Here is a 55,350-nt window from a genome sequence, read left to right on the forward strand (position 1 = left end):
GGCGTTGATCCCGTCGTCATTGGTGATGAGAATGCGCATGCCTGCCCTTCTGCCTTTCGGGTTTGATTAGTAAAACCGGCCGGAGGCGTAAAGCGCTGCGCAGGGCGTGCGGGGCGATCATCGCCCCGGCGCGGCTGAAAAGTCACGCAAGCTCCAGTTCGTGGACCATGCGCCGGGCTTCCTCTCCCGGTTCTGCAAGGGCAGACGTGTCCTCACCGGGATAAAACCGCCTGCGGTGGTTCGTGGCCATCGGCGCAGGAGTAAAACGTCTGACCGCCAGATCGTCCAGACGGGTGTATTCTCCGGCCCAGCAATCGAACAGCGCGCGCTGCGCAGCCTTCGAGGCGGCATAGGCGGCCATGAAAGGCCCGCTGGCAGAGTCGTCAACCAGAACCGCAGTGCCCTTTGCCGCGCGCAGAAGCGGCCCAAGGAAGGTGATCAGTACCCCCGTGGCGTGCATGTTCGTGGGGACAAGCCGGTCCCACATGCCGGCATCGGTCTGTTCGGCCGGGGACAAGGCCGGGGTCTGGATGGCGGCATGAACCCACAAGTCCAGTTTGCCCCAACGATCGTAGATGGACCGGCAAAGGTGACGCATCGCATCCGTTTCGGCAATATCCATCGGCGCAAGCGTAGCGGAGCCGCCCGCCGCATTGATCCGGTCGTCCAGGTCTTCCAGCCCGCCCTGGGTCCGGGCGACGGCGATGACATGATAGCCGGCGCGCGCCAGCTCTTCGGCGGCGGCGGCGCCAAAGCCGCGCGATGCGCCGGTAACAAGGGCAGTTCGGGTTGGATCTGTCTGTGTCATGGCGGGTAATTTTCACTATTGCCCCGCCAGTTCAAGGGTAATCGCCCGACATGCCGCCGCGATCCGTCAAAAAACGGAGGTTTGGCACGCTGAAAGGAAGTTTGCGCCATCCACGCCATCCTTTCCGGCGGTGTTGATCCCGCGACAAAACAAGTCGGCGTAAAACTGGTACGGGTTCTGGCGGGCCGGGCCGTCCCCGTGGCATCAACTGCGGTGCAGCGCACCCAGGGCGGCTTCACAAAGGCCCAGGGGGCGCCACTGGCAGTCCGGGCAAAGGTGCCCCAGATCTTCGGGGCGGATGGTGGCGCGGATGCGATCCCGGGCCGTCCCCCATGACAGCCGGTCCCCCGGCGAAAGCCCCAGCGCCGCGCCATGGACCCTGTCGAGGCGGGAAATCTTTTCCTGCGCCTCACAAGATGCGCCAGCCCGGTGCGGGCAGGGGGCGCAGATATCATCGATCCGGGACACGACTTCTATCATCGTGCTGCCGCCCTGCGGCGCGCGCAGGATCGCGACGATGCGAGCCATGTTGGCGGCGAACCCGTCATCGTACCCTTTCCCCTGAAAGCCCAGTACACAAAGAAAATGATGGGGCCGCAGACGCAGGATCATTCCGCCGCTTTCAGCCGGAAACCCTTCTCGATCATGTCACGGGGGGCAACCGGGTAATCGCCCGAAAAACACGCGTCGCAATATTGCGGGCAGGTGGAATCGCGGCCTCCGGCCTCGCCGACGGCACGATAAAGCCCGTCAAGAGAGATGAAGCGCAGACTGTCCACGGCAAGGTAGTCACGCATTTCACTCTCGGTCATGTGGCTTGCCAAAAGCTTTTCGCGTTCCGGAGTGTCGACGCCGTAAAAGCATGGCCAGGCGGTCGGTGGGCTGGCAATGCGGAAATGCACCTCTTTCGCGCCGGCATCGAGGATCATTTCCTTGATCTTGCGGCTGGTGGTGCCACGCACGACGCTGTCATCGACCAGGATCACCCGTTTTCCCGCAATCAGGGCACGGTTGACGTTCAGTTTCAGGCGCACCCCCATATTCCGGATTTGCTCGGTCGGCTCGATAAAGGTGCGGCCCATGTACTGGTTGCGGATGATGCCCATGCCGTATGGGATGCCGCTTTCGTGGGAAAACCCGATCGCGGCGGGCGTGCCGCTGTCGGGGACAGGGCAGACGATATCGGCCTCTACCGGCGCTTCGCGGGCCAGTTCGACGCCGATCTGGCGCCGGGTTTCATAAACCGAGCGCCCCCCAAGGATGGAATCGGGACGTGAAAAATAGACATGCTCGAAGATGCAAAAGCGTGACGGGGAAGGTTCGAACGGGCGGAAACTCTCCACGCCGTGCTCTGCGGAGATCACGACCATTTCCCCCGGAGCGATCTCGCGTACGAATTCCGCCCCGATGATATCCAGCGCACAGGTTTCGGAGCTGAGCGCCCAGCCGTCCCCGATCTTGCCCAGCACAAGCGGGCGTACGCCCAGAGGATCACGCACGCCGATCAGCTTGGTTCGGGTCATGGCAACAACGGAGAACGCGCCCTCCACCCGGCGCAGGGCATCCTTCATCCGCTCAGGGATGTTGCGCTGAAGGGAACGGGCCATCAGATGAATGATACACTCGCTGTCCGACGAACTCTGAAAGATCGAGCCGCGGTCGATCAGTTCCGCCCGCAGTGCGGCCGCATTGGTTATGTTGCCGTTATGGGCGATCGCCGCGCCGCCCATGGAAAACTCACCGAAGAAAGGCTGTACATCGCGAATGGCGGTATTGCCCTTGGAGCCGGCGGTCGAGTAGCGCACATGCCCTATTCCGATACTGCCGGGCAGCGTGCCCATCAGGCTGGCCTTGGTGAAATTGTCCCGCACGTAGCCGAACCGGCGGGCAGAATTGAACCCTTCTTCGGGACAGTAACTGACGATGCCGCCCGCTTCCTGCCCCCTGTGTTGCAGGGCGTGCAGGCCAAGGGCGACAAAGTTGGCGGCCTCGGCAACGCCAGTGACACCGAATACGCCACACTCTTCCCTGAGCTTGTCATCATCGAACGGGTGGCTGGGGGGCATCTCACGCATAAGTGCCACGGCTCCGATTCCATTTTGAACGCGATTGGCCCTTCTCTAAGGGCTTGCGCCGCAAGTGTCACGAAAGGATCATGGGAATTTACGACTAGCGCGTGGGTTTTTCGCAGGCCGTCATAAGCTGGTCGTACTGGCGCGTCAGCCAGCCAAGGGCCTGTTCGGGGTCACGCTCGGCGATTTTCGCGGTGATACTGTCGAACACCTCGACAGAGCGGCTGTTTTCAACCACCGCGATGTCGCGCGAACTGACGACGGCCTGATAGATCAGGAACGCAACAGCAACCAGGAGCACCCCCCGTGCCACACCGAACAGGAAACCGAATCCCTGATCGATGCCGCCAAGGGCCGAGTGCTGTATCATCGAGGAGAGCAGCGGTGTAAAAAGCGATACAATCACCAGCGCCAGCGCGAAGACCGCCGCGAAAGCGGCAATCATGCTGATCTCGCAACTGTCGCGCAGGAAGTCGCCCAGGATCGGCACCTCCCGTATCAGGGGTTCGGCATCCGGGGCAAAGGTGAAGGCCAGCACCGCGGCGATGATCCAGCCCGCGATCGACATCGCTTCGCGCACGAACCCGCGCGAAAAAGCCAAAAGGGCTGAAACCAGAACCACGACGGCGACGCCACCATCGACCAGCGTAAAACCTTCCATCGTGTTTTCCTCCGCGGCTAACCTGCGCCGAACATCTCCCCCACGAAGGCGGTCAGGTCCGGCATTTGCCGCACCGTGATGCCGGTGGGCGGACCCAGCTTGCTGCGCGCCGGGGCCACGGCTGTTTTGAAACCAAGTTTCTGCGCCTCTTTCAACCTGTTTTCGGCCTGTCCCACCGGTCTGAGCGCCCCGGACAGGGAGATTTCGCCAAAGAAGACGTAATCGACCGGCAGGGCTATATCTTCGCGTGCACTCAACAGCGCGGCGGCAACGGCCAGGTCGGCGGCGGGTTCACTGATTTTCATCCCCCCCGCGACGTTCAGAAATACGTCAAGCCCGGCAAAGGGGATCCCGCACCGCGCCTCCAGCACGGCAAGTGTCGTCGAAAGCCGCCCGGCATCCAGTCCCACGACGGTGCGGCGCGGCGTGCCCAGCGGGGAGGGGGCGACCAGCGCCTGGACCTCGGTCAGGACCGGGCGCGTGCCCTCTATCCCCGCAAATACGGCGGATCCGGGGGCCGGGCTTTCCCGCTCCGAAAGAAACAGCGCCGAGGGGTTGGTAACTTCCGCGAGCCCCTGGCCGGTCATTTCGAATACGCCGATCTCATCTGCCGCGCCAAAGCGGTTCTTGACACTGCGCAGGATGCGAAACTGGTGGCCGCGCTCTCCCTCGAAATACAAAACAGTGTCAACCATGTGTTCCACGACACGAGGGCCGGCAATCTGGCCTTCCTTGGTGACATGTCCCACCAGCATCACCGCTGAGCCCCGCCGCTTGGCGAAGCTTGTCAACTCATGCGCAGCGGCGCGCACCTGGGCCACACTCCCCGGGGCGCTTTCCACATGATCAGCCCACATTGTCTGAATCGAATCGATAACCGCAAGGTCTGGACGCTCAGCGTCCAGCGTTGTCAGGATGTCACGCAAATTGGTTTCCGTCGCCAGCTTGACAGGCGCATCCGAAAGACCAAGACGCTGCGCGCGCATCCGGACCTGCGCGCTGGCTTCTTCTCCCGTAAAGTATATGCAGGACAAACCGTTACGAGAAAAATTTGCGGCGGCCTGAAGCAGCAGCGTTGATTTTCCGATCCCCGGATCCCCCCCCACCAGAATGGCTGAGGATGGCACCAGGCCGCCTCCAAGAACCCGATCGAACTCCTCCATGCCGGAGCGCGCGCGCGGTGGAGAAACCTCTTCGGTCCTCAGGTCGTGCAAAGAAATTTTTCGCCCCCGCACGCCCCCCAGCGTTTTCGATGCAGGCCCGGCGGATAACGGGGCTTCTTCGACGATCATGTTCCACGCGCCGCACGCATCGCAGCGCCCGGCCCATTTCTTGTGGACTGCCCCGCAGGAGGAACAGGTGAAAGATGTGTCTGTCTTGGCCATGTCCTTTCCTGCCCCAGCGCCGCCGCCGGTGCAAGCGGCGCGGGACAGGGGGCGCTGCCCCCGCGCGCAAGCGCGCCCCCCGGGGATATTTTGCCAAAGCAAGCTCAAGGCCGCAGAAACGCTCCGCCCTAGGGGCCTCGGGCCATCGGGCGGAGCGCCTTGCTTTGGACGGCCATCGGCGTCCCCGCCTGTACCGTGTGCAGAGGGTAGCAAAAAAAAGGTTTTGCTTTGGTTAAAATATCCTCGCCGAAGGCAGGACGCGTTAGGTTAGCGGACTTTCAGCGTCCTGGCTGTCAGGTGCGAAACGCCCAGAGACAGCAGGACGCAGAAAGTGAAAAGATAAAGTCCCCACGCAGTTTCTACGCGGCCCAGTCCCACACTTTTGACGATGACGATGTACAGGGCAATCAGAAAAATATCTGCCATTGCCAGCTTGCCCAGAACCTGCAACACCGGCATCGCGCGCGGGGAAACACGGGCATAGTGAACCAGCGTTATGCCTATGGTTTTGGCCATCGGTGCAATGAGTGCGAACAGAGTGACAAGCCCGGCAAGTAACATATCCGATTGCCAAAGCTTGGTAATGCCGGAGATTACCGAAATCTCGTTCAGCCCGAAAAGAGGCAACAAGCCTGCACGCAGCAGCGGTGCGAACCATGAGAGCGGGAACAGCACCAGCAGTGCGAGGTTCGCCATCCGCAGGGCTGTCACCGAACCGCCTCGATCGGGCCGTCGGCACGTCCGTGGATGAACTGGTTCAAGTACGGGTCGCCGCTATTGTCCATGTCCTGGACCCGGCCAACCCATTGGATTACTCCGTCATGCAGCATGGCCACGTCGTCCGCGATCGCCCGGACCGAGGACATATCGTGTGTAATGGTCATGGCGGTCGCGCCCATTTCGACGACGATTTCCCGAATCAGATCGTTGATGACGCCGGACATGATCGGGTCAAGGCCGGTTGTGGGTTCGTCGAAAAAGATGATTTCCGGGTCCGCGGCAATGGCGCGGGCAAGACCCACGCGCTTTTGCATCCCGCCCGAAAGTTCCGCCGGAAAAAGATCCGCAACCTGGGGCTTCAGGCCCACGCGGCGCAGTTTTTCAATGGCAATGTCACGTGCCTCGTCCCGTGCGAGCCTGCTCTTGCCGCGCAGCAGGCGAAAAGCAACATTGTGCCACACCGGCAGGGAGTCAAAAAGTGCCGCGCCCTGAAACAGCATGCCGAAACGGGCGAGGAAGGCTTCCCGCTCTGCCTTTGCGGCATCGTGCCCATCGATCAGGATCTTTCCCTGATCGGGATGAACCAATCCGAGGATTGACTTCAGCAATACCGATTTCCCGGTTCCCGATCCACCAATGATGACCATGCTTTCGCCCTTGGGGATGGTCAGGTTGACCCCCCGCAGAACCTTGTTGGCGCCGAACGCTTTATGGACATCGCGAAGTTCGATCATGCGGTAAAGAACAGCTCCGTCAGCAGGTAGTTGGCAGCCAGGATCAGCACCGACGCGGTCACGACGGCGGATTTCGTCGCCCGTCCCACGCCTTGTGCGCCGCGGCCCGAATTCATTCCGAAATAACACCCCACCAGTGCCACGAGAAATCCGAATACCGCCCCCTTGATGAGGCCGGAAGTCACATCCCAGACTTCAAGAAAGTCGGTGGTGTTTTTCAGGTAGGCCGCCGGGTTGAACCCGAGCCTTCCGGTTCCCACGATATAGCCGCCAAAGATACCGATGGAATCTCCAACGGCCACCAGAAGCGGCACGCTCAGCGTTGCGGCGAGGACCCGCGGAACGGTGAGATATTTCATCGGGTCGGTGGAGAGGGTGACAAGCGCATCGATCTGCTCTGTCACTTTCATGGTGCCGATCTCGGCCGCGATGGAACTGGCCACCCGCGCGGCAACCATGAGCCCGCCCAGGACAGGCCCCAGTTCCCGTGCCATGCCGATGGCGACGATGGAGGGAACGACCTCCTCGGCATTGAACCGGCTGCCGCCCGCGAAAATTTGCAAGGCAAGTGCGCCGCCGGTAAAAAGCGCCGTCAGCCCGACGACCGGCAGGCTGTTGTAACCGATGGTCAGAAGGGCATGGCCGAATTCGCGCAGATAGAAGGGCGGGCGCAGCATCGCGGCCAATGTGGCAAGGAAAAACAACCCGATCCGGCCGATGCCGCTCAGCATTGCCAGTGTCGATCGGCCGATCGTGGCAACAGGGGTCAGCAGCATCAGGCGCCCCCCCCAAGGTATCGGCGCCCATAGCGCGCGCCGAGGGATGTCAGGATTTCGTATCCGATCGTCCGGGCGGCATCGGCCACGTCGTCGACGGTCTGGCTTTCGCCCAGAAGCTGAAGGCTGACGGGATCTTCGGGAAGATGGGTAACGTCAACCGTTATCAGGTCCATGGACACACGGCCAAGGATCGGGCAGGGGGTACCGTGATGCATCATTCGCCCTTGGTGAGCAAAATAGCGGAAGATGCCATCGGCATAGCCCGCGGCTACGGTGGCGACGCGGGTGGGGTGTTCGGCCTTCCAGGTCACGCCATATCCCACGGCTTCGCCGGGCATCACCTCCCGAACCTGGATCACGGGCAGATCCAGCGTCACGACCGGCTCGGCCCCCTCGAAGGGGCGGCCGCCATAAACGCCGATGCCGGGGCGCGTGACCTCGAAGTGGTAATCCGCCCCCAGCAGTATGCCTCCGGTCGCGGACAGAGAACGCGGTATGCCACAGCCGTCGGTCATTTCGCGAAAACACCTCAGCTGGCTGGCGTTTATCGGATGGTCCGGGTCGTCCGCGCAGGCCAGGTGGCTCATGACGAGGCGCGGCGCGGCAGAGATTGCGATCTCACGGACGGCGGCCCATTCAGCGGGTTCCAGGCCCAGTCGGTTCATCCCGGAATCGATCTGAACCCCGAACGGATGCCCGGGCAGGGCTTCGAAATGACGGGTCAGTTGTTCGATGGAGTTGAGCATCGGTACCAGGCCGTGGGCGCGCAGCTTGTCGGCATCGCCTGCCATATGCCCGCCAAAGACGCCTATCTCCGGCCCCGGACCCAGCGCCCGACGCACCGCCGCCCCCTCTTCGGCGGCGGCGACGAAAAACCGCCGCGCCCCGGCGCGCGCGAGCCGACGCGCCACCGCGGAGGCCCCAAGCCCATACCCGTTGGCCTTTACCACCGCGCCGCTTTCAACCCCGCCGCCGCTGGCTTTGTCCAGGACGGTCCAGTTGCGCGCAAGCGCGTCAAGATCGATCGTGAGAAAACCCGTAGCCATGGCGGTGGTTTCGGCCTGTGCGCGCCCAAGGTCAAGCAGGAAACGCGCGCGGCTACCGAAAGCCCGCGCCGTCCGCATCTTCCTGCCAGGGTTTTACAAGGTTGCCGAACCGGGTGAATTGCGCTTCGAAGGAGAGATCGACCGTCCCGATCGGGCCATGGCGCTGCTTGCCGATGATGACCTCGGCCTTGCCGTGCAGACGCCCCATATCCTCGATCCATTTTTGCATGGCGTCGCCATTCTCCTCACCGGGTTTTTCGCGTTCCTTGTAATATTCGCCCCGGTAGACAAACATCACAACATCGGCATCCTGCTCAATCGAGCCGGATTCGCGCAGGTCGGACAGTTGCGGGCGCTTGTCGTCACGGGATTCCACCTGGCGCGAAAGCTGCGATAGCGCCACAACGGGAATCTCCAGTTCCTTGGCGATGGCCTTGAGTCCCTGGGTGATTTCGCTGACCTCGTTCACGCGGCTGTCCTTGGCGCTGGCCGGGCGCACAAGCTGAAGGTAGTCCACGAACAGCGCGTCCAGCCCGTGGGTGCGTTTCAGACGCCGGGCGCGGGCGGCAAGCTGGCTGATCGGCAGGGCAGGGGTGTCGTCGATATAAAGCGGGCAGGATTCCAACGCCTTCGCGGCTTCGACAAAGCGGCGGAATTCATCCTCTGTCATGTCGCCCTGCCGGATCTTGTGAGAGCTGATTTCCGACGCTTCGGCCAGAATCCGCCCGGCGAGCTGCTCGGCGCTCATCTCAAGGCTGTAGAAGCCGACAACCCCGCCGTCCACCGCGCCCTCGGAGCCGTCGGGCAGGCGACCGCGTTTGTAGGCCCTGGCGATGTTGTAGGCGATGTTGGTCGCCAGCGACGTCTTGCCCATCGAGGGGCGTCCGGCGAGAATCAGAAGGTCCGATTTATGCAGCCCGCCCAGCTTGGTATCGAGATCGGCCAGCCCGGTCGGAATCCCCGCCATGCCGCCATCCCGCATATAGGCGGCATTGGCCACGTTCACTGCGTCGGTAACCGCCTTCAGAAAGGACTGAAAGCCGCTGCCGCTCTGGCCTTCTTCTCCCAGCTTGTAGAGGGCCTGCTCCGCCTCCACGATCTGGGCTTTGGGGTCTGAACTGATGTCCACCTTCGCCGCCCGATCGGAGATATCGTGCCCAAGCGTAATGAGCTCTCGTCGGATGGCGAAATCGTAGATCATCTGGGCATAATCCCGCGCCGCAAAAGATGAGATCGCGGCCCCTGCCAGGCGGGCCAGGTAGGCGGGGCCCCCCAGTTCGCGCAGCCCTTCGTCCTCTTCCATGAAAGCCTTGAGGGTGACCGGCGAGGCCAGCGCGTTCTTCTGGATGCGCGCGGCTGCGATTTCGAAAATGCGCTGATGGACGGGTTCGTAGAAATGAACCGCCTTCACGATGGATGCGATGCGGTCGAAAATCTCGTTATTCGTCAGGATCGCGCCAAGAAGCTGCTGCTCGGCCTCAATGTTGTGCGGCAAGGCGGAGGTCTCTTCCTCCTGCCGAATCTTTTCGATCGTGTTCATCACTGCCCCCGTTTCTCCCCGGCTTTGGGGTATAGGGTGCCGCGCGGGGCCAAGGCAATCTGGATAAGCTGTGGATAAGCTGTGAATAAGATTACCGCAACATATTGCGGGAATCTGGAGCGGGACGTCAACGGATTGTGGTCTTTGTGGCGGAAAAACCTTGTAAGGGAGGAGAAATCAGCCCTTTTTCCGGCTGTCCTGCCATGCCCGCGGGGCTTTGAGGAACGATTCGACATCCTCAAGCGTTTCCGTGTCGAAGCGCGCACATGTGCGCGCTTCTGCCAGAACCTCCCACCATGTGGTCAGATGGTGCAGTTTTACACCATGCGCGTCCAACGTCTTTTCGGTTTCGGGAAAAATCCCATAATAGAAGATCACAGCCGTGTGCGCGCAGGTCGCCCCCGTGTCGCGGATCGCATCGACAAAACTGATCTTGCTGCCCCCGTCGGTGGTCAGGTCTTCCACCAGCAAAACGCGTTGACCTTCGGTCATCGCCCCCTCGATGCGGGCATTGCGGCCATAGCCTTTCGGTTTCTTTCGAACATAGGTCATGGGCAGGGCCATCCGCTCGGCCACCAGCGCGGCAAAAGGGATGCCTGCGGTTTCGCCGCCGGCGATGTTGTCGAAGGCTTCGAATCCGGCTTCGCGCATGACGGTGACGGTCAGGAAATCCATCAGCGTTGCCCGGATGCGCGGATAAGAAATCAGCTTTCGGCAGTCGATATAGGTTGGCGAGGGCAGCCCGCTGGCCAGGGTGAACGGTTCTTTCGCGTTGAAATGCACCGCCCCGATTTCAAGCAGCATCCGTGCGCTGAGCCGTGCGATTTCGGTCTTGTCGGGGTAGGTTGTGGGAATCATTTCACTTGGTCCGGATCAGGTCTCTTGAACGCGCCAGTGCAAAGGAAAGCCCGGATCGAAAAGGGTCACCGGCCCGGCCCCGGTTTCGATCTTCGCAGGGTAGGGGACGGGGGCGCCCTTGACCAGTGTGATCGTCTCTTCGTTCGCGGGCAGGCCGTAGAAGGCCGGGCCGTTCAGTGCGACAAAGGCCTCCAGCTTGTCGAGCGCCCCCTCGCCATCGAACACCTCGGCAAGGCACGACAGCGTATTGGTGGCAGAGAATATCCCCGCGCATCCGCAGGCGCATTCCTTGTTCGGGTCGGTGTGTGGCGCGCTGTCGGTTCCCAGGAAAAAGCGGGCATCGCCCGAGGTCGCCGCGCTGACCAGTTCCAGCCGGTGGGTTTCGCGCTTCGCGACAGGCAGGCAATAGTAATGCGGCTTTACCCCCCCCACAAGGATATGGTTGCGGTTGATGATCAGGTGGTGGGGTGTGACGGTCGCGGCCAGGTTGCTGTCCGAGGCCTGCACATAGGCCACGCCCTGCGCGGTGGTCAGGTGCTCCATCACCACGCGCAAATCGGGAATGGCGCGGCGGAGCGGGTCCAGTACCCGGTCGATGAACACCGTTTCACGGTCGAAGATGTCGATCTCGGGGTCAGTGACCTCCCCGTGAACGCACAGGGGGCAGCCGATCTCGGCCATCCTTTCGAGAACGGGGCGCACCTTGTCGAAATCCTGCACGCCGGAGGCCGAGTTCGTCGTCGCCCCGGCCGGGTAGAGCTTGACCGCGGCGATCAGCCCGCTTGCATGGGCGGCGGTCAGGTCGTCCGGATCGGTCGCCTCGGTGAGGTAGAGCGTCATCAGCGGTGTGAAACGCAGCCCCCCCGGCAGCGCGGCCAGAATACGCCCACGGTAGGCGCGGGCGTCGTCGGCGGTGACAACCGGCGGCACGAGGTTGGGCATCACGATTGCGCGGGCGAAATGGCGCGCGGTTTCAGGCAGCACCCCCTCCATCATTGCGCCATCGCGCAAATGCAGGTGCCAGTCGTCGGGGCGGCGAAGCGTCAGAGTCTGGGTCATGCCTGGGGCGTACACCTTTGCCGGGGGGCTTTCCAGTGAAAACCGGGGGCTTGTGGGGGGGCGCAATTGCCGCGCGCGTGCTGCGCTCGCAAAAGGAATTTGCCGCAACGCAGCATTCGTGATATGCTCCCGTCCAAAGTCCTGTGTTTCCATGACCCAAGATGGAAGGAGCCAGCCTTGTCCCCGCTTGCCTTGCCGTTTGCCTTTGGCTCGACCGCCTTCAAATTCTGGCACAGCTCATATGAGGCCCAGTTGCGTCTGATCTGCACCTGGGTGGAGATGATGCGTGTTTTCAGCCCTGCGCTTTTGCACACGCCGCAAACACCCCCCCCAGTGGCAAGACCCGTGCGCCCCACGCGCACGCCGCCCGCACGCCGCGCTGCCGCCAGGGTTTCGCCGCAACCCACCGCGACCCCGGCCCCTGCAAGAGCCGCTTCCGAGACACTCGCGCCGGCTGAGCCTGCGGCCCCGGGCCCGGCCGTTGCGAAATCCGCGCCCGCCCCGAACCCGGCGCCGCGCCGCCGTGCCCGCAAACAGCCGGCAACCCCGGCCCAGCCATTCAAGTAACCCTGCGTCTGCCGCATAACGGGTTGCGGCCTTTTGGCACTGGAAAACAAGGCTGCCAACCGCTACCTCCGCCACAGGGGAGGAAACACCTATTCGGCAGGAGTTTCCGAAATGGCAGTCGTACATACAAACATCTCTGGCGGGCACACGCCGCTTCTGAACACCGTTGTCGAACGGCTGGCCCGGATGATGGAAAACCACCCGCGCATGCGTCAGATCGATCATCTGAACCACACAACGGATGCCGAACTGGCTGCCCGTGGTCTGACCCGGAAGGATGTGGTTCGGCACATTTTCCGGGATCGTTACATGGTCTGATCCTTCCGCGCACGCAGTCCGTATTTCAGGATGATGGTGCTGGCTTCTGGTGACAGGGGCCTGGCCGGTGGGGTGAGCATCAGGCGACCGAACAAGGCGCGCAGGGGTTCCTCTGTCATCAGCTCTTCAAAGCGCCGCCGCCTCCAGGCGACAGCCTCTTCGTGCAGGCGGGCGAGGGGGACGTCGGATCGCAGATGGTCAAGCTGGGCCGTGCGCTCCGGGGCTGTTGCGCTGATTGAGTTGTCTTCATCGGTGCAAAAGTTGCGCTCTGCCCAATAATCCATCGCCATCGGGAGGTCGGCATGGCTGGCGCGCCCTCGCGCGGCTTTCAGAACATAGCTTTCCATCGCGCCCAGCGCGTAATGATTCAGTTGAACCAGTTTATAATTATCTTGGTTGAAATCATTGAAAACACGCGATTTGTGAAAGGCGGTGCCGAGCGGGCGGCCCGATCCGTCGAACCAGCGGGCCTCGCCCAGGCGGTCGCGGTTGGGCTGCCGCGGGCGGTGCACCCCGAGTTTGGCGTAGAGACCATCGTTGCGGAACAGAGTCTTGAACATGGCAGCGCGCCATGGCCAGCCCATCACGCGTGGTGCGGCGCGGGTGAATTGCGCGGTTATCGGCCTGTCCTCGTAGTGCACGATTCCGGCATTGCCGAACAACCGCCACGTCAGGGTGATCGCGCTTGCCTTGGGCAGGGCCGAAAGAAGTGCGCCGAGGGACCCATCCTCCACATGGATATTGACGAATTCGTCGATGTCCAGCATCGCCACCCAATCGGCCTGCGCGAACAGCGGGTGCGCGCTGGCCAGTCGCAGCGCCTGCCATTGGGGGCCCTTGTCATGGGGGCCGGGATTGGGCACATGGGTCAGCCAGCCCATTTCCTGAAGCCGGTCCAGCATCCTGTCGGTGCTGTCCTCGCAATCGTTTGACAACACGAGAAAATCGGTAAACCCGATCGCACGGTGATGGGCCAGCCACTCCAGCAGGAAGGCGGCTTCGTTCTTGACGGTCAGGACGGCGAGGAAACGCAAGTTCAGGTTCGGCTTGCGGTTGCGCTCAGCGCGGCCATTCCGATCAGGGCACCGCCGCCCGCGCGGCTTATCCGGCGCAGGATCGCGGGCCGCAGCCTTGCCCGCAACCTGTCTGCCAAAAGCGCGTAGGTCAGGGCGTTCAATGCGGCAAGTGCCACGAAGCTGGCCGTTATGATCGCGAATTGTGGTACGAGGGGGGCTTCGGGGCGCAGGAACTGCGGCACGAAGGCAATGAAGAATCCGATCGATTTCGGGTTGAGCGCCGTCACCGCCGCCGCATGCCAAAAGATTGCGCGGGCGGGTTTGGGCGCCATCTCGCCCGTGTCGGCAACCGGTGGATTGCGCCAAAGCCGCAGCCCAAGATACACCAGGTAAGCGGCTCCGGCCCATTTGAGCACGGTAAAAAGGGTCGCCGATGTCAGAACCAGCGCCCCAAGGCCGGCCAGCGAGGCGCTGAGCGCGATCAGATCCCCCAAAGCCACGCCCAGAGCCATTGCGACCGCCACCCGCCGTCCCTGGCTGAGCGCATAGCTCGTGACCAGGAGAACCGTCGGACCGGGGATCATGAGCAGCAGCGCCGAAGCGGCGAGAAACGCGAGCCAGAGATCGAGAGACATGGGGCAACTCCTTTCCCGTGCAGTTGGCCACAGCCGGCCAGTGGTTGCAACGCCCTTGACGCATCTGTCCGCCCGTGCAGCATGACCGCAGGGAGGATGTCGGATGCAAGAGGCGACCGGTTCGATCGATGCGGTGCAGAAGATTCTGGCCGGGCAGGGCTATGTGTGTGGCCGCGCACTGGGGACAGTGGTGTTTCTGGCCCTGCGCCTCGGACGTCCGTTGTTTCTGGAGGGCGAGGCCGGCACCGGCAAGACCGAAATCGCCAAGGCGCTTGCGGCTGGTCTGGGGCGGCGCCTGATCCGGCTGCAATGTTATGAAGGGCTGGATGTCTCCAGCGCCGTTTATGAATGGAACTTTGCGGCACAGATGATCGCCATCCGCACCGCCGAGGCCGTGGGTGCCGAAGACCGTGCCGCGCTTCGGGCGGAGCTGTTCCGCGAGGAGTACCTGATCGCGCGTCCGCTGCTGGAGGCCCTGCGCCCGCAACCCGGCGGTGCGCCGGTGCTGCTGATCGATGAGATCGACCGCACGGACGAACCTTTCGAAGCGTTTCTGCTGGAGGCCCTGTCGGATTTCCAGGTCACGATCCCCGAGCTTGGCCCCCAGCGTGCACAGACCCCGCCCATCGTGGTCCTCACCTCGAACCGCACGCGGGAGGTGCATGACGCGCTCAAGCGCCGGTGTCTTTATCACTGGGTCGACTACCCGGATGCCGCGCGCGAGCTCCGGATTCTGCGCGCCCGTTGCCCCGAGGCGGCCGAGGCGCTTTCGCGTGAGGTCGTCGCCTTCGTCCAGCGCCTGCGCACAGAAGACCTGTTCAAACGTCCCGGTGTCGCGGAAACCCTGGACTGGGCCAAGTGCCTGTTGGCGCTTGACGTGGTCGCGCTGTCGCCGGAGGTGATCGCCGATACCCTTGGTGCACTGCTGAAATACCAGGACGACATACAGCGCCTCCAGGGCAGCGAAGCCCGGCGGATCCTCGATGACCTGCGTGCAGAGACCGCGCCGTGACGGGGGCGGATTTGCCGGATACGCCGCGCCTGTGGGAAAATATCGCCCATTTCGCCCGCGCCCTGCGGGTGGCCGGGCTGCCCGCCGGGCCGGGACAGGTCGTGCGCGCGGTCGAGGCGGTACAGGCTGCGGGTTTCACCGAAAGGGCGGATTTCTACTACACTTTGCAAGCCTGCTTTACCAATCGTCCGGAACACCGCGCCGTTTTCGCGCAGGCCTTTCGCCTTTACTGGCGCGACCCCCGGTTTCTTGAGCACATGATGTCCCTTTTGTTGCCCGCGATGCGGGGCGTCGCCGAAGAGCACCATGCCCGCCCCGGGGAACGCCGTGCGGCGCAGGCGCTGCTGGAGGGGGTGGAGCGTCGGCCCCCCGACATGCCGCCGCCGCCCGAGGTGAGGGAGATCGAGGCCAGCCGGACCTGGTCCGCCAGGGAGCGGCTCAAGACGCTCGATTTCGAACAGATGACCGGTGAGGAACAGGCCCGCGCCCTGCGCATGCTGAAAACCCTCCGCCTGCCGGTTCCGCCGGTACTCGGCCGCCGCACTGTGCCGCAGCTTGCCGGAAGGTTGCCCGATTGGCGCACGACCGCCCGCGCGTCGCTTCGGCAGGGGGGGGAAATCCGCCGCTTTGCCTGCCGCGATCGGTGCAGGCGGCCGCTGGACCTTGTCGTGCTGTGCGATATTTCCGGGTCGATGTCGTCTTACGCCCGGATGGTGCTGCATTTCGTGCATGCGGTGGCCAGCCGTCCCGGGCCGGGCTGGGGCAAGGTACAGGCCTTTACCTTCGGGACCCGGCTGACCAACATCACCCGTCAGATGCACGCACGCGATGCCGATGCCGCCCTTGCCGCTGCCGGGGCTGAGGCGCGGGACTGGGACGGGGGTACGCGAATCGCAAGCGCAATCCGGGAGTTCAACCGGAAGTGGTCTCGCCGGGTTCTTGCCGGGGGGGCGGTCGTGGTGCTGATCACCGATGGGCTGGATCGCGACTTGCCTGACATCTTGTCGCGGGAAGTTGAAAGGTTGCGCCTTTCCTGCCGACATCTTGTGTGGATAAACCCACTTTTACGCTGGGAAGGGTTCGCGCCGAAAGCCAGAGGAATAAAGGCAATTCTTCCTCATGTGGACAGTTTTCGCCCCGGTCACAACCTCCGCGCGATCGAGGATCTGGCCCATGCGATCGGCCAGCCCCGAGATGCGGGCGTGCATGCCCGGATGATGACGCTTCTGTGACCCGGACGTCAGCTTGATCTGGATCAAAGTGAGGCGCCGCAAAAACATACATTAAAAATATGTAGTTTCCGGCCGCCTTCCCAGCGGATCTTCAAGGAAACGACCCCTGTGTCTTTCCCGGCACAGGATTGGCCCGGCGGACGTTCCCACCGCCCTGGTCAAAGATTGTCCCGGTTCTCCCTTCCGGGACATATTCCAGCGCCGTGGGGCCTCCCTCCCCACGGCGTTTCCTTTGCGTTCTGCGGCGCTGCGCGTCATGATCGCAAGGGGGGAAAACCGATGCAGGAAATCAATGCCATTCCGGAAATCGCATTGTGCTGGCACAGATCCGGTCAGGGGGCCGTTCTGGCGACGGTGGCTGAGACCTGGGGCAGTGCACCCCGTCCGGCGGGCAGCCAGATGGCGGTCTCGGGCGTGGGGGAGATGGCGGGGTCCGTCTCCGGCGGGTGTGTCGAAGGCGCGGTAGTGGCCGAGGCGCTGGCGGCGCTGGCCGATGGGGCGCCGCGACTGCTGTCTTTCGGTGTGGCGGACGAAGACGCTTTTGCCGTCGGGCTGGCCTGTGGCGGGCGCATCCGGGTGCTTTTGGAACCTGTCGCCGCCCTTTCAGAGGGCCTGCTGGAGGAAATTGTTGCCGCCCGCGCGCTTCGTCGCCCGATTGCCTATGTGGTCGATACCGAAAGTTGGGCCCGCCGTCTGGCCGGGCCGGAGGACCGTGAAATCGCCGCGCGCCTGCGGGCTGACCGTTCGGGCTGTGACGGGGCGCGGGTCATTGCGCTTTTCAATCCGCCGCTTCGGATGGCGGTTGTGGGCGCAGTGCATATCGCACAGGCGCTGGTGCCCATGGCGCGGCTGGCCGGGTTCGACCCGGTGGTGATAGATCCCCGTCCGGCGTTTGCAACGCAGGCGCGCTTTCCGGGGGAAACTATCGTGGAGGACTGGCCAGATGAGGCGCTGGCCGCGCTTGGGCTGGATGCGCGCGCGGCGGTCGTCACCCTGACGCACGACCCCAAACTGGATGATCCGGCCATCCGTGTCGCGCTGGAAAGCGATGTGTTCTACCTTGGATGTCTGGGGTCGACCCGTACCCATGCGAAGCGGTTGGAGCGGTTGCGCGCCGCCGGTCTGGGGGAGGCGCAGCTTTGCCGCATCCATGCGCCTGTCGGCCTGGATATCGGGGCGCGCACTCCGGCGGAGATCGCGACCTCGGTAATGGCCCAGGTCGTCCAGCGGCTTCGGCTGGGGTAAAACAATGGTTCTCAAATCCCCGGAGCCGTGCTTTACTTTCGGCAAAAGGGAGGAGTTCGATGACCGAGGTCTCGATGACCGTGAACGGCAAGGCCGTTTCCGGCCAGGTGGAAGGGCGTACCCTTCTGGTACAGTTCCTGCGCGAAACCCTTGGCCTGACAGGCACCCATGTCGGATGCGATACCAGCCAGTGCGGAACCTGCGTGATTCATGTGAACGGCAAGGCGGTGAAGTCCTGCACGATCTTCGCGCAGGAGGCCGATGGGGCGCAGATCACCACGATCGAAGGCATGGCGAATCCCGATGGGTCGCTGTCGCCGATTCAGAAGGCGTTTCAGGATTATCACGGTTTGCAATGCGGGTTCTGCACGCCGGGCATGGTGATGTCGGCGGCAGCACTTCTGGCGGAAAACCCCACACCCACTGAGGCCGAGATTCGCGCCTATCTGTCAGGCAATCTGTGCCGCTGTACGGGCTACCATAACATCGTGCGAGCGATCCTGGCGGCTTCGGGGCAGGGGGTGGCGGCTGAATAAGCCGCGTTTCAGGGAGGAAACGACATGCCCAAAGATCATGGTATTGGCGCCAGTTCCAAGCGGCGCGAGGACATACGGTTCCTGACCGGAAAGGGCCGGTACACCGATGACATCAACCTGCCCGGTCAGGCGCATGCCTGTTTTGTGCGCAGCCAGGTGGCGCATGGGCGGCTGAAGGGGGTCGACATATCGGCCGCGCAAAAGATGCCCGGTGTGATCCGGGTGTTCACGGCGATCGATCTGGAGGGAGTCGGCGGGCTGCCCTGCGGCTGGCAGGTGACAGACCGCCATGGTAACCCGATGCAGGAACCCGGGCACCCGGTTCTGGCCACCGGCAAGGTTCGCCATGTCGGCGATCCGATCGCCGTTGTCGTGGCAGAGACCCCTGAGCAAGCCCGAGATGCGGCAGAGGCCGTGCAGCCGGATATCGAGGAGCTTCCCCCGGTGCTCGATCTGCGCGGTGCGCTGGCGGAAGACGCTGTTAAAGTGCATGAAGAATTGTCATCAAACCTTTGTTATGACTGGGGTTTTGTTGAAAATAATCGTGAGGATGTCGACAAGGCCATTGCCACGGCCCATCACGTCACGACGCTGGATCTGGTGAACCAGCGCCTGATCCCCAACGCGATGGAACCGCGGGTTGCCATCGGAGATTTCAACCCGGCGACCGGGGACAGCACGCTTTATACCACGTCCCAGAACCCGCATGTAATCCGGTTGTTGATGGGCGCCTTCGTTCTGGGCATCCCGGAGCACAAGCTGCGTGTCGTCGCCCCCGATGTGGGGGGCGGGTTCGGGTCGAAGATCTTTCATTATGCCGAGGAAGCCTTCTGCACCTTCGCGGCCAAGGCTCTTGGTCGGCCGGTAAAGTGGACGTGCCAGCGCAGCGAAAGCTTCATGTCGGATGCGCATGGGCGCGATCATGTGACGAAGATCGAACTGGCACTGGACAAGAACGGCCGGTTTCTGGCCCTGCGCACGCAAACCCACGCCAATATGGGGGCCTATCTGTCGACTTTTGCGCCTTCGGTGCCGACATGGCTGCACGGGACGCTGATGGCAGGGAATTACCGCACGCCGCTGATCTACGTGAACGTCAAGGCCGTCTTCACCAACACCGTTCCGGTTGACGCCTATCGCGGCGCCGGACGTCCGGAGGCGACTTTCCAACTGGAGCGTGTCATCGACAAGGCCGCGCGCGAGATGGGGATAGATCCGATAGAATTGCGGCGGCGGAATTTCGTTACCGAGTTTCCGTATGCCACCCCGGTCGCGGTCGAGTACGATACCGGAGATTACCATGCCACGATGGACAAGCTGGTGGAGATTGCGGATTTCGCCGGGTTCGAGGCCCGTCGTGCGAAAAGTGCGGCACGGGGCAAGCTGCGCGGTCTTGGCGTGAATTGTTATATCGAGGCCTGCGGTATCGCCCCAAGCCATCTCGTCGGCCAGTTGGGGGCCCGGGCGGGGCTTTACGAGGCCGCGACCGTGCGCGTCAATGCGACCGGAGGGCTGGTGGTGATGACCGGCAGTCATTCCCACGGGCAGGGGCATGAAACCAGTTTTGCGCAAGTGGTCGCGGACATGATCGGCCTTGATGAAAACATGGTGGAGATTGTTCATGGCGATACCGCCAATACGCCGATGGGCATGGGCACCTATGGCTCGCGCAGTCTGGCTGTCGGCGGCAGTGCCATCGTGCGCGCCACGGAAAAGATCATCGCCAAGGCGAAGAAGATCGCCGCCCACCTGATGGAAGCCGCGCCGGAAGACATCGAGTTGAAAAACGGTGCCTTTAGCGTCGCGGGCACGGACAAGTCCGTGGCCTGGGGCGATGTGACGCTGGCGGCTTACGTGCCCCACAACTATCCGCTGGAGGAGATCGAGCCGGGGCTGGAGGAGACGGCCTTTTACGATCCCAACAACTTCACCTTCCCCGCCGGGGCCTATGCCTGCGAGGTGGAAGTGGACCCGGAGACCGGCAAGGTGGAGGTATGCTCCTTCGTCGCCACGGATGATTTCGGCACGATCGTCAATCCGATGATCGTCGACGGGCAGGTTCATGGCGGGATCGCGCAAGGGTTGGGCCAGGCGCTTCTGGAACGGGCGGTCTATGACGAGTACGGGCAGCTTCTGTCTGGCTCTTACATGGATTACGCGATGCCGCGCGCGGACGATTTGCCTTCGTTCACGGTGGACCATTCCTGCCAGACGCCCTGTACCCACAACCCGCTGGGTGTCAAAGGCTGCGGAGAGGCCGGTGCCATCGGCAGCCCGCCCGCGCTGGTCAATGCGGTGGTCGATGCCCTGAATCGGGGCGGCTATGAACATATTACCCATATCGACATGCCGTTGACGCCATCGCGCGTGTGGGCGGCGATGCGCTGAAAGGGAGGCCACGCAATGTACAGTTTCGACCTTGACCGTCCCGTCACGCTGGAGGCCGCGCTGGCCGCCCTGAAGGCTGAGGATGCCCAGCCTCTGGGTGGCGGACAGACGTTGATCCCCGCGCTCAAGCAGCGGTTGGCGGCACCGTCACGGCTTGTCAGTCTGGCCGCGATCCCGGATCTCTGCGGCATCGATCTGGAGGGAGAAACCCTGACCATCGGGGCGGCGACGCCCCACGCGATGGTGGCCGGGCAGGCCGGGGCATACCCCGCATTGGCCGCGCTGGCCGGGGGAATCGGCGATCCGGCGGTGCGCAACCGGGGGACCATCGGCGGCAGCCTCGCCAATAACGATCCGTCGGCCTGTTATCCGGCGGCGGTCCTGGGGTCCGGTGCGGTGATCTGCACCAATATCCGCGAAATCGCGGCGGACGACTTTTTCGAAGGGATGTTTGCAACTGCGCTGGAGGACGGCGAAATCATTATCCGGGTTCGTTTCCCGGTGCCGCAGGCGGCCTGTTACAGGAAGTTCGACCACCCGGCGTCCCGTTTCGCCCTGGCCGGAGCTTTCGTCGCACGGTTTCCGGGATCGGTCCGCGTCGCGATCACCGGCGTTTCCGAAGAGGGTGTTTTCCGCTGGTCCGAAGCCGAGGCGGCGCTGAGCGCCCGATTTGCGCCCGATGCGCTGGAGGGGGTATCCCTTCCACCCGAAGGCATGATCGAGGATCTTCACGGCTCATCGGCCTATCGCGCCCATCTGGCCGGGGTGATGACCCGCCGCGCGGTGGCCGCCATGGTCTGAGAGTCCCCCGGTGCGAGGCCGGGGGACTGGAAATCTCACTTGGTCAGCGGACCGATCATCATGATCATCTGCCGCCCTTCCATCTTGGGCATGTTCTCGACCTTCCCGATCTCCTTCACGTCTTCGGCGACGCGTTCCAGGAGTTCCCGGCCAAGGCCCTGATGGGCCATCTCCCGCCCGCGAAAGCGCAGGGTGACTTTGACCTTGTCACCCTTTTCAAGGAACTTCACGACGTTGCGCATCTTGACATCGTAGTCGTGCGTATCGGTGTTGGGCCGGAATTTCACTTCCTTGACCTCGATCACCTTCTGTTTCTTGCGGGCTTCGGATTCACGCTTTTGCTGTTCGTACTTGAACTTGCCGAAGTCCATGATCTTGCAAACCGGGGGCGTGGCGTTGGGCGAAATCTCGACCAGGTCAAGCCCGGCCTGGCTGGCCAGTTCCATGGCGTGTGTGGGGCTGACTAGGCCGATATTTTCGCCATCGGCACCGATAAGTCTGATCTCCGGGGCCCGGATTCGTTCGTTTATACGGGGGCCGGTATCGCGCGTCGGGGGCGCGTTGTGCGGTCTGCGGGCTATGGTGTTGTTCCTTTTTGCCGTGAAACTTGAGAGTGAAGGCAAATTACCCGCGGGTTTATGTTGTTTCAAGCCGCTTTCGAGGTTGCTTTTGGCAAAGACCTGCCATTTATGAAAGCGTGCATTTGCACTTCGGGAGGTGTAAGAGGATGCTGTCCCGGGAGCGTGCAGAAGCCGCATAGGAGATTAGTATGAAAAAGACCGTTATCACCATCGCCATTCTCGCTGCGATCGGGGTGGGTGGATACGCGTATTACAAGTCACAAGTCGTTGCGCCGCAAGCCGATGTCACCGAATCGGCGACTGAAGCCATGTCCGACACCACGCAGGCCGCAACCGATTCTGCCGATACTGCGGCCGATGCCGCCGGTGAGGCCGCTGAAGCGGCTGCCGAGGAAGGCAAGTCGATGATGGAGACCGCAACCGACGCCGTGAAAGAGGCTGCGGATCAGGCGCAGGATACTGCGGCCGGGGCTGTCGATGCCGCCAAGGACGCGGCCACCGATGCTGTCGATGCCGCCAAGGATGCGGCTGCGGATGCGGTCGACGCCGCCAGCGATGCGGTTGAAGGTGCCGCAGATGCCGCGACGGATGCTGTTTCCGATACGGCCGCTGCTGTGGAAGAAGCCGTCAGCGACATGACCGGCGGGACGGAACAAGCCGCCGAAGCCGCCGGAGAAGAGGTCGTCGGCGAAGCCGCGGAAGCTGCTGGCGAGGCTGCGGAAGCCGCTGCCGACGGTGCCTCCGGCATGGGTGCGTTGCTCTCGCCTGAGGGGTTCGACGCGGACAAGGTTATCGCCATGATCCAGGACAGCGCCCTTGATCAGGCGCAGAAGCTGGGTCTCGCACAGGCTGTGGAGCAGGCCCGCAATAACCCCGACCTCATCGGTGCGGTGATTGAACAGGTCAAGGGCGCGCTGGGGATGTAATCCTGCGCGATGGTGGACTTTTTCCACCGATCCCGCCAGTCTGAAACCGCGCCTTGGGGCGCGGTTTTTTCTTGTATGGGGGCGGCATGATCGGGCGCGTCATCGAAACCGGGGCCTGCCTGGCCGAGGGCTGCGCATGGCTTTCGCAGGTGGAACCACTTTTTGCCGATGCACTGCGGCAAACCGGGCCGCTTCCGCTGCGCCGCCGCCCAGATGGGTTTGAGGCGCTTTTTGGCGCAATTGTCAGTCAGCAGGTCTCGACCGCTGCGGCGGAGGCCATTTGGAGCCGGTTGCAGGCGGCGGGCCTGACGGAACCGCAGGCGGTTCTGGACGCAGATGAAGCCACCTTGCGGGCCGCCGGGCTCAGCCGGCAGAAGGTGCGCTATGGCAAGGCGCTGGCCGGGGCCGGGATTGACTATCGGACTCTGCGCGAGGCTCCGGATGAGGCGGTCGTTGAAACGCTTGTCGCGGTTCCGGGAATCGGGCGCTGGACCGCAGAGATTTACGCGATGTTTTCGTTGGGCCGGGCGGATGTGTTCGCGCCGGGCGACCTCGCCCTGCAAGAGGCCGCGCGACTTTTGTTCAACCTGTCAGAGCGTCCCAAGGAGCGTGCCTTGCGGCAGATGGCACAGGCATGGTCCCCATGGCGGGCCGTTGCAGCCAACGTGCTTTGGGCCTACTACCGGGTGGAAAAGAACCGGGAGGGCATTCGATGACGCGGGTATTGAAGTACGGGCGACGCGGCGCGGCGCGAGGGCAGGCGGAATCTCTGGTGGTGTTCCTGCATGGATACGGTGCGAACGGGGCCGATCTGCTGGGGCTTGCCGACCCATTGGCACCGCACATGCCGGGCACGGCCTTCATCGCCCCCGATGCGCCGGAAAACTGTGCGGGGGCGCCCTTTGGCTTCCAGTGGTTTCCGATCCCGTGGATCGACGGGTCTTCCGAAGAAGACGCCGAAGCCGGGATGCGCCGCGCCGTCGATGACCTGAACGCCTTCTTGGGCGAACTGCTGGACGAAGAGGGGCTGACGCCGCAAAGGGCGATCCTGTTCGGGTTTTCGCAGGGTACGATGATGGCGCTGCATGTGGCGCCGCGCCATATGCCCGAATTCGGCGGGATCGTGGGGTTTTCCGGCCGTCTTCTGACCCCGGAGGCTCTGGCGGAGGAGACCGTTTCCAGACCGCCCGTTCTTCTTGTGCATGGCGATGCGGATGAGGTCGTGCCCGTAACCTCTCTGCCCGAGGCGGGGGAAGCCCTGACAGGAGCGGGGTTCGATGTTTATGCCCATGTCATGAAAGGCACCGGCCACGGTATCGCCCCTGACGGGCTGAGCGTTGCGCTGGCCTTCATGCAGGAGCAGTTGAAGCTGCCGCGCTGATCCCATCGCGACGCGGTTTTCACGTATCTGTCACGCTTTTGCCATCCATGTTTGACATGCCCACCGCATATGTGGGCTTGTCATGGCACATACGCCATATATAGTCAGCATAAGCTGGGGCGGGTGCGTCCCGTCCCCGGGCCCCCGAGGGCCGTCAGGGCGGATGCGGAGTCGCGCAAGATGGATGGTAATTTCAGGACCAGTTTCGTAAGGGAGCCTTCAGGGCTGAAACACCACCCCGCGCTCGTTCTCAACGCCGACTACCGCCCGCTGTCCTACTACCCACTTTCCCTTTGGCCCTGGCAGGAGGCTGTGAAAGCCGCCTTCCTGGACCGGGTCGATATCGTCGCGGAATACGATCAGGTCGTGCGAAGCCCGTCGATGGAAATCCGAATACCGTCGGTCGTGGTTCTGAAAGACTACGTGAAACTGCAAAAGCGCGTGGCCTTCACGCGCTTTAATCTTTTCCTCAGGGATGAGTTTTCCTGCCAGTATTGTGGCGCGACGGGGGACCTGACCTTCGATCATGTCGTGCCACGTGCCCGCGGTGGCGTGACAAGCTGGGAAAATGTCGTGGCGGCCTGTTCGCGCTGCAACCTCAAGAAAGGATCGAAAAGTCTGCGGCAGGCGGGGATGGCCTTGCGCAAGCCGCCGCGCCAGCCCGGCGCCGAGGAGTTGCGCAACATGGGCCGCAAGTTTCCCCCCAACTACCTGCATGCGAGCTGGATGGATTTTCTCTACTGGGATGCGGAACTCGAAGCCTGAGACCTTGCGTACCGTTGCACCCGTTTAGGGGCGTGATAGACAGGATCCCGGCAAACGGGAACATGTCGATGGAGACTTATGTCCAGCCTGTCGGGCCGTTCGATCTTGTGGTTTTCGGCGCTACCGGCGACCTGGCGCAGCGCAAGGTGCTGCCGGCGCTTTATCGGCGGTTTCGCGCGGGGCAGATTTCCGAAAGCGCACAGATAATTGGGGCCGCGCGCGCGCAAATGGACGCCCCGGCCTTTCGTGCGCAAGTGGCCGGGGGAATTGCCGCCCATGTCCCGGCGGACCAGCAGGATGCAGACAGCCTTGCGCGGTTTCTGGGCCGGGTTTTTTTCTGCCCGATCGACGCAAGCAGTGACCGGGGCTGGAAAGCCCTGGTCACCCGGATTCGTCCGGCGGTGGGGCATGTTTATTATTTCTCTGTCGGGCCGGAGCTGTTCGGCGACCTTGCCAGACAGCTTTACGCCCACGGCATTGCGGACCCCGCCTGCCGGATCGTGGTGGAAAAGCCTTTCGGCCACGACCTTGCCAGCGCCCGCCAGTTGAACGCGACGCTTGCCCGGCATTTCGAGGAACGCCAGATCTTCCGTATCGATCACTATCTGGGCAAGGAGACGGTGCAGAATCTGATGGCCGTGCGCTTTGGCAACATGCTGTTCGAGCCGCTGTGGAAGGCCCAGTACGTGGATCATATCCAGATCACCGTCGCCGAATCCGGCGGTGTCGCCGGGCGTGGGGACTATTATGACCGCGCCGGCGCGATGCGGGACATGGTACAAAACCACATGATGCAGCTTTTGTGCCTGATCGCGATGGAGCCTCCCCATTGTTTCGATGCCGATGCGCTGCGCGATGAGAAGCTCAAGGTCATCCGCGCCCTGGAACCGGTACAGCCCGGCGACATCGTGCGGGGGCAATATACCGCCGGTGAGAGGCCGGGATACGCGGAGGATGCGGCTGTCGGCAACAGCGATACGGAAAGCTTCATCGCGTTGAAAGTGAAGATCTCCAACTGGCGGTGGAAGGGGACGCCATTTTACCTGCGCACGGGCAAACGGCTGAAGGCCCGCAGTTCCGAAGTCGCGATCACGTTCAGGGATCCGCCGCATTCGATCTTCGGAAAACAGCCCGGGCAGCGGTCGAACGTCCTTGTTATACGCCTGCAACCCAATGAAGGCATCAAGCTGAAGGTAACCGTCAAGGAGCCCGGACCCGGTGGAATGCGCCTGGTCGAAGTTCCGCTGGACATGTCTTTTGCCCGGGCCCTGGGGTCTGCGCACGTTTTGCCGGATGCTTATGAACGGCTCATCATGGACCTTTTGCGCGGCGATCAGACGCTGTTCATGCGGGGCGATGAGGTCGAGGCCGCCTGGGCCTGGACCGACCCGGTGATCGCGGCATGGCAGGACGGTCCGGCCCCGGACCTCTACGCGCCCGGCTCTGCCGGCCCGGAGGCCGCGATGGAATTGATGCGCCGTGACCGGCGCCGCTGGCGGGAGATCAAACCATGAAGCTGATCGAATACGCAGATTCCGAAATGCTGACGATCAACCTTGCCAATATCGTGGCGGGGGAGTTGACCACGGCCCTGTCCCATGGGCACTGGGCCAGCCTTGCGGTCCCGGGCGGGCAGACACCGGGGCCGTTTTTCGACGATCTTTGCGGTGTCACGCTCGATTGGGACAGGGTGCGCATCCTGCCCACCGATGAGCGTCTCGTTCCCCCCGGCGATCCGCGTTCCAACGAAGGGCTTGTGCGCCGTCGTCTGTTGACAGGCCATGCAGAAAAGGCGTGTTTTATCGGTTTGCGACCGGGGGCGGACGGCATGATGGGGGTCAACGACCGGGTCGCGCGTTATCTGCCGCTTTCCGTACTGGTGCTGGGTATGGGGGAGGACGGCCATGTGGCCTCGCTCTTTCCCGGTGCGGACGACCTGGAATTCGCTCTGGCGCCGGAGGCGCCGCCGGTCGTGGAAACCCGCCCCCCCCGACCGGGACCCGCACGCGTCAGCCTTTCGGGGCCGGTACTGCGCGGGGCGCTTTCGACGCATGTTCTGATCCTTGGGCAGAACAAGCGGGAGGCCCTTGTGCGCGCGGATCTTCTTTCCGACCCTTTGCAGGCCCCGGTACTTGCCGTATTGAAAGACGCGACCGTGCATTGGGCCAGGGCATAAATTTGAAGCGGGATGGTTTGAAAGATATATGGAAGGCGCTTGACCGGCACGTGACCGATATGCGGTCTCGTCCGATCCTGGCGCTTTTCGACGACGCTGACCGTATGGCGGATTTTTCCGCCCGCGCGGGGGATATTCATCTCGATTTTTCGAAAACGAACCTGGATCGGTCCGCGCTTGACCTGTTGCTCGCCTTGGCAGAGGGCGCGGATGTTGCCGGCCGGCGTGAGGCCATGTTCGCGGGGGAGGCCATAAACATCACCGAGGGGCGCCCGGCGCTGCATGTCGCGCTGCGGCAGGAAAAGGGGGCGCTGTCCCTTGCGGGACAGGATATATTTCCCGGAATCCGCGAAACCCGCCAACGAATGGCAGGGTTCGCCGATGATGTGCGCGGGGGGCGGATTACGGGGCAGGGCGGCCCGGTCACAGATATCGTCAATATCGGGATCGGGGGGTCGGATCTCGGCCCGGCGATGGCCCGCGCAGCATTGGCCCCCTATGCGGACGGCCCGCGCTGTCATTTTGTTTCCAACATCGACGGGGCACAGATCCATGATACGCTTGCGGGGCTGAACCCGGAAACGACGCTTCTGATCCTTGCCTCGAAAACCTTTACCACGCTTGAAACCATGACCAACGCGCGGACCGCTCTGCGTTGGATGGGCGCGCGGGTGGCCGATCCGATGGCACAGGTCGTTGCCGTCACCGCCGCACCGGAGCGGGCTGCGCAGTTCGGTATTGCGCCGGCACATGTCTTCCCTTTCGAGGAGTGGGTCGGCGGGCGGTTTTCCGTCTGGGGGGCGATCGGGCTGAGCCTGATGATCGCGATCGGCCCGCGTCACTTCATGGCCTTTCTTGCCGGTGCGGCGGACATGGACGACCATTTTTGTACCGCCCCTCTGGCGCGGAACCTGCCGATCCTTCTGGCGCTGACGGGGATTTGGCACGCGCAGGTTTGTGGATATGCCACCCGCGCGGTGTTGCCATATGATCAGCGGCTTGCGCGGCTGCCCGCCTATCTTCAGCAGTTGGAGATGGAAAGCAACGGCAAGCGCGTGACGCTGTCCGGTCTGCCGGTGGCGCAGCCCACGGTTCCGGTCGTCTGGGGAGAGCCGGGGACCAACGGGCAGCATGCGTTCTTTCAGATGCTGCATCAGGGCACGCAGATCGTCCCGTGTGAGTTTCTTGTTGCCGCGCGCGGCCATGAGCCGGAGCTTGAGGAACATCACAGGCTTTTGGTATCTGCGGCGCTTGCGCAGGCGCGGGCCCTGATGCTGGGGCGGACGCTGGATGCCGCCCGTGCGGAAGTCGCGCAGGCAGGCGTTCCCGAGGCGGATCTGAACCGGCAGGCCCGCCACCGGGAGTGTCCGGGCAACCGGCCTTCGGTGATACTGCTTTATCCACAACTGACCCCTGGGGTTCTTGGTCAGATTATCGCGCTTTATGAACACCGGGTGTTCGTGGAGGCGGCGATCCTGGATATCAACCCGTTCGATCAGTGGGGGGTGGAACTTGGCAAGGCGCTGGCACGTGAAATCATGCCGGTTCTGGAAACCGGGGTGGGGGGGGCACAGCTTGATCCCTCCACCCAGAGGATGATCGGAATCCTTCGCAAGCTTTAGTCGCGCTGGGTATTTTCGGGAAAACGGGCTGGAGCGGGTGAAGGGAATCGAACCCTCGTCTTAAGCTTGGGAAGCTCCTGCTCTACCATTGAGCTACACCCGCCTGGCACGCATCAGGTAATGAAACCGCCGCGTGGCGTCAAGCGCCAAAAAGCTGTGATTTTCACCCGCGCCGCCTGCGTCTGCGTCCGCCCTCTGTATGGGCGGAATTGAAGCTTATCTGTGGCAGTTGCACGTCCCTGGCCAGTTCGGGGAACGGGTCGCTGGCATGGGGCAGGGCGTTTGCGGCAACGAAATGTTCCTGGAAACGGGGTTCCATGGCCGTTTCCACCTTGGTGATCCCGCGCACGATGGCTTCGATGTCGCGCCGGGCCATACGGTTGCACAGCGCAATGCGCGCCCCGGTACCTGCCGCGTTCCCGGCAGATGTAACCCTGGCCAGCGGGACATCGGGTATCATGCCAAGAACCATCGCGTGTTTCGGACTGATATGGGCCCCGAAGGCCCCGGCAAGTACCACCCGATCCACCTTGTCCACGCCCCGTTTGTCCATCAACAGTCGCGCCCCGGCATACAGGGCCGATTTCGCAAGCTGGATGGCGCGAATATCGCCTTGCGTAACGGCGATGCGCTGGTCTTCCGTTTCAAACAGCACGTAGGAATGTGTGCGCCCTTCGGGCCGGCAACGGGGGGTGCCTGTCTGCGCCGCGGACCCGATCAGGCCGGAGCTGTCCACCAGCCCGGCCATGCGCATCTCGGCCACGGCCTCGATGATGCCGGAGCCACAGATACCGGTGATGCCGGTCTCGGCCATGGCCTCGGCGAAGCCCGGTTCGTCGGACCACGATTCACATCCGATGACGCGAAAGCGGGGTTCCTTGGTGATGGGGTCGATTCGCACGCGCTCTATCGCGCCGGGGGCGGCACGCTGGCCGCTGCTGATCTGGGCCCCCTCGAAGGCCGGGCCGGTCGGGGAGGAACATGCAAGAACACCCTGCCGGTCCCCCAGAAGGATTTCGGCATTGGTGCCGACATCGACGATGAGCACGAGATCTTCCGATGTCTGGGGCGACTCGCTCAGGGCCACTGCGGCCGCATCCGCCCCCACATGGCCGGCAATACAGGGCAGGATGTAGACACGGGCGGCGGAATTGAGGGCGCTCAGCCCCAGATGCGCCGCGTCAAGAGACAGGGCGCCGGATACCGTCAGCGCAAAGGGTGCCTGTCCCAGTTCCACCGGGTTCAGCCCCAGAAGAAGATGGTGCATCACCGGGTTGCAGACCAACGTCGCTTCGACCACTGCGCGGGGGTCGGTGCCGGTCTGGTCGATGATGTCGCGGGCCAATCCGTTCAGGGCCTCGCGCACGGCGCGGGTCATCTCCCGCGCGCCGCCGGGGTTCATCATCGCGTAGGAAACACGGCTCATCAGGTCTTCGCCGAAACGGATCTGGGGGTTCATTGCTCCGGTCGAGGCCAGAACCTTCCCCGATGAGAGATCCGTCAGATGTGCCGCGATCGTGGTGGAGCCAAGGTCAATCGCCAGCCCGTAAAGACCGCCATCGTAAAATCCGGGCCAGATCTCCAGCACGCGCGGGGGCGTGCCTTCGGGCTGATGCAAGGCAAGCGTCACCTGCCAGCCCCCGGTGCGCAGAGCCTCTTGCAGACGGGACAGAACGGGTAGGGGGGCTGTCGCGGCGGATACGTTCCATTGGGCCTTCAGCGCGGCGTTGAGTCGCTCCATGTCGCCGCTCGGCTCATGCATGTCCGGGCGGGCGACCTCTACCATCAGGGCTCGGGTGGCTGGGTCCATCACGATGGGGCGCGCATCCGCGGCCTTGCGGATTACCTGCCTGTGGACCTGGCTTTCGGGGGGGATGTCGATCACCACATCGCACAGAATCTCGGCTTGGCAGCCCAGACGCCGCCCGGCCTTGAGACCACGTTTTTCGTCGTATCGCTGTTCGACGGCATTGAAACAGGACAGTGCATCCTCCGCCACGATGACGCCATGCTTGTCGAAGCGGCCGAAGGCCGGTTGCACCTGGCATTTGGAACAGATCCCGCGCCCGCCGCAGACGCTGTCCAGGTCGACGCCAAGGCTGCGTGCGGCATCCAGAATCCGTGTGCCGCGCGGAACCCGGCCTCGTTTGCCGGACGGGGTAAAAATCACCAACGGATCAGTCTGTTGCATGGAAACCTCTTGCTGCGCCCGGCGGTGAAGGTAACGCTACACGCGCACAAGAAAAACCCCCGCCGGAAAACCGGCGGGGGTATAAAAGCCCGGTTGCGATTAACGACCGACCTGGCTGAACCTTGTGCGCCGGTCTTCGGACGTTGCTCCAAGCCAGCCGGCAATCACTTTCGATACATGTTCGACGATGCGCTTGCGCTGGGTGATGCCGCGGGATTCCGCCTCAACCGCACGGGCGCCGGTCAGCGCCACGAGGTCTGCCTGGATCATCTCGGGCTCGGTCAGCGGGTTGCCGCGCGAGTCGAACACCTGTGCCGTGAAGCTGATGTTGTGCACACCGCCCCAGTTCTGACCGTACCGCGCCGCTTTGGTGAGGGCGTGGAATTCCTTTTGTACGATCACAAGCTTGACCGGCTGACTCCCCCGAAGACCGGCCACGCCCTTTTTGGCGGCCTCGGTCATGATCGTGTCAACCTGGGCATGCCGGGTGCTGTTCCCAAGGGGTTCTTCCTGCCAGATGATGTCGTAATTCGGGGTCAGACTGTTTTCTTCCGACGTCGTCAGGCTGTCGGGAACCTGAACGTCAACGGACGTAAACCGCCAGTTTTTGGATACCGAAGAGCTCACCGATGTATCGTAATTGGTTTGCCAGGATCCTGCGCAACCAGCAACAAGTAAAACACCAGCCAAGGCGAAGGCCTTGCTCTTGATAAAGGCCACCATGTTCTGAGTCTCCCACTCTCTCAATTTCCGTCACACCAAAATCTGATGATTGGCGTTCCTCCAAGAATAATTCGTTGTGCCAGCAAAAGCATCAAGTTTTCAAGAATTTTTATCGTTCACACCTGAAATAGGCCCCCGGGCACCATTCAGGAATGAAAATTCAAGAGTGATACACTTTCAGATTGCGCTTTCTAACCTCTGCGACGCCGGCGTCCGCCGCGCCCGCCGCCTGCGGCGCTGGCGGCCCGGGAGGCCTCCGGAAAGGGTGTTCCCGTCGCAATGGCGTCCAGGATACGGCTGAAGCCGATCCAGCTTCCGCCGTTCGGATCGTGGTTCATCAGCAGGTTCGCGGCGCGTATGGCTTCCATTTCGACCGGTCGGCAAGGGTTCATGATGGCACTGGTCATGCCGGCACCGATGGCCATTGGCAGGAACGCGGCGTTTATGCCGTGCCGGTTGGGCAGGCCAAAGCTGACATTGGATGCTCCACAGGTGGTGTTCACGCCCAGTTCTTCACGCAGACGGCGGACAAGGGCAAAGACCTGTTGACCGGCGCTGGCCATCGCGCCCACGGGCATGACCAGGGGGTCCACAACGATGTCATGGGCGGGGATTCCGTGATCGGCGGCCCGTTCGACGATCTTTCTGGCCACGGCAAAGCGCACATCCGGATCTTCGGAAATTCCGGTGTCGTCGTTGGAGATGGCCACCACGGGCACATTGTATTTCTTGACCAGCGGCAGGATCGCTTCCATGCGATCCTCCTCCCCGGTCACGGAGTTGACCAGCGGGCGCCCCTGTGCGATCCCCAGCCCGGCCTCCAATGCCGCGGGGACAGAGCTGTCGATGCAAAGCGGCACGTCGGTCAGGTCCTGCACCAGTTCGATCATCCGCCGCATCAGGGGTGGTTCGGTCTCGTTCGGGTTGGGGTTGGAATTGTAGACAACGCCCGCGTTCACATCCAATACCATCGCCCCGCAGGCAACCTGTTCCAGCGTGTCCTTCTCGACGGTGGAAAAATCCCCGGCTTCAAGTTCCGCCGCCAGTTTCTTGCGGCCGGTGGGGTTGATGCGCTCGCCGATCACGCAGAACGGTTCGTCAAATCCGATGGTGACGGTCTTGGAGCGGGATTCAAGCACGGTGCGGGTCATGGGACTCCTCAAGGTTGTGTTGCCGGGCGGGCCGCGCCGGTATGGGCCTGAACCCAGCCGGTGCAGGCGACGATACCGCCCAGCGGAAAAAAGTGAACACGTTCGATCCCGAAATCCGGGTGCGCCGCCTTGTACGCCGCCAGCCGGGCGATGAAACCGGTCGGTTCGAACGGCATCACCAGCTTGGATACATCATGGGCGCGGCGTTGCAGCACCTTCAGCGAGGGGCCTACCCCGCAGGCAATCGCGAATTTTAACAGCGTTTGCAGTCTGGCCGGACCTGCGACGCCAATATGGACAGGCAGGCCGATTCCTTCCGCCGCCAAACGTCCGGCCCAGGCGATGACCGGATCGGCGTCAAAGGCAAATTGCGTGACGATGGCCATCTTTGCGTCGGTTCGTTCGGAAAACGCCTGTTTCCAGTGCAGGGCCTCCATCACCCGCCGGTCGGAACCGTCGGCGTCGATATCGCGGCTGCCCTCCGGGTGCCCGGCGACATGGAGACGGGTAAACCCGGCCCGGTCAAAGACCCCGGTTTCCAGCAGCTGCATCGAGCAGTGGAAAGCCCCTTCGGGCCGGGCAACGCCACCGGCCAGTACCAGTGCCTGGCGTACACCGGCCTCTCCCTGATAGCGGGCGATCCAGTCTTCCAGCATCGCGGTGTCTGAAATCAGCCGCGCAGGAATGTGGGGCATGGGTTCAAACCCCTCCGTGCGCAGACGGGTGGCGGTGGCGACCATGTCCCCGATCGGAGTTCCGGCCAGATGCGCAATGTAAACCCGCGTGCCCGCGGGAAGGATCTGACGGAAATCCTCTATTTTCGCCGCCGTGCGTGGCATTACCTCGATCGAGTGGCCTTGCAGGAAGGCCTCCGTCTGCGTGGCCTGCCTGGGCACCCGGTTGTGTTTCGTGAACGGTAAAATTCCCATCCCTGCCTCCCAGACCTTTTTCATGGGGTGTTCCAGCCGGAAGATTCGATCAGGGCGCGCAGCCGGTCGGGCGGGTAGATGGCCTCAAGTTTTTTCGCCTCGGCCTCGGCCAGTTCGGCGGCCTCCCCTTCGGCGGTGAACGGTATGGCCTTGCGCCATTCGGCAAGGTAGGCGCCGCTGTCGCGCGCCCCTGCCTTCATGGCGCAACGATCGATCGCCTGTTCGAAGCGCGGGTCCAGGACGCGCTTGGCCGCGCGCCGCCCCTTGCCCACGATCACCTGGGCCGGAATGTCCCGCCAGTAAACGATAGTGACCTCAGGCATGACTGATTCCCCTTCTTCCGTACTTCGGTTCTAATCTGGCGGATTGCCGCAGTTTCGGCCGTTATCGACGGGATGGGCGCAGGTTGCGACCCGTTGAAGGGATAGGCCAGCCCGCATCGCTTTGCCAGCGCGCGGCGGTGGAAAAATCTGCAACATCTTCTTGAAGGCGTTGTGCTCCGAGAGGCATTGCACCGGCGGACACGGACAGGTAACTTTGTCGCAACTCGAATTGGAGGGCGATCCGATGGCGCCCATGCGTCCCACTGGTGCGGGCGCGTTCCCGGAAGCGGTTGTAACCCCCGCGCCATGTCCGCCCGATCCGGCGGGGCTTTATGCCGCGCTGGATCTTGGCACAAACAGTTGCCGCATGCTGATTGCCCAGCCAAAGGGCAACCAGTTTCATGTGGTGGACAGTTTTTCGAAATCGGTGCAACTCGGCACCGGGCTGGAGGCGTCCGGTCGGCTGAGCCGCGCCTCCATCGGACGGACGGTGCAGGCCCTGCGCATCTGCCGGAGCAAGCTTGACAAACATTCCGTGGTGCGGATGCGCCTTGTCGCGACGGAGGCCTGCCGCCGGGCCCGCAACGCTCGGGAGTTCATCCGCCTTGTGCGGCGTGAAACCGGCCTGCGTCTGGAAGTCATCCCGCCGGAGGAAGAGGCCCGCCTGGCCGTCGTGTCCTGCGCACCGTTGGTGTCGCGAAAGGCAGAGCAAGTTCTGGTCGTCGACATAGGGGGCGGTTCGACAGAGCTTGTCTGGATCGACCTTGCTTGCGTTCCCCAGCAGGAGCGCCGTCGGGCGATCATGCGTCTTCACTCGGGTTTTCAGGCCTCCGATGCGCGCCCCGCCGCCCGCGTGGTGGACTGGATCTCGGTTCCGCTCGGGGTTGCGACCCTCAAGGACCAGTTCGCCGATGTCGAGGACGATAATGCCCGTTTCGCCTTGATGAGCTGGTTTTTTGAGGAAAACCTGGCGGAATTCAGCCCCTACAGCGCCGATTCCGTGGGGGGCGGCTTCCAGATCATCGGAACCTCCGGTACGGTTACGACGGTGGCAGCCAGCCATCTGGGGCTCAAGCGGTATGATCGGACCAAGGTGGACGGCTTGCGCATGACCTCGTCACAGATCGATCAGGTGATCAAGGATTATCTCTCCATGGGGCCCGACGGACGTCGCAGCGACCCCCGGATCGGGCGCGACCGGCACGCGTTGATCATGTCGGGTGCGGCGATTCTGCAGGCGCTGATGCGGATCTGGCCGACCGACCGGATTTCCGTGGCCGACCGCGGTTTGCGCGAAGGTCTGCTTTATGCCCAGATGTGTGCTGACGGGGTGCTGAACGAAGAGGTCTGACATTGCCTGCACGCGCGTTTTGCGCCATGACGCGGGGCCTAGGCAAAAGGGGGCTGTGATGCCTGAAAAGAAGGGCAGCGGGCGCGGGCAGCGCGACTTGCGGGTTCGGGTCAAGACCGCGCGCGGGCGGCGCTTGTCTTCCACCCGCTGGTTGGAAAGACAGTTGAACGATCCTTACGTGAGGATGGCGAAGGCCGAAGGCTATCGCGGACGCGCGGCGTTCAAGATCCGGGAGCTGGACGACAGGTTTCGCTTTCTGGTGCCCGGTGCGCGGGTGGTCGACCTCGGGTGTGCACCCGGCGGCTGGTGTCAGGTGGCCGTGACGCGCGTGAACGCATTGGGGGACAGGAAAGGAAAGGCCGCGGGCAGGGTCCTGGGTGTCGATTTGCAGGAGGTGGAACCGATCCCCGGGGCAGAGATCCACCAGCTTGATTTTCTTGAGGATGGCGCCGATGACAAGGTCAAAGTGTGGCTGGGCGGGCGCGCCGATGTCGTGATGAGCGACATGGCCGCAGCGTCCTCGGGTCACAAACAAACGGACCACCTGCGTATCATCGCCCTGTGCGAGGCGGCGGCGCATTTCGCTTTCGATGTTCTCGACGAGGGCGGGACTTTCGTCGCCAAGGTATTGGCAGGCGGCGCCGAGGGGGAGTTGCAGAAGCTTCTCAAGCAACGATTCTCCAAGGTGGCGAACGTCAAACCCTCCGCGAGCCGGGCCGACAGTTCGGAAAAATTCGTTGTGGCGACAGGGTTTCGTGATATCAGGATAAAAAGTAACGATTAATAAAAAAATATCCGCAAAACTTTTTCAAAACGCCATTGCACCCGAAAGCAGGTATCGTCAGGTCCGCAGGTCGACATCAACCTTTACGGTCTCCGGTTTGGCAGGTCCCGAAAAAGAGAGGGTCTTTGTGAAACTGTCCAGGTTGTCCGTTCCCCAGGAGCCGCGCTCCCTTCCGCTGATGGTGGCGGCGGCGGTTTCTCCGATGTTGCGCCGCCCTCCGATGGTGCAAGCGGCGGCACTCTGCCTGCGTGACGGAAAAAACGGCTGCGAAGTGTTGTTGATTTCCAGCCTCGACAGCGGTCGCTGGATCCTGCCCAAAGGCTGGCCCATGGCAGGGCGAACCCTGGCCGAGGCGGCGCTTCGGGAAGCCTGGGAAGAGGCTGGAGTTTCGGGAAAGGTTGAGGATACGCCGGTCGGGGTGTTCAATTATACCAAATGCCTCAGGGGGAATTTACGTCTGTCTTGCGATGTGACGGTATTCCCCGTGCAGGTCGAGGCCCTTGCCAACGACTACCCCGAGGCTGGCCGCAGGCGGCGGAAATGGGTTCCTCCGCAGCGTGCCGCGCAGATGGTGGGAGAACCTGAACTTAGGATAATTCTACTTTCGTTGTAAAACAGACGAATTCACGGTTGAGCTTTTGGGGAAGGCCGGTTAGGGCCAGTGCGTGACGGAAATATGACAAGATCCGGTGCGCGTGTGACAGAGCATCTGCCCAAACAATACAAAACCCTGGACAAGGACCTTGGCCGTATCAACCTGCTTGAGCAGGCGGCCATCTACGTTTCACGTCCACTTGTGCCGCCCGGGGTGGCGCTGATTTTCATGGGATTGGTTGGGGTCGTTGCGACGATCCTGATGGGCCATCAACCCCTTGGGCTGATTGTCGTCGCGGCCTCTGTGATCGGGGCCTACATGGCGCTGAACATCGGCGCGAATGACGTTGCAAACAACATGGGCCCCGCCGTGGGGGCTGAGGCGCTGACCCTTGGCGGCGCCTTGATGATTGCTGCGATCTGCGAGACCGCCGGGGCCTTGTTGGCCGGGGGGGATGTGGTCGGGACCGTTTCGCGCGGGATCGTCGCGCCCGAGGCGGTTTCGGACCCGCAGGTCTTCATATGGGCGATGATGGCCGCGCTTTTGGCGGCGGCGCTTTGGATCAACCTTGCCACGGTCCTTGGGGCGCCGGTTTCCACGACCCACGCGGTTGTCGGGGGGGTGATGGGCGCGGGAATTGTGGCGGCGGGATTTACCGCGGTCAACTGGGCCACGATGGGCCGCATCGCTGCAAGCTGGGTGATTTCGCCGGTCATGGGCGGGCTGATCGCGGCCGGGTTCCTGGCCTTCATCAACAATCGTATCATCTACCGCGACGACAAGATCGCCGCGGCCCGCACCTGGGTTCCGGTGCTGATCGGCATCATGGGAGGGGCCTTTGCCACCTACATGGCGCTCAAGGGGCTCAAGAAAATCATCAAGGTCGAATTCGGCACCGCGCTTCTGATCGGGCTTGGGGTGGCGGTTGTGCTGTCTTTGCTTGTCCGCCCGTTGATCGCGCGGCAATCCGTGGGGTTGGAAAACCGCAACAAGTCTCTGAAAAAACTCTTTGCCCTGCCGTTGATCCTGTCTGCGGCGTTGCTGTCTTTCGCCCATGGGGCAAATGATGTGGCCAATGCCGTCGGCCCTCTGGCGGCCATCGTGCATACGGTACTGGAAGGCGGCGCGTCCGACCGTGTCCAGATTCCGTTCTGGGTGATGCTGATCGGGGCGCTTGGGTTGTCCGTGGGGCTGGTGCTGTTCGGGCCGAAACTGATCCGGATGGTCGGCGGGGAGATTACCAAGCTCAACGCCATGCGCGCCTATTGTGTGGCGCTGGCAGCGGCCATCACGGTTATTCTGGCGTCCTGGCTGGGGTTGCCGGTGAGTTCGACCCACATCGCTATCGGCGGAATTTTCGGTGTGGGCTTTTTCCGTGAGTGGTATCATGAACGTGTGCTCAAGCAAAATCGGCAGAGCGCCCTCATGCCACTGGAAGAGCGGACGCGTCGCAAGGTCGTGCGCCGGGCGCATTTTCTGACCATCGTGGCAGCGTGGCTGGTGACGGTTCCTGCGGCTGCGGCCCTGTCGGCGGCCTTGTTCAGCTTTCTGAACCTGATCCCGGTTTAAGCAGTGCGGGCAGGCTGGCGCGCAGGCGGGCCAGCCCTCCGGGCTGCCAGCCCAGTTGTCGCAGGCGGCGTGTTCTCATCACACTGACAGGCGTTTCGGCGCGCGGGGGCAGGGGATGTGGACAGCCTGTTTTCTCGGCCACCAGGGCCAGAAGGTCATGACGGTCCAGAACGATATCGGAAGCATTCAAGGGGCCGTTCAACTCGTCCGGTGGAGTTTCAAGAATCCGCATCACGGCGGCGGCAAGGTCGTCGCCGTGCAGTTCCGTTCCACACCGCGCGGCGATGGGGTGCCCTGCAAGGTAATCCGCAAAGAGGGCGGCCCATTTGTGCTGCCGCCCCGGCCCGGCGGGGCCGTAAACGCCCGTCGCACGCAGATTCAGCGCAGTAAATCCCGGCACCGTCATGGCCGTCAGAGCCTGTTCGGTCCACCACTTGACCTCTCCGTACAGGGTATCGGGACGGGGTGGCAGGGTTTCTTCCAGCTCCGTGCCGGGCGGGTAGGAACCGTAAACCGCCCGCGAGGAAAGGAATATAACCCGCCCCACGCCGGACGATCTGGCGGCTTCGAACAGGCGGAGCGAACCATCGAGATTGACGCGGACAAAGCCGTCGGGGTCGTGCCCCTCACCGCCACGGTAGCGGCCGGGCAGGTGACAAAAGGCACAGTGGACCAGTGCGTCGATTCCATTGAGGTTGGGAGCTTCCCCAAGGCTGTAGCCCGGTTGATCGACGGGGGCGGAGAAAATGGCGGATGTCGTGCGAGACAATACCGTTACCCGAACCCCGGCGCGCAGGGCGGCCTCCACGATAAAACGGCCCACCAGCCCGGTGCCGCCGGTGACGGCCAGCCTCATGTGGCGGGTCCGGGCAGGCTGGTCGCGTCAGGCACCGGGCCGTCCCCCGCATAGGCGTGCCAGAGATCGATCAGCGGGCGGAGCCGTTCGGCCTTGGCGTGGGTTTGCCACGGCTTTTCATACTGGAAATGCAGGATCCTGATGTCGGGCCAGTTCCACAGTCCCGGCAGGTTGAACCAGACATATTGCAGCATGTTGTAGAAGACCGGCAGCCCGTGCCAGTTGGGGAAGTAATCCTGCAAAAAGGTCTGGTCTGTGCGTCGCCAGAACGTGCCCGGGGCATCCAGCCGGGTCACCATGGCCTCGAACGTGGTTGCGGCGGGCCGCGCGGTGAAAACGCCCGAATTCATCCGGTGAAAATCCGCGAGGCTTTCATAAACGTTCGGGGCGGCGCAGAACTCCGGATAATCGAAGAGCCGGTCAATGTTTTGCAAGACCAGCGTGTCGGCATCCAGAAATACCACGCGCTCATAATCCAGTTGCCACAGGCGCAGTTTGCAGAAATTGTCCAGCGGTGTGTGGAAGGCTGGTTTGTCGCCTTTGGTGAACGGGGCCAGGCCGTGCAAGCGATCGCGGCCATGCGCGGCGTTGAAAGCATCCGAGGTGGGCAGAAGCTCGGTTTCGAGCAGCCGTGCGCCCAGCGTGGCAAGGGGGGCCAACGCCCGTGCCTCCACGCCGCCCGTATGCAAAACCGCGATATCGGCCGACGTACCGCTCAGCCGCAGGGATCGGACCAATGCCCTGGCCCCCAGCGCGAAATCCGCGTTGGTTACAAGTGTGACATAGGCAAAACGATGGCCTGCCGGAACGGCGGGCTGCGATCCGCTGCTCATGAGACGGATTTCAGACGTTTGCCTTCCGGGTCGCGCTCGACGGTTTTGGCGATGTCCTTTGTCCAAGCCGACACACAGGGCACACGCTTGCGGTCCACCCGGTGGGCGAATTTGCGCGCAACCTCGACGACCTCTTCCAGCAGGCCTTCCTCCAGCGTGGTGGGCGCGAGGCCGAGATCAAGGAAGTGGTCGTTCCTGACGACAAGTTCGTTTTCAGCGGCTTCCTTACGCGGGTTCGGCAGATAGGCAATTTTCGCGCCGGTAATCCTGGCCACCAGTTCCGCCAGATCGCGGATGCGGTGGGTTTCGGTCATCTGGTTGAAGATCTTCACCCTTTCACCCGTCCGCGGGGCGTCTTCAAGGGACAGTTCCACGCAGCGCACCGTATCCTGGATATGGATGAAGGCGCGGGTCTGTCCGCCTGTGCCGTGCACTGTCAGAGGGTAGTCGATGGCCGCCTGGATCAGGAAGCGATTCAGGACCGTGCCATAGTCGCCGTCGTAATCGAAACGGTTAATGAGTTGCGGGTGGCGCCTGGTCTGATCCGTATTGGTGCCCCAGACGATACCCTGGTGCAGGTCGGTGATGCGCAACCCGTCGTTCTGGGCGTAAAACTGGAACAGGATCTGATCGAGGCTCTTGGTCATATGATAGACGGAGCCGGGCTTTGTCGGGTAGAGGATCTCCATCCCCTTGGGGCCGCTGGGCGTGTCGATGGAGACATCCAGATATCCCTCCGGGATAGGCGCCCCGATGGTCGAGTATCCGTAGACCCCCATCGTCCCGAGATGTACCAGATGCGCATCGATCCCGGTTTCCACCAGCGCCACCAGAAGATTGTGTGTGGCGTTGACGTTGTTGTCGACGGTGTAGATCTTGTGTCGTTCCGAGATCATGGAATAGGGCGCGGCGCGCTGTTCGGCAAAATGGATTATGGCGTCGGGCTTTTCCCCGGCCAACCAGTCGCGCAGGCGGTCGTATTCCTTTGCAAGGTCGATCAGGTGGAAATGCAGGGTCCGCCCGCTGACATCTTTCCAGATGCGGCAGCGTTCCTGGATGGAATCCATCGGGGTGAGAGACTGGACACCAAGTTCCGCGTCGATCCAGCGGCGGCTGAGGTTGTCGATGATGTGTACCTCGTGGCCCTGTTCAGACAGGTAAAGCGATGTGGGCCAACCGCAAAAACCGTCGCCACCGAGTACTGCAATCTTCATCGCGCTCTCCTTCGCATCTCGTGGTCCACGGGCAATCTTGCGCCCTTGTCTGAGTGTCGGCTTAGCGGAGGTGCGTTGTAAATGTCATTTAAAAGTTTTATGTCACCGGCAAATTCCCGCGCAGGGTACGTTATCGCGCAGAAGGGAAAAGCATCTTTACTAAAAGTTTTTCAGATTCAATTTAATATAAAGAAGGAATATACTGATCTTGGCTTCAGGCGGCGCAAGCAAGCCGGCGCAGGGGCGGCAATTCGGAGACGGAGCTCGCAGTTGAGGGTGCGCATCTCCGAACAGGTTTGCACGCAGCCCCATGGCCTGGAGTCGCCCCTTGGCGGTGCGGTTTACGGCAGGGGTTGTACAATCCGTGGAAACCGCTTCACCGGAGGTCTGCATACGCCTCGCGGGCATTCAGGCCGTATCCTGTAGCAAGGCGGAAACGGGGACATGTTAGACCGTCTGCGCCGCGCAGCCACCGGGCCGACTGTGTGGCGCTGCACCACAGAAGCGCGCCTGACATACCATGGCCTGTCTTCAGGGGCCTTATGCCCCCCAGGTGCGCACCGGCCCGCAATCCATGTGAACGAAATTGGAGCGCGAATAGCGCCCGACACCGCCACCCTTGCAGGCCGTTGCCGCGCGCGCTATCTGGCCGACGCTGCGTGACTGCAACCGCAGGTCGGCCGCCTGACCCTGCATGTGCAGGGAGTTTCTGGCAACCCCGCGGGAGCGCGCCCGCAACATTGCGTTGGTTTTTGGGCAGCGATAACCTGAAAGCAGCATGTAGGGTTCATCCACGTCCAGCAGATTATGGGCGGCGGCCATCACGTCGATAGTCCGCAGGTCGATATCCCTGACCTCGTTGCTGCGCCAGTCGCGCATGAAATAGCTGATTTCCCTGACCGCTTCGCGTATGTAATCGCCCTCAATCCAGTAGATCGTATCAATGCTCTCGCCGGTGCGGCCCGAATACATTCTGATCCGCCGGATGTCGCCGCCGCCACGCAGAAAGCCGAGTGCGTTTGCGTATGTGGGTGCAGCCGTCAGAGTCGTCGCGGCAAAAGCCTGCAACACACCACGGCGTGTAAAGCCGATCTTCCTGTTTTTCATGTGAACTCTGCCTGTCATTCTGCCCGGTCTCTGCCGGTTTCTGTCTGTCCCCCGTCTCTTTCTATGCCACAAATGGAATCACAGGCCAACTCCCGATTGGGCAAGGCGCGAATCATTCAAGTGAGATCGGCGATTTTTTGCCGTGACGGCCCGAAACGGAACATTTTCGCAACAATGCGGCTTTCGCGCCACGCGCATCTGTTGTCTGTGTCCGGCGGGCCGGACCGGTGCGCGTTTCCAATGGACAGGCGTGCGCGGATTGCCCACTCTGGTGACCCGTGAAAAGGGAGTGATGTGCAATGGGAACGGTTCTGGCGCGCCGCGCCTTGCTGGCGGCGGCATTCGGCGCACTGGCGACGATGGCGGTTCCGGTATGGGCAGGGCAGGCGGCATTTGCCCAGGCGGTGGCCACGGCCGCCGCGAAGGATGCCGCGCTGACACAGTTCTATCGTCAGCGCAACTATGAACCCTTGTGGACCGGGAACCGTGACCGGGCGCGGCGCAAAGCGTTGATCCAGGCCCTGGAGGATGCCGGAGCGCATGGGCTTCCTGTTGCTCGTTATGACCCGGAAGTTCTGGAAGCCGCATTCCGGGCGGCCCGCAGCGATGCCGGGCGCGGCAAGGCCGAGGTGCTTGCCAGCCGTATGTTTCTCCAGTACGCGCAAGACATCCAGACCGGGGTCCTGGAGCCCGCGCGCGTCGTCAGTGCGATCAAGCGCGCCGCGCCACGTCGCGACCGGCTGGCCCAGATCGACGCCTTTTCCAAAAGTACGCCACGCGCCTACATGCGTGCACTGGTGCCGCAAACACCGGAATATGAGCGGCTGTTGAAGGAGAAGTTGCACCTGGAACGGCTGCTGGGGCAGGGCGGCTGGGGTCCGAAAGTGCCCGGCGGGGTCTACCGCCCCGGTGCAGGCGGATCCGGTGTGGTGGCTCTGCGCAACCGGCTGATCGCCATGGGATACATGAAGCGTTCTGCCTCCCAGGTTTATGATGCAGGGATGCAAAAGGCGGTTCAGCAGTTTCAGCTTGATCATGGGCTCACCCCCGACGGGGTTGCCGGGCCCGGCACACTGGAGGCGATCAATATCCCCGCCACGACGCGGCTGGGGCAAGTTGTCGTGGCGATGGAGCGCGAACGCTGGCTTGGTCCCAACCGGGGCAAGCGTCATGTTCTGGTCAACATCACCGATTTCCACGCACGTATCATCGAAAACGGCAAGGAGGTTTTTGCCACGCGGTCCGTCGTTGGAAAAACGGCACCCGATCACCAGACACCGGAATTTTCCGATATGATGGAGCATATGGTGATCAACCCGACCTGGAACGTGCCCCGCTCCATCGCGGTGAAGGAATACCTGCCGTTGCTCAAGAGAAACCCCCATGCGGCCAGCCATCTGCGCGTGGTGGATTCGCGCGGGCGCACCGTCAGCCGCGGATCGGTCAACTTCTCGCAATATACTCCGCAGACCTTTCCCTATGCGCTCAAGCAGCCGCCCTCGGACGGGAACGCGCTGGGTCTGGTGAAGTTCATGTTTCCGAACCGCTATAACATTTACTTGCACGATACCCCGTCCAAGAGCCTTTTCTCCCGCGAAACGCGGGCCTTCAGCCACGGCTGTATCCGGCTCAACGATCCGTTCGAGTTTGCCTATGAGTTGCTTTCCAAACAGACTAACGATCCACAGGGGCTGTTTCATGCGCGCCTGAAAACCGGCCACGAAACCGTGGTGGAACTTACCCCACAGGTGCCGGTCCACCTGATCTACCGCACGGCGGTGACGCAGCCGAAGGGGCGCACGCGCTACTTGCCGGATCTGTACGGGCGTGACGCACGGATATTCAAGGCATTGCATGCCGCCGGGGTGGAACTGCGCGCGGTTCGGGGCTAAATCTGACCCCGAAAGGGCGCCGGCCGGCGTGAAGGGGTTCGATGACCTACCGCATTGCTGATATTGCAGTTGCTCTTGGGGCTGAGGCACAGGGGGATCTGGCCTTGCGGGTGAAGGGGGCGGCGGAACCTGCACAGGCCGGACCGGAGCATCTGGCCCTCGCGATGGATCCGAAATTTGCCGAGGGATTGAAGGCCGGGCAGGCGCATGCCGCGCTCCTGTGGGGGGGGGCGGACTGGCGGGCGCTGGGCCTGAAGGCCGCGATTTTCGTGCCTCGCCCGCGTTTCGCGATGGCCGGACTGACGCGCCTGATGGATGTGGGGCCGCTGATCCCTCCCGGTGTTCATTTCAGCGCGGTGATCGACCCCTCCGCCACGATCGGGGACGGCGCCGCGGTGGGGCCTTTCGCCATGATCGGCGCGGGGGCCGTTATCGGCCCGCGTGCACGGATCGCCGCGCATGTTTGTATCGCCGAAGACGTGCGGATCGGAGCAGACGCGCTGCTGCTGCACGGGGTGAAGGTCGGGGCGCGGGTCGTGATCGGCGACCGGTTCATTGCCCAACCCGGTGCGGTGATCGGGGCGGACGGGTTTTCTTTTGTCACGCCTGAAAAATCCGCCGCGGAAAATGCGCGTGAAACCATGGGCGATACGGGGCAGGCGCCCCCGCAAAGCTGGGTGCGCATTCATTCTTTGGGAGCGGTTCGTATCGGCGACGATGTTGAGGTGGGCGCGAACACAACCATTGACCGGGGGACGATCCGCGATACGGAAATCGGCAGCGGCAGCAAGCTGGATAATCTTGTTCAGGTCGGTCACAACGTGGTGATCGGGCGGGATTGCCTGCTGTGCGGCCAGTCCGGGGTGGCGGGCTCCGCGCGGCTGGGGAACCGCGTGGTCGTCGGCGGTGCGGCCTCTGTCGCGGACCATTTGAGCGTGGGCGATGATGCGGTGATCGCGGGGAAATCCGGCGTTGCCTCGAATGTGCCGGCGGGGCGGGCGGTGATGGGCTACCCCGCCATGCCGATGGAGCGCAATGTCGAGGCCTACAAGGCGCTGCGGCGTCTGCCGCGTCTATTCGCCCAAGTTGCCGCCTTGCAAAAAGCGGTTTCAAAGCCCCAAAAGACGGACTAAACGAGCGCAGTGAAAAGGCGGGAGGCTTCCATGTCGGAGAGCGTGAAGGACAAGGTCATTCAAATCATCGCAGAGCAGGCCGTGCTGGAGGTTTCTGACGTGCAGATGGACAGCACGCTTGAGGATCTTGGAATCGACAGCCTCGGCCTGGTCGAATCCATCTTCGCGATCGAGGAAACTTTCGACATTCAGGTCCCGTTCAACGCCAATGATCCCAGTGAGAGCGATTTCGACATATCTTCTGTCGCGTCGATCGTGGCGGCGGTCGAAGGTCTGGTGGCCGAACAGCAAACATGAAGCGTGTCGTTATCACGGGGCAGGGCACCATAAACGCCCTCGGGCACGATGTCCCCTCCACGCTGGAGGCCATGCGCGAAGGACGCTGCGGGATCGCGGATCTGGATATACGGGATGTAGAGCGTCTCTCCATCCGTATCGGCGGGCAGGTCCGCGGCTATTCGCCCGAGGCGCATTTCAACCGTCAGCAGATTGCCCTTTATGATCGGTTCACCCAGTTCACCTTGCTGGCGGCGCGGCAGGCGGTATCCCAGTCGGGGCTGGAGTTTTGCGGCGACCTGGCCGCGCGTTCCGGGGTGGTTCTTGGGACGTCGGGCGGCGGTATGAATACGCTCGATGAAAACTATCGCAGTGTTTACGAGGAGGGCAAAAACCGCGTTCATCCCTTCGTTGTGCCGAAGCTGATGAACAACGCCGCCGCCAGCCACGTTTCAATGGAGTTCAACCTCAAGGGGCCGAGCTTTACCGTCGCCACGGCCTGCGCGTCCTCCAACCACGCGATGGGGCAGGCTTTTGCGATGATCCGGTCGGGGCTGGCGCCCGCGATGGTGACCGGGGGGTCGGAATCGATGCTGTGTTTCGGTGGCGTCAAGGCATGGGAAGGTTTGCGGGTGATGTCGAAAGACGGCTGCCGCCCGTTTAGTGCTAACCGCAACGGAATGGTGCAGGGCGAAGGGGCGGCGGTTTTCGTTTTCGAGGAGTACGAGCATGCCCGCGCCCGGGGGGCCGAAGTTCTGGCAGAGGTTGTCGGTTTCGCGATGAGTTCGGATGCTGCGGATATCGTCATGCCCTCCAAGCAGGGGGCGGCACGGGCAATTGCCGGTGCGATCCGCGATGCGGGGCTGAACCCGCCGGATGTGGGGTATATCAACGCCCACGGCACCGGCACAGCGGCCAATGACAAGACCGAATGCGCCGCTGTTGCGGATGTGTTCGGGGCCCATGCGGACCGGCTGATGATCTCTTCCACCAAATCGATGCACGGTCACCTGATTGGGGGGACCGGGGCGGTGGAACTGCTGGCTTGCGTGATGGCGCTCAGGGATGGAATCATTGCGCCGACGATCAACTACGATGAGCCGGACCCGGAATGCACGCTGGACGTGGTGCCCAACGAGGCCCGTGAGGCGAAGGTGGAGGTCGTGCTGTCGAACGCTTTTGCATTCGGCGGGCTGAACGCAGTCCTGGCCCTGCGCAAGATATGAAAACGCCGCCCTGAGGGCGGCGTTTTCAACCGGTCACTCGGTCGTTTCGGGCGCAGGGGGCTTCGGGGCCGTGGCGGCACTGGAAAGCGCCTCATACCCGGCGGTGAACCCTTTCAAGGATACGCCAAGCCCCACCTTCTGATCCGGCGCAGCCACGGGAACGATCACAAGTTTGGCCGCGCTGCCGCGCTTGAACGCATTGACATCTTCGGCAGTGAACCCGACGCGGGCGAAACAGCCCACCTGGCTGCACCATGAGAACGGGTAAACCTTGGCGGCCCCGCTGTCGACGCTCAGTCGGAGCTGCTCGGTCAGGAGAGTTTCCAGAGGGGTGATGATGGTGGCCCCGGCGGCTGCCTGGCCGTTGCTTCCATCGGGCAGGGGGAAGATGCTCATTTCCGCGACCGGGTTGCCTTCGTCATCGTTCAGCAACTGGTAAAGCTGGCAGGGATCGGGCTGATCCTCGGGGGCGCGGACGCATCGCAGCGCCCAGTCGCCGAAGGTCTCGCGGACATAGGTCTCTCCGACCTGCGCGTCTTCCGTGCCCATGGCCAGACCGCTATCGGTCTCGGTCGTATCCTGGGACAGTGCCGGGGTGGCCAGCAGCGCCGCGGCGCAGGTCAGTGTCTTGAAGAAATCACGCATGATGAAGTGTGGCCTCCTGAAGGATGGTAACAGGGCTGTATCATGCCGCCAGCCCGGTGTCAGGGCGAATTTGCCTGACAATAGGGTGAAAGACGGGCCGACCGGGGCACATTTACACGGCCGGGTTGGCAATCCACCCTTCCAGCGGATCAGGCGAATCGCCCGCACCATAGCCTGCGTGCCGGTGCGTCCACGACCAGGCGGACTGGACGGCACAAAGCAAGGCATCGAGATGATCTCCGCCGGGGTCCTCGGCGAGATCAGGGTCGGCGGAAATGTGGAAGCCGAGTCTGGATGCAACTTCCGAGGATTTCAGGGACCGGAGGATTTCACAACGGGCCACGGCCTGTTCCGCGGTTTGCTTTTTCTTCGCGTCATTCTTGTAGCTTCGGCGGCCGATCAGGCTGCGGGCGAGGACCCCCGGATATGCTTCGATCGCAATGCGGTCCGGGTCCCCTTGACGGATATGGGGGATCGTAACGTCTGCCTCCAGCAGACGCGGCGCGCCTTCGAAGAACATCAACCCGACGGGTGTTCCGTAGAGTTTTTGCGGACTTATCGCGCCCGTCGCGATATCCGTTTCGCGGCGATGTTCCCGGTCGCCCATGGGACGCGTCTTGCGCTACGCGTCCATAGCGTCGCGAAACCCCGCACGTCCCAGGGAGGCGGCATGCCGGACAAAGGCTTCCCAGTTTTCCGGCCAGCCGATCTCCCGGATGAATTTCCGGGATTGGCCAAAGGGAAAATCGAAGCCTGCGATCCAGGGGCCTTTTTGTTTCAGGGCGGTTTCGAAGCTTGGAAAATCAGGAAAGGTTTTGAGCTTGCCTGCCGTCAGCGTTTGGTTTTCGAGAATGCAATGCAGCCATGTAATCGGCTTTGTCCTGCCGGGCCTGCTGGTAAAGTTTATACCATGAACTTCCATTCCGGGTTTCTGTCCGCGCTATTGCCCCGGCGTTCTCATTTCTTTTCTCGGGACCGGTTTTGATTATGTGCTCACGGGGGATTTTGGCCAAAAATACGCGCAATTGGCATTTCCCGATCACGCGCCTTTCCAAAAGAAAAAGGGCCAGACCCTGACCCTTTTACTTCTCCCTGTCGGACGGGCCGACTTATCTTGAAGGGAAGGTAGGCAGTTTGTTAACACCCGTCAACCGGTTTATACGGTGTTTTCGGGGCTGTGCGTGGGGGAAAGCCGGTGTATCCTTCGACCTAAACGTATTAAAAACGAGGGGCTCATGGAGCAGGGGATTTTCGTCGGCGGCGGCGGGTCGGAATACACTGTGCCGCAATATCTGCGTCTGGATTATGCCAACCGCCATGGGTTGATCGCCGGGGCAACGGGAACCGGAAAAACAGTGACGCTCCAGATTCTTGCGGAAAGCTTTTCTGCGGCGGGGGTGCCTGTGATCGTTGCCGATGTAAAGGGCGACCTGTCCGGCCTTGCCATGCCTGGTTCCGCACAGGCCAAGCTGCATCAGCCCTTTCAGGAGCGTGCGGCGCGCATCGGTTTCACGGATTACGCCTACCGCGAATTTCCCGTGACATTCTGGGATGTCTTCGGGCAACAGGGGCACCCGGTACGCACCACCATCGCCGAGATGGGGCCTTTGCTTCTGGCGCGGATGCTCGAACTGACGGAGGTGCAGGAAGGGGTTTTGAACATCGCCTTCCATGTCGCGGATGAACAGGGGCTGCCGCTTCTCGACATGGATGACCTGCGGGCGCTGCTGGTTTGGCTGGGCGAGAACCGGTCTCTTGTCTCGCTGCAATACGGCAATGTTTCGACAAGTTCGATCGGGGCGATCCAGAGACAATTGCTGGTGCTTCAGAATCAGGGTGGGCTGAGCCTGTTCGGTGAGCCCGCGCTGGAATTGGGCGACCTGATGCTTTGCGATGCGGACGGGCGCGGCCGGATCAACATCCTGGCTGCGGACAAACTGATGCTTTCCCCGCGGCTTTACGCCACCTGCCTGCTGTGGTTGCTGTCGGAGCTTTTCGAAGCTCTGCCCGAGGTCGGCGACCCGGACAAACCCCGGCTGGTGTTCTTTTTCGATGAAGCGCATCTTCTTTTCGAAGATTCCCCCGATGCGCTGGTCGAAAAGGTCGAACAGGTTGCGCGGCTGATCCGCTCCAAGGGGGTTGGGGTTTATTTCGTCACCCAGAACCCGGCCGATGTCCCCGACGATGTGCTGGGGCAGTTGGGCAACCGGGTTCAGCATGCCCTGCGCGCTTTCACGGCACAAGACAGGCAGGCATTGCGGCTGGCGGCACAGACCTACCGGGACAACCCCCGCTTCGACATCGCGGATGCGATCAGTGAGGTCGGTGTGGGGGAGGCCGTAACCTCGTTTCTTGAGCGCAAAGGAGTGCCGGGCGTTGCGGAGCGCACGCTGATCCGCCCGCCGTCATCGCGCCTTGGGCCGATCACCCCGGCAGAACGTGCAACGGTGATGGCCGGTGGGCCGCTTGCCGGCAAATACGACACTGCCGTTGACCGAGACTCCGCCCATGAGATCCTGACCCGGCGTGCCGAGGAGGCCGCCCGCGCCGCCGCAGAGGCAGAACGCCGCGAAGAAGCGCGGATCCTGGCCGAACGGCAGTTTTCCTCGGCCCGTCGCTACAGTGCGCGCGCGCCCCGCCAGGGCGAAGGCCTGACACAAGCGTTGAGCAAGGTCGTGATGAAAGAGCTCAAGGGCACGACCGGTCGACGGCTTGTCCGCGGGGTTCTGGGCAGCCTGTTCAAGGGGCGTTAAAGCGGGCCGATCTTCAGTTTCGTGACCCGGTTGGCCTGCCGTTGCAGCACCTCGAAGCGGAAACCGTGAAACGAAAAAACCTGCCCCGGCGTCGGGATCATCTGCGCCTCGTGAATGACGAGCCCTGCAATGGTGTTGGCCTCTTCGTCGGGCAGGTTCCAGTCGGTCGCGCGGTTGAGATCCCGGATCGTCATGGCCCCGTCGATCAGGTAGTGCCCGTCCTCGGTGCGCCGCAGCGGGCGTTCGGCATCGACGTCGAACTCGTCGGTGATCTCGCCGACGATTTCCTCCAGGATATCTTCCAGCGTGATCAGTCCACGCAGGGCACCGTATTCGTCCACCACCAGTGCGAAATGGGTGTGGCGGCGCAGAAACTCGCGCATCTGGTCATCGAGCGTCGTGGTGTCCGGCACGAAATAGGGTTTTTTCGCCACGTCCAGTACGCGGAACCTTTTCAGGTTTCCGTTGGCCTCACCGTCCTGGTGCAAAAGCGCGTCGATCGCGCGCAACAGATCCTTGGAGTGGACAACGCCGATGATGTTCTCCGGATCGCCCTTGAAGATCGGTAACCTCGTGTGGGGGCTGTGCAGGCACTGGGCAAAAATCGCCTCAGGGTCGTCATCGGCGTTGACCATTTCGATCTTGGAACGGTGGAGCATCACTTCTTCGACGGTACGCTCTGCCAGATCCAGCGCCCCAAGGATGCGGTCACGGTCCTCTTTCATCACGACGCCCTCGGAATGCCCCAGTTGCAGGGCCCCGGCAATTTCATCGCGCACTGCCAGAACCTGCCCGTCCGGGTCTGTCTGAACGCCGAACAGCGCGAGCAACCCGCGCACCAGAGCACGTACCGCCGCGACAATGGGAGAGAACACCATGATCACCAGCCGGATTGCCGGCGACACGCGCGAGGCGGCGGTTTCGGCATTGGTGATGGCGTAGGTCTTGGGCAGGACCTCGGCAAAGATCAGCACCAGCAAGGTCATCACCAGTGTCGCCAGCGCGACGCCCGACTCCCCGAACATGCGCGTGAACAGCGAAGTTGCCAGAGATGTCGCCAGAATGTTCACCAGGTTGTTGCCAAGCAGGACCGAACCGATCAGCCGCTCGTTATCTTCGGTGATCTTGAGCGCGCTGGCGGCCCCCCGGTCCCCCTTGTCGGCGCGGCTGCGCAGTTTCCCGCGCGAGGCCGCCGTCAGCGCGGTTTCAGACCCGGAAAAGAAGGCAGACATCACCATAAGTCCGGCGATGGCGGCCGTGGTCAGCCAGAATGTGGCGTCAAGCACGGTAGAGCTGTCCATGATTTTCGTATTCCTTGGGGTGTGGGCCTTTTATGGGGAGTCTGTGCGAACCGTTCAAGCATCGCGCGCAAGCGGATGTCGTTCAAGAACCAGTTGGCGCAGGTGTTCGTCCAGAACATGTGTGTAGATTTCGGTCGTGGAAATGTCCGAATGCCCCAGCAGGGTCTGGATGGCCCGCAGATCCGCGCCACCGGCAAGCATATGGGTGGCAAAAGCGTGGCGCAGTGTATGGGGGGACACTTTTGACGGGTCGATCCCCGCCCGGGCCGCCATTTCCTTGATCAGCAGGTAGAACCGGTTGCGGGTCAGGTGCCCGGACCGCCCGCGCGACGGAAACAGAAAACGGCTGGGCGGACGCCCTGCGAGACGGGCCTTTTCTTCTGCCGCGTCGCGTTCTGCCAACCACAACAGCAATGTCGTGCGTGCCGGCAGGGAAAGCGGAACCATGCGCTCGCGCCCGCCCTTGCCGCGGATGAGGATCATCTCCGGGTCGCCGCGTACCGTGGCGACGGGCAGTCCGACCAGTTCGCTGACCCGCATGCCGGTCGCGTAAAGCATTTGCAAAAGACACGAATTCCGCGTGGCATCCCTGTGAGGCAGGGCCGCAGCATCCAGCAACCGGATGACTTCCTCCTGTGTCAGGGTCGTTGGGAGGGACTTGCGCCGCGTCGGCCCCCTGATCTGGAGCGCGGGATTGTCGTGACGCCAGTCTTCCTCATGGGTGAAACGATAAAGCTGGCGAATGGCCGAAAGCCGCCGTGCCCGCGTGGCTTCGGACAGTCCCTCGGCTTCGCAACCGACAAGAAAACTCTCGATATCCGCCTGGCTCGCCCCGGCCAGGGTTTTCTGCTGTTGGCCCAGCCAATGCGAAAACGCCTTCAGGTCGCGCCCATAGGCCAGCAGCGTGTTGCGCGCGGCGGAAAGTTCAGAGGCCTGCGCCTCTAGAAACGCATCGATCCAGCGGGTGTCGCTCATGGTCTGGCCTCCGTCAGCAATATCTCAAGGGCGGCGCGGCGGGCGGTGCTTTCCAGCCCCGCCATGCGCAGCGTCGACAGGCCCAGGACGACATCGCTCGTCTCGCCGCCAGCCGCCTCCGCAAGGGTGATGATCCCGTTGAGAATGGCCTCTCCCACGCGGTTTTCCTTCAGCCGCCGGGCATTGGCCGGGCCGGGATCGGGCGTTGTGAACGCTTCCGAGATGGCCGTTTCCATCGGTGTTTGGGCAAGCGCGGGGTCCGGGCGGCCTTGCGCCACCCCCCGCGCAAAGCGCAGCGTTGCGTCCGTGCGCACGGCAACGGTTTCGTAATCGGGGGAGAGCAGCCCGGCCTTTATCGCCAGCTCCCGTGCCGGGCCGGAAAGGGGCAACGGGGCGAGACGCGGCCCGTAAAGCTGGGCCAGGGGTTGTGTCAGTCCGGCTGCTTCCATTTGCTGCCAGGCCGTGGGTAAGGCTTGGGTGACGGCCTCCGCTTCACCGGACATCACGGCGCGGTCCAGCGCCTGCACGGCGGCGACCCGGTCCCAGATCCCGCCCGAGGCGGCGGGTTCACGCTCGGTATAAACGCCCATAAGGGCACTGGCAGGCAAGGCGCCGGTGCGCGCCAGCCGCTCCGATGCCTCGATGCGGGTTTTCCAGCCCGCGGTCGGGCGCAGGTCCGCACGGGCAAAGGCGCGGGGCAAAAGGGATGTGGGCAACGGTTCCCCGATCGCTTCGCGTATGCGAAAGACCAGTGGACTGGGACGGGTGGGCGCGGGCAGGGGAGGCTCACCTTCGAAGAGGTCGGGATCGAGAAACCGGGCCAGCAGCGTGTCTTCCTCCTCGGTGATGAAACCGAGGGCTCGTGCGGTTCCAAGCGTCAGCACCGCCGTATCCCATGCCCCTCCGCGGGCAAGGCAGAAAATCCGCGCGGGAAAGGTGGGGGCGATGTCGGGGGTGGTGCGCATGGCGGCGCAGGCACGATCCTCCTGTCCGGTCAGAAGAGAGATATCGAACCAGCGCCGAAAGAGCGTCGGCGTGTCCGGACCCGCACGTTCGACAAGGGCCTGCGCCTGGTCCAGCGCCCCCATATCCAGAAGTTTGTCCAGCCGTGCGACCAGAAGCTCCCCATCCCCGGCATTGTCCGCTGGCGGGTCGATTTCGGCCAGCAGCAGAGTGTAAAGCAGGTCCTGAAGCGCAGGCAGGGAGCGGGCGTGTTCCGCCCCGATCAGGCGGGCCAGTTCCGCCGTTGGGGTGTTGCCCCACAGATTACGCGGCAATCCGGACACCGCAGGCGACAACAACCCCACCGCATCCGGATTGGGGGCACCCAACCGTGTTACGGCGATGTCTTCGGGGGCGGCTCCGGGGGTGACCCTGGGTTCCGGGCGCTGAACGCTGGGTGGCGCGATCACCGAATCGGACAGCCAGTCGATCGCCGAAAGGGGAGAGTCGGGCCCGGCCAGCGCGGCCCCCGTACAAAGCCCCAGAAAGGCGGTGGCCCAAAGGTTATTGCGCATCAAATGTCACGGGCTGGCGCATTTCCTGCGGATCGGGTTGCAGATCCCCCAGGTATGCGTAGCCCGCCAGCGCGATGAGGGCAGCCGCGGCCAGGAAGACGAACACTTTAAAAAGACGCCACATTCTGCCTGCTCCTTTGTTGTTTTACAGGGGGTCCTGCCTCTATGCTCCGGAATATATATGGAAATCCCGGCGACTTCACGCCATTGAAAGAAAAAAACGCGATCAAGGCAGGAGGTTGCCCAGTTGGCCTGGCGCCTGAAAAAGACCGTTGTGATGGTTGGCATGATGGGGGCGGGAAAAACCGCCGTGGGCACGGCGCTGGCCCGGCGCCTTGGCGCGCCCTTCATGGACTCGGACGCTGCCATCGTCGAGGCCGCCAACATGACCATCCCCGAGATATTCGAGCGCGACGGCGAAGCGTTCTTTCGCCAGAAGGAGACCCAGATCATCGCCCGGTTGCTGACGGCGGAGGCGTGTGTCTTGTCCACCGGCGGCGGGGCTTATCTGTCCGAACAGAACCGGGCCACGATTTCCAAGCATGGCGTTGCCGTCTGGCTGGATGCGGAACTCGGCTTGCTGTGGCAACGCGTGCGGCACCGTGACACGCGCCCGCTTTTGCGTACCGGGAACCCGTACCAGACGTTGAAAACCCTCTACGAGCAGCGTGTTCCCCTTTACGCCAAGGCGGACCTGCGGGTGACGGCACGACCCGACTATTCCATCGAAGACATGACCGACGCGGTGATCGCGGTTCTCGAAACCCGGACCGACGTTCTGCAAAGGATCTGACATGACCCACGATACCGTTCACGTGCCTCTGGAAGGGCGCGCCTATGACATCCGCATCGGGACGGGGCTGATGGCCTGTGCGGGGGCAGAGATTGCGCCCCTTCTGTCGCGGCCGCGGGTGGCGGTTCTGACCGATGAAACCGTCGCCCGGCTGCACCTGGAGACCCTTCGCACGGGCCTGGCCGCCGAGGGAATCGAAATGACCGCCCTGGCCCTGCCGACCGGGGAATCGACCAAGGGCTGGCCGCAGTTTTCCCGCGCGGTGGAGTGGCTGATCGAACAGAAGATCGAACGTCGCGACATCGTTCTTGCCCTTGGCGGCGGGGTGGTCGGAGACTTGGCGGGGTTTG

General features: G+C 62.7%; 56 protein-coding genes, 1 tRNA gene and 1 pseudogene (2 of these 58 running past the window's edge). 26 read left to right on the forward strand and 32 right to left on the reverse strand.

Annotated features, from left to right (window positions below; translation table 11 throughout):
* From surE to pyrC, 13 genes are all read right to left on the reverse strand, one after another.
* Window positions 1-39, reverse strand: the 5' portion of a protein-coding gene (gene surE, locus C8N32_RS05630; RefSeq protein ID WP_107891507.1) for a 5'/3'-nucleotidase SurE. The gene continues 747 nt to the left of window position 1, outside the view; only the first 39 of its 786 coding nucleotides appear in the window; it begins with the start codon at window positions 37-39; the stop codon falls past the left edge of the window.
* A gap of 103 nt (window positions 40-142) precedes the next feature.
* Window positions 143-808 (reverse strand): SDR family NAD(P)-dependent oxidoreductase, encoded by a 666-nt coding sequence (locus C8N32_RS05635; RefSeq protein WP_107891508.1) that lies wholly within the window; start codon window positions 806-808, stop codon window positions 143-145.
* A 204-nt stretch (window positions 809-1,012) separates the two neighbouring features.
* The gene (locus tag C8N32_RS05640) at window positions 1,013-1,420 is read right to left on the reverse strand and encodes a DUF1284 domain-containing protein (protein ID WP_107891509.1); all 408 of its coding nucleotides are present in this window, start codon (window positions 1,418-1,420) and stop codon (window positions 1,013-1,015) included.
* Entirely contained in the window at window positions 1,417-2,874 is a 1,458-nt protein-coding gene (gene purF / locus C8N32_RS05645) for an amidophosphoribosyltransferase (RefSeq protein WP_107891637.1), read from the reverse strand. The genes C8N32_RS05640 and purF overlap by 4 nt, the downstream gene beginning before the upstream one ends.
* Before the next feature lie 103 nt (window positions 2,875-2,977).
* Entirely contained in the window at window positions 2,978-3,541 is a 564-nt protein-coding gene (locus C8N32_RS05650) for a CvpA family protein (protein ID WP_107891510.1), read from the reverse strand.
* A gap of 17 nt (window positions 3,542-3,558) precedes the next feature.
* Window positions 3,559-4,926, reverse strand: a complete 1,368-nt coding sequence (gene radA, locus C8N32_RS05655) for a DNA repair protein RadA (protein WP_107891511.1) — start codon at window positions 4,924-4,926, stop codon at window positions 3,559-3,561.
* A 267-nt stretch (window positions 4,927-5,193) separates the two neighbouring features.
* Window positions 5,194-5,622, reverse strand: coding sequence for a paraquat-inducible protein A (locus tag C8N32_RS05660; RefSeq protein ID WP_107891512.1), 429 nt, complete (start codon window positions 5,620-5,622; stop codon window positions 5,194-5,196).
* Between the two features lie 11 nt (window positions 5,623-5,633).
* The gene (locus C8N32_RS05665) at window positions 5,634-6,380 is read right to left on the reverse strand and encodes an ABC transporter ATP-binding protein (protein ID WP_107891513.1); all 747 of its coding nucleotides are present in this window, start codon (window positions 6,378-6,380) and stop codon (window positions 5,634-5,636) included.
* Window positions 6,377-7,156, reverse strand: coding sequence for an MlaE family ABC transporter permease (locus tag C8N32_RS05670; RefSeq protein ID WP_107891514.1), 780 nt, complete (start codon window positions 7,154-7,156; stop codon window positions 6,377-6,379). Before C8N32_RS05670 ends, C8N32_RS05665 begins: the two co-directional genes overlap by 4 nt.
* A complete protein-coding gene (gene alr, locus C8N32_RS05675; protein WP_107891638.1) occupies window positions 7,156-8,205 on the reverse strand; it encodes an alanine racemase in 1,050 nt (349 codons plus the stop codon). The genes C8N32_RS05670 and alr overlap by 1 nt, the downstream gene beginning before the upstream one ends.
* 52 nt (window positions 8,206-8,257) lie before the next feature.
* A complete protein-coding gene (locus C8N32_RS05680; protein WP_107891515.1) occupies window positions 8,258-9,745 on the reverse strand; it encodes a replicative DNA helicase in 1,488 nt (495 codons plus the stop codon).
* A gap of 177 nt (window positions 9,746-9,922) precedes the next feature.
* Window positions 9,923-10,603 carry an orotate phosphoribosyltransferase gene (locus C8N32_RS05685; RefSeq protein ID WP_107891516.1) on the reverse strand — a complete coding sequence of 227 codons (681 nt, stop codon included), beginning with the start codon at window positions 10,601-10,603 and terminating at the stop codon, window positions 9,923-9,925.
* Between the two features lie 15 nt (window positions 10,604-10,618).
* Window positions 10,619-11,662 (reverse strand): dihydroorotase, encoded by a 1,044-nt coding sequence (gene pyrC, locus C8N32_RS05690; protein WP_107891517.1) that lies wholly within the window; start codon window positions 11,660-11,662, stop codon window positions 10,619-10,621.
* Window positions 11,663-12,340: 678 nt separating this feature from the next.
* Between pyrC and C8N32_RS05700 the strand changes: the two genes are divergently transcribed.
* Window positions 12,341-12,547, forward strand: a complete 207-nt coding sequence (locus C8N32_RS05700) for a DUF1127 domain-containing protein (protein ID WP_107891519.1) — start codon at window positions 12,341-12,343, stop codon at window positions 12,545-12,547.
* On the opposite strand, the gene C8N32_RS05705 is transcribed toward C8N32_RS05700, so the two are convergent.
* Both C8N32_RS05705 and C8N32_RS05710 read right to left on the reverse strand, forming a co-directional pair.
* Complete coding sequence (locus tag C8N32_RS05705) at window positions 12,535-13,581, reverse strand: glycosyltransferase family 2 protein (RefSeq protein WP_107891520.1); 1,047 nt, start codon at window positions 13,579-13,581, stop codon at window positions 12,535-12,537. The two genes, C8N32_RS05700 and C8N32_RS05705, sit on opposite strands and share 13 nt — an antisense overlap.
* Before the next feature lie 2 nt (window positions 13,582-13,583).
* Window positions 13,584-14,198 carry a LysE family translocator gene (locus tag C8N32_RS05710; protein WP_107891521.1) on the reverse strand — a complete coding sequence of 205 codons (615 nt, stop codon included), beginning with the start codon at window positions 14,196-14,198 and terminating at the stop codon, window positions 13,584-13,586.
* Window positions 14,199-14,301: 103 nt separating this feature from the next.
* Here C8N32_RS05710 and C8N32_RS05715 point away from each other — a divergent pair, with 103 nt between their 5' ends.
* The 6 genes from C8N32_RS05715 to C8N32_RS05740 all read left to right on the forward strand — a co-directional run bounded on the left by C8N32_RS05715 (window position 14,302) and on the right by C8N32_RS05740 (window position 21,412).
* Entirely contained in the window at window positions 14,302-15,210 is a 909-nt protein-coding gene (locus C8N32_RS05715) for an AAA family ATPase (RefSeq protein WP_107891522.1), read from the forward strand.
* The gene (locus C8N32_RS05720; protein ID WP_107891523.1) at window positions 15,207-16,442 is read left to right on the forward strand and encodes a vWA domain-containing protein; all 1,236 of its coding nucleotides are present in this window, start codon (window positions 15,207-15,209) and stop codon (window positions 16,440-16,442) included. Before C8N32_RS05715 ends, C8N32_RS05720 begins: the two co-directional genes overlap by 4 nt.
* Before the next feature lie 279 nt (window positions 16,443-16,721).
* Window positions 16,722-17,687, forward strand: a complete 966-nt coding sequence (locus C8N32_RS05725) for an XdhC family protein (protein ID WP_107891524.1) — start codon at window positions 16,722-16,724, stop codon at window positions 17,685-17,687.
* Window positions 17,688-17,746: 59 nt separating this feature from the next.
* Window positions 17,747-18,223 carry a (2Fe-2S)-binding protein gene (locus C8N32_RS05730; protein WP_107891525.1) on the forward strand — a complete coding sequence of 159 codons (477 nt, stop codon included), beginning with the start codon at window positions 17,747-17,749 and terminating at the stop codon, window positions 18,221-18,223.
* Between the two features lie 24 nt (window positions 18,224-18,247).
* Window positions 18,248-20,611: a xanthine dehydrogenase family protein molybdopterin-binding subunit gene (locus tag C8N32_RS05735; RefSeq protein WP_107891526.1), complete on the forward strand. Its 2,364-nt coding sequence runs from the start codon at window positions 18,248-18,250 to the stop codon at window positions 20,609-20,611.
* A gap of 15 nt (window positions 20,612-20,626) precedes the next feature.
* The gene (locus tag C8N32_RS05740) at window positions 20,627-21,412 is read left to right on the forward strand and encodes an FAD binding domain-containing protein (RefSeq protein ID WP_107891527.1); all 786 of its coding nucleotides are present in this window, start codon (window positions 20,627-20,629) and stop codon (window positions 21,410-21,412) included.
* Between the two features lie 35 nt (window positions 21,413-21,447).
* Here the strand turns inward: C8N32_RS05740 and infC are convergent, their stop codons facing one another.
* Window positions 21,448-22,170 carry a translation initiation factor IF-3 gene (gene infC, locus C8N32_RS05745; protein WP_107891528.1) on the reverse strand — a complete coding sequence of 241 codons (723 nt, stop codon included), beginning with the start codon at window positions 22,168-22,170 and terminating at the stop codon, window positions 21,448-21,450.
* Between the two features lie 11 nt (window positions 22,171-22,181).
* Here infC and C8N32_RS05750 point away from each other — a divergent pair, with 11 nt between their 5' ends.
* From C8N32_RS05750 to pgi, 7 genes are all read left to right on the forward strand, one after another.
* Complete coding sequence (locus C8N32_RS05750) at window positions 22,182-22,919, forward strand: hypothetical protein (protein WP_107891529.1); 738 nt, start codon at window positions 22,182-22,184, stop codon at window positions 22,917-22,919.
* A gap of 86 nt (window positions 22,920-23,005) precedes the next feature.
* Window positions 23,006-23,635, forward strand: coding sequence for a DNA-3-methyladenine glycosylase family protein (locus C8N32_RS05755; RefSeq protein WP_107891639.1), 630 nt, complete (start codon window positions 23,006-23,008; stop codon window positions 23,633-23,635).
* Complete coding sequence (locus C8N32_RS05760; RefSeq protein WP_107891530.1) at window positions 23,632-24,300, forward strand: alpha/beta hydrolase; 669 nt, start codon at window positions 23,632-23,634, stop codon at window positions 24,298-24,300. Before C8N32_RS05755 ends, C8N32_RS05760 begins: the two co-directional genes overlap by 4 nt.
* A 180-nt stretch (window positions 24,301-24,480) precedes the next feature.
* Complete coding sequence (locus tag C8N32_RS05765; protein WP_107891531.1) at window positions 24,481-25,065, forward strand: HNH endonuclease; 585 nt, start codon at window positions 24,481-24,483, stop codon at window positions 25,063-25,065.
* Window positions 25,066-25,133: 68 nt separating this feature from the next.
* Window positions 25,134-26,579, forward strand: coding sequence for a glucose-6-phosphate dehydrogenase (gene zwf / locus C8N32_RS05770; protein ID WP_107891640.1), 1,446 nt, complete (start codon window positions 25,134-25,136; stop codon window positions 26,577-26,579).
* Window positions 26,576-27,241 carry a 6-phosphogluconolactonase gene (gene pgl / locus C8N32_RS05775; protein ID WP_107891532.1) on the forward strand — a complete coding sequence of 222 codons (666 nt, stop codon included), beginning with the start codon at window positions 26,576-26,578 and terminating at the stop codon, window positions 27,239-27,241. Before zwf ends, pgl begins: the two co-directional genes overlap by 4 nt.
* Before the next feature lie 17 nt (window positions 27,242-27,258).
* On the forward strand, window positions 27,259-28,863 hold the full coding sequence (pgi, locus tag C8N32_RS05780) for a glucose-6-phosphate isomerase (RefSeq protein WP_107891641.1): 1,605 nt from the start codon (window positions 27,259-27,261) through the stop codon (window positions 28,861-28,863).
* 29 nt (window positions 28,864-28,892) lie between these two features.
* Here the strand turns inward: pgi and C8N32_RS05785 are convergent.
* From C8N32_RS05785 to C8N32_RS05810, 6 genes are all read right to left on the reverse strand, one after another.
* Window positions 28,893-28,966: transfer RNA gene (locus C8N32_RS05785), tRNA-Gly, on the reverse strand.
* 60 nt (window positions 28,967-29,026) lie between these two features.
* Complete coding sequence (locus tag C8N32_RS05790) at window positions 29,027-31,054, reverse strand: ASKHA domain-containing protein (RefSeq protein ID WP_107891533.1); 2,028 nt, start codon at window positions 31,052-31,054, stop codon at window positions 29,027-29,029.
* 99 nt (window positions 31,055-31,153) lie between these two features.
* Window positions 31,154-31,777 carry a DUF6778 family protein gene (locus C8N32_RS05795; protein WP_107891534.1) on the reverse strand — a complete coding sequence of 208 codons (624 nt, stop codon included), beginning with the start codon at window positions 31,775-31,777 and terminating at the stop codon, window positions 31,154-31,156.
* 191 nt (window positions 31,778-31,968) lie between these two features.
* The gene (locus C8N32_RS05800; RefSeq protein WP_107891535.1) at window positions 31,969-32,928 is read right to left on the reverse strand and encodes a methyltetrahydrofolate cobalamin methyltransferase; all 960 of its coding nucleotides are present in this window, start codon (window positions 32,926-32,928) and stop codon (window positions 31,969-31,971) included.
* Between the two features lie 8 nt (window positions 32,929-32,936).
* Window positions 32,937-33,857, reverse strand: coding sequence for a methylenetetrahydrofolate reductase (locus tag C8N32_RS05805; RefSeq protein WP_107891642.1), 921 nt, complete (start codon window positions 33,855-33,857; stop codon window positions 32,937-32,939).
* A gap of 20 nt (window positions 33,858-33,877) precedes the next feature.
* Window positions 33,878-34,180: a virulence factor gene (locus C8N32_RS05810; RefSeq protein ID WP_107891536.1), complete on the reverse strand. Its 303-nt coding sequence runs from the start codon at window positions 34,178-34,180 to the stop codon at window positions 33,878-33,880.
* Window positions 34,181-34,424: 244 nt separating this feature from the next.
* Here C8N32_RS05810 and C8N32_RS05815 point away from each other — a divergent pair, with 244 nt between their 5' ends.
* The 4 genes from C8N32_RS05815 (at window position 34,425) to C8N32_RS05830 (ending at window position 38,479) form a co-directional block, all read left to right on the forward strand.
* Window positions 34,425-35,531 carry a Ppx/GppA phosphatase family protein gene (locus C8N32_RS05815; protein ID WP_107891537.1) on the forward strand — a complete coding sequence of 369 codons (1,107 nt, stop codon included), beginning with the start codon at window positions 34,425-34,427 and terminating at the stop codon, window positions 35,529-35,531.
* Window positions 35,532-35,589: 58 nt separating this feature from the next.
* Window positions 35,590-36,315 (forward strand): RlmE family RNA methyltransferase, encoded by a 726-nt coding sequence (locus C8N32_RS05820; RefSeq protein WP_107891538.1) that lies wholly within the window; start codon window positions 35,590-35,592, stop codon window positions 36,313-36,315.
* 142 nt (window positions 36,316-36,457) lie between these two features.
* Window positions 36,458-36,928, forward strand: coding sequence for an NUDIX hydrolase (locus C8N32_RS05825; protein ID WP_242509581.1), 471 nt, complete (start codon window positions 36,458-36,460; stop codon window positions 36,926-36,928).
* 63 nt (window positions 36,929-36,991) lie between these two features.
* On the forward strand, window positions 36,992-38,479 hold the full coding sequence (locus C8N32_RS05830; protein WP_107891539.1) for an inorganic phosphate transporter: 1,488 nt from the start codon (window positions 36,992-36,994) through the stop codon (window positions 38,477-38,479).
* Here C8N32_RS05830 and C8N32_RS05835 read toward each other — a convergent pair.
* The 4 genes from C8N32_RS05835 to mepK form a co-directional block, all read right to left on the reverse strand.
* Window positions 38,451-39,335, reverse strand: a complete 885-nt coding sequence (locus C8N32_RS05835) for an NAD-dependent epimerase/dehydratase family protein (RefSeq protein WP_107891540.1) — start codon at window positions 39,333-39,335, stop codon at window positions 38,451-38,453. The genes C8N32_RS05830 and C8N32_RS05835 overlap by 29 nt on opposite strands.
* A complete protein-coding gene (locus tag C8N32_RS05840) occupies window positions 39,332-40,168 on the reverse strand; it encodes a glycosyltransferase (RefSeq protein ID WP_107891541.1) in 837 nt (278 codons plus the stop codon). The genes C8N32_RS05835 and C8N32_RS05840 overlap by 4 nt, the downstream gene beginning before the upstream one ends.
* Window positions 40,165-41,382 (reverse strand): NAD-dependent epimerase/dehydratase family protein, encoded by a 1,218-nt coding sequence (locus tag C8N32_RS05845; protein WP_107891542.1) that lies wholly within the window; start codon window positions 41,380-41,382, stop codon window positions 40,165-40,167. The genes C8N32_RS05840 and C8N32_RS05845 overlap by 4 nt, the downstream gene beginning before the upstream one ends.
* Window positions 41,383-41,922: 540 nt before the next feature.
* Window positions 41,923-42,489 carry a peptidoglycan L,D-endopeptidase MepK gene (mepK, locus tag C8N32_RS05850; RefSeq protein ID WP_107891543.1) on the reverse strand — a complete coding sequence of 189 codons (567 nt, stop codon included), beginning with the start codon at window positions 42,487-42,489 and terminating at the stop codon, window positions 41,923-41,925.
* 299 nt (window positions 42,490-42,788) lie between these two features.
* Here mepK and C8N32_RS05855 point away from each other — a divergent pair, with 299 nt between their 5' ends.
* The 4 genes from C8N32_RS05855 to C8N32_RS05870 are packed head-to-tail and all read left to right on the forward strand — an operon-like array spanning window position 42,789 to window position 47,016.
* Window positions 42,789-44,381 carry a L,D-transpeptidase family protein gene (locus tag C8N32_RS05855; RefSeq protein WP_107891544.1) on the forward strand — a complete coding sequence of 531 codons (1,593 nt, stop codon included), beginning with the start codon at window positions 42,789-42,791 and terminating at the stop codon, window positions 44,379-44,381.
* A gap of 41 nt (window positions 44,382-44,422) precedes the next feature.
* Window positions 44,423-45,514, forward strand: a complete 1,092-nt coding sequence (lpxD, locus tag C8N32_RS05860; RefSeq protein WP_107891545.1) for a UDP-3-O-(3-hydroxymyristoyl)glucosamine N-acyltransferase — start codon at window positions 44,423-44,425, stop codon at window positions 45,512-45,514.
* 30 nt (window positions 45,515-45,544) lie between these two features.
* Window positions 45,545-45,811, forward strand: a complete 267-nt coding sequence (locus tag C8N32_RS05865; protein WP_107891546.1) for an acyl carrier protein — start codon at window positions 45,545-45,547, stop codon at window positions 45,809-45,811.
* On the forward strand, window positions 45,808-47,016 hold the full coding sequence (locus tag C8N32_RS05870) for a beta-ketoacyl-[acyl-carrier-protein] synthase family protein (protein WP_107891547.1): 1,209 nt from the start codon (window positions 45,808-45,810) through the stop codon (window positions 47,014-47,016). The genes C8N32_RS05865 and C8N32_RS05870 overlap by 4 nt, the downstream gene beginning before the upstream one ends.
* Window positions 47,017-47,049: 33 nt before the next feature.
* Here C8N32_RS05870 and C8N32_RS05875 read toward each other — a convergent pair whose 3' ends face one another.
* Both C8N32_RS05875 and C8N32_RS15075 read right to left on the reverse strand, forming a co-directional pair.
* Complete coding sequence (locus C8N32_RS05875; protein ID WP_107891548.1) at window positions 47,050-47,661, reverse strand: invasion associated locus B family protein; 612 nt, start codon at window positions 47,659-47,661, stop codon at window positions 47,050-47,052.
* 112 nt (window positions 47,662-47,773) lie between these two features.
* On the reverse strand, window positions 47,774-48,268 hold the full coding sequence (locus C8N32_RS15075; RefSeq protein WP_201132402.1) for a DUF429 domain-containing protein: 495 nt from the start codon (window positions 48,266-48,268) through the stop codon (window positions 47,774-47,776).
* Between the two features lie 63 nt (window positions 48,269-48,331).
* Between C8N32_RS15075 and C8N32_RS15080 the strand changes: the two genes are divergently transcribed.
* Together C8N32_RS15080 and C8N32_RS05885 are read left to right on the forward strand one after the other, a co-directional pair.
* Window positions 48,332-48,646 carry a hypothetical protein gene (locus C8N32_RS15080; RefSeq protein ID WP_201132401.1) on the forward strand — a complete coding sequence of 105 codons (315 nt, stop codon included), beginning with the start codon at window positions 48,332-48,334 and terminating at the stop codon, window positions 48,644-48,646.
* Window positions 48,647-48,896: 250 nt separating this feature from the next.
* Window positions 48,897-50,414 carry a helicase HerA-like domain-containing protein gene (locus tag C8N32_RS05885; protein ID WP_107891549.1) on the forward strand — a complete coding sequence of 506 codons (1,518 nt, stop codon included), beginning with the start codon at window positions 48,897-48,899 and terminating at the stop codon, window positions 50,412-50,414.
* On the opposite strand, the gene C8N32_RS05890 is transcribed toward C8N32_RS05885, so the two are convergent.
* The 4 genes from C8N32_RS05890 to C8N32_RS15465 are packed head-to-tail and all read right to left on the reverse strand — an operon-like array spanning window position 50,411 to window position 54,331.
* Window positions 50,411-51,715 (reverse strand): HlyC/CorC family transporter, encoded by a 1,305-nt coding sequence (locus C8N32_RS05890; RefSeq protein WP_201132400.1) that lies wholly within the window; start codon window positions 51,713-51,715, stop codon window positions 50,411-50,413. The two genes, C8N32_RS05885 and C8N32_RS05890, sit on opposite strands and share 4 nt — an antisense overlap.
* Before the next feature lie 54 nt (window positions 51,716-51,769).
* Window positions 51,770-52,690: a tyrosine recombinase gene (locus C8N32_RS05895; protein ID WP_107891551.1), complete on the reverse strand. Its 921-nt coding sequence runs from the start codon at window positions 52,688-52,690 to the stop codon at window positions 51,770-51,772.
* Window positions 52,687-54,207, reverse strand: coding sequence for a hypothetical protein (locus tag C8N32_RS05900; RefSeq protein ID WP_107891552.1), 1,521 nt, complete (start codon window positions 54,205-54,207; stop codon window positions 52,687-52,689). Before C8N32_RS05900 ends, C8N32_RS05895 begins: the two co-directional genes overlap by 4 nt.
* The gene (locus C8N32_RS15465; protein ID WP_274610745.1) at window positions 54,197-54,331 is read right to left on the reverse strand and encodes a hypothetical protein; all 135 of its coding nucleotides are present in this window, start codon (window positions 54,329-54,331) and stop codon (window positions 54,197-54,199) included. The genes C8N32_RS05900 and C8N32_RS15465 overlap by 11 nt, the downstream gene beginning before the upstream one ends.
* Before the next feature lie 90 nt (window positions 54,332-54,421).
* On the opposite strand from C8N32_RS15465, the pseudogene C8N32_RS05905 reads away from it, so the two are divergent.
* Both C8N32_RS05905 and aroB read left to right on the forward strand, forming a co-directional pair.
* Window positions 54,422-55,000: pseudogene (locus tag C8N32_RS05905) on the forward strand (shikimate kinase); the annotation flags it as partial.
* 1 nt (window position 55,001) lies between these two features.
* Window positions 55,002-55,350: the start of a 3-dehydroquinate synthase gene (aroB, locus tag C8N32_RS05910; protein ID WP_107891554.1), read on the forward strand. The gene runs 761 nt beyond the window's last position; only the first 349 of its 1,110 coding nucleotides appear in the window; its start codon is at window positions 55,002-55,004; its stop codon lies beyond the right edge, outside the window.

It is taken from the genome of Rhodovulum imhoffii, from assembly GCF_003046545.1.
Lineage (GTDB): Bacteria > Pseudomonadota > Alphaproteobacteria > Rhodobacterales > Rhodobacteraceae > Rhodovulum > Rhodovulum imhoffii.

Coding starts and splice junctions, on each gene's coding strand:
- radA (WP_107891511.1), bottom strand. CDS start 4,926: ATGGCCAAGACAGACACATCTTTCACCTGTTCCTCCTGCGGGGCAGTC.
- C8N32_RS05795 (WP_107891534.1), bottom strand. CDS start 31,777: ATGGTGGCCTTTATCAAGAGCAAGGCCTTCGCCTTGGCTGGTGTTTTA.
- C8N32_RS05760 (WP_107891530.1), top strand. CDS start 23,632: ATGACGCGGGTATTGAAGTACGGGCGACGCGGCGCGGCGCGAGGGCAG.
- C8N32_RS05765 (WP_107891531.1), top strand. CDS start 24,481: ATGGATGGTAATTTCAGGACCAGTTTCGTAAGGGAGCCTTCAGGGCTG.
- C8N32_RS05790 (WP_107891533.1), bottom strand. CDS start 31,054: ATGCAACAGACTGATCCGTTGGTGATTTTTACCCCGTCCGGCAAACGA.
- C8N32_RS05805 (WP_107891642.1), bottom strand. CDS start 33,857: ATGGGAATTTTACCGTTCACGAAACACAACCGGGTGCCCAGGCAGGCC.
- C8N32_RS05885 (WP_107891549.1), top strand. CDS start 48,897: ATGGAGCAGGGGATTTTCGTCGGCGGCGGCGGGTCGGAATACACTGTG.
- C8N32_RS05715 (WP_107891522.1), top strand. CDS start 14,302: ATGCAAGAGGCGACCGGTTCGATCGATGCGGTGCAGAAGATTCTGGCC.
- zwf (WP_107891640.1), top strand. CDS start 25,134: ATGGAGACTTATGTCCAGCCTGTCGGGCCGTTCGATCTTGTGGTTTTC.
- C8N32_RS05660 (WP_107891512.1), bottom strand. CDS start 5,622: ATGGCGAACCTCGCACTGCTGGTGCTGTTCCCGCTCTCATGGTTCGCA.
- C8N32_RS05710 (WP_107891521.1), bottom strand. CDS start 14,198: ATGTCTCTCGATCTCTGGCTCGCGTTTCTCGCCGCTTCGGCGCTGCTG.
- C8N32_RS05855 (WP_107891544.1), top strand. CDS start 42,789: ATGGGAACGGTTCTGGCGCGCCGCGCCTTGCTGGCGGCGGCATTCGGC.
- C8N32_RS05840 (WP_107891541.1), bottom strand. CDS start 40,168: ATGAGCAGCGGATCGCAGCCCGCCGTTCCGGCAGGCCATCGTTTTGCC.
- C8N32_RS05725 (WP_107891524.1), top strand. CDS start 16,722: ATGCAGGAAATCAATGCCATTCCGGAAATCGCATTGTGCTGGCACAGA.
- C8N32_RS05730 (WP_107891525.1), top strand. CDS start 17,747: ATGACCGAGGTCTCGATGACCGTGAACGGCAAGGCCGTTTCCGGCCAG.
- C8N32_RS05845 (WP_107891542.1), bottom strand. CDS start 41,382: ATGAAGATTGCAGTACTCGGTGGCGACGGTTTTTGCGGTTGGCCCACA.
- C8N32_RS05650 (WP_107891510.1), bottom strand. CDS start 3,541: ATGGAAGGTTTTACGCTGGTCGATGGTGGCGTCGCCGTCGTGGTTCTG.
- C8N32_RS05810 (WP_107891536.1), bottom strand. CDS start 34,180: ATGCCTGAGGTCACTATCGTTTACTGGCGGGACATTCCGGCCCAGGTG.
- C8N32_RS05820 (WP_107891538.1), top strand. CDS start 35,590: ATGCCTGAAAAGAAGGGCAGCGGGCGCGGGCAGCGCGACTTGCGGGTT.
- C8N32_RS15465 (WP_274610745.1), bottom strand. CDS start 54,331: ATGTGGCGTCTTTTTAAAGTGTTCGTCTTCCTGGCCGCGGCTGCCCTC.
- C8N32_RS05670 (WP_107891514.1), bottom strand. CDS start 7,156: ATGCTGCTGACCCCTGTTGCCACGATCGGCCGATCGACACTGGCAATG.
- C8N32_RS05875 (WP_107891548.1), bottom strand. CDS start 47,661: ATGCGTGATTTCTTCAAGACACTGACCTGCGCCGCGGCGCTGCTGGCC.
- C8N32_RS05895 (WP_107891551.1), bottom strand. CDS start 52,690: ATGAGCGACACCCGCTGGATCGATGCGTTTCTAGAGGCGCAGGCCTCT.
- C8N32_RS05685 (WP_107891516.1), bottom strand. CDS start 10,603: ATGATTCCCACAACCTACCCCGACAAGACCGAAATCGCACGGCTCAGC.
- lpxD (WP_107891545.1), top strand. CDS start 44,423: ATGACCTACCGCATTGCTGATATTGCAGTTGCTCTTGGGGCTGAGGCA.
- C8N32_RS05750 (WP_107891529.1), top strand. CDS start 22,182: ATGAAAAAGACCGTTATCACCATCGCCATTCTCGCTGCGATCGGGGTG.
- C8N32_RS05740 (WP_107891527.1), top strand. CDS start 20,627: ATGTACAGTTTCGACCTTGACCGTCCCGTCACGCTGGAGGCCGCGCTG.
- C8N32_RS05865 (WP_107891546.1), top strand. CDS start 45,545: ATGTCGGAGAGCGTGAAGGACAAGGTCATTCAAATCATCGCAGAGCAG.
- C8N32_RS05800 (WP_107891535.1), bottom strand. CDS start 32,928: ATGACCCGCACCGTGCTTGAATCCCGCTCCAAGACCGTCACCATCGGA.
- C8N32_RS05700 (WP_107891519.1), top strand. CDS start 12,341: ATGGCAGTCGTACATACAAACATCTCTGGCGGGCACACGCCGCTTCTG.
- alr (WP_107891638.1), bottom strand. CDS start 8,205: ATGGCTACGGGTTTTCTCACGATCGATCTTGACGCGCTTGCGCGCAAC.
- C8N32_RS05870 (WP_107891547.1), top strand. CDS start 45,808: ATGAAGCGTGTCGTTATCACGGGGCAGGGCACCATAAACGCCCTCGGG.
- C8N32_RS05890 (WP_201132400.1), bottom strand. CDS start 51,715: ATGGACAGCTCTACCGTGCTTGACGCCACATTCTGGCTGACCACGGCC.
- C8N32_RS05735 (WP_107891526.1), top strand. CDS start 18,248: ATGCCCAAAGATCATGGTATTGGCGCCAGTTCCAAGCGGCGCGAGGAC.
- C8N32_RS05835 (WP_107891540.1), bottom strand. CDS start 39,335: ATGAGGCTGGCCGTCACCGGCGGCACCGGGCTGGTGGGCCGTTTTATC.
- C8N32_RS05635 (WP_107891508.1), bottom strand. CDS start 808: ATGACACAGACAGATCCAACCCGAACTGCCCTTGTTACCGGCGCATCG.
- C8N32_RS05815 (WP_107891537.1), top strand. CDS start 34,425: ATGGCGCCCATGCGTCCCACTGGTGCGGGCGCGTTCCCGGAAGCGGTT.
- pyrC (WP_107891517.1), bottom strand. CDS start 11,662: ATGACCCAGACTCTGACGCTTCGCCGCCCCGACGACTGGCACCTGCAT.
- C8N32_RS05640 (WP_107891509.1), bottom strand. CDS start 1,420: ATGATCCTGCGTCTGCGGCCCCATCATTTTCTTTGTGTACTGGGCTTT.
- C8N32_RS15075 (WP_201132402.1), bottom strand. CDS start 48,268: ATGGGCGACCGGGAACATCGCCGCGAAACGGATATCGCGACGGGCGCG.
- C8N32_RS15080 (WP_201132401.1), top strand. CDS start 48,332: ATGCCGGACAAAGGCTTCCCAGTTTTCCGGCCAGCCGATCTCCCGGAT.
- C8N32_RS05900 (WP_107891552.1), bottom strand. CDS start 54,207: ATGCGCAATAACCTTTGGGCCACCGCCTTTCTGGGGCTTTGTACGGGG.
- purF (WP_107891637.1), bottom strand. CDS start 2,874: ATGCCCCCCAGCCACCCGTTCGATGATGACAAGCTCAGGGAAGAGTGT.
- mepK (WP_107891543.1), bottom strand. CDS start 42,489: ATGAAAAACAGGAAGATCGGCTTTACACGCCGTGGTGTGTTGCAGGCT.
- pgl (WP_107891532.1), top strand. CDS start 26,576: ATGAAGCTGATCGAATACGCAGATTCCGAAATGCTGACGATCAACCTT.
- infC (WP_107891528.1), bottom strand. CDS start 22,170: ATGCGGCTTCTGCACGCTCCCGGGACAGCATCCTCTTACACCTCCCGA.
- C8N32_RS05830 (WP_107891539.1), top strand. CDS start 36,992: ATGACAAGATCCGGTGCGCGTGTGACAGAGCATCTGCCCAAACAATAC.
- C8N32_RS05680 (WP_107891515.1), bottom strand. CDS start 9,745: ATGAACACGATCGAAAAGATTCGGCAGGAGGAAGAGACCTCCGCCTTG.
- C8N32_RS05665 (WP_107891513.1), bottom strand. CDS start 6,380: ATGATCGAACTTCGCGATGTCCATAAAGCGTTCGGCGCCAACAAGGTT.
- C8N32_RS05755 (WP_107891639.1), top strand. CDS start 23,006: ATGATCGGGCGCGTCATCGAAACCGGGGCCTGCCTGGCCGAGGGCTGC.